The sequence below is a fragment of the Allobosea sp. OK403 genome (assembly GCF_900113835.1).
Lineage (GTDB): Bacteria > Pseudomonadota > Alphaproteobacteria > Rhizobiales > Beijerinckiaceae > Allobosea.
This window is the reverse complement of sequence record NZ_FOQV01000005.1, coordinates 1-40,635: the sequence shown is the minus strand read 5'-3', so window position 1 is coordinate 40,635 and position 40,635 is coordinate 1. Positions and strand designations below refer to the sequence as shown.

At 65.6% G+C, this 40,635-nt stretch carries 40 protein-coding genes; 30 read left to right on the top strand and 10 right to left on the bottom strand.

Annotation, left to right across the window (positions count from 1 at the left end; genetic code table 11):
* Positions 1-63 precede the first annotated feature (63 nt).
* The 5 genes from BMZ97_RS18180 to hisF form a co-directional block, all read right to left on the bottom strand.
* Positions 64-519 (bottom strand): YqaA family protein, encoded by a 456-nt coding sequence (locus BMZ97_RS18180; protein ID WP_244546478.1) that lies wholly within the window; start codon positions 517-519, stop codon positions 64-66.
* A 195-nt stretch (positions 520-714) separates the two neighbouring features.
* Entirely contained in the window at positions 715-1,242 is a 528-nt protein-coding gene (locus BMZ97_RS18175) for a DUF1697 domain-containing protein (protein WP_092172628.1), read from the bottom strand.
* 17 nt (positions 1,243-1,259) lie between these two features.
* A complete protein-coding gene (gene coaA / locus BMZ97_RS18170) occupies positions 1,260-2,234 on the bottom strand; it encodes a type I pantothenate kinase (protein ID WP_069693379.1) in 975 nt (324 codons plus the stop codon).
* A gap of 54 nt (positions 2,235-2,288) precedes the next feature.
* Positions 2,289-2,609: a phosphoribosyl-ATP diphosphatase gene (locus BMZ97_RS18165; protein WP_092172625.1), complete on the bottom strand. Its 321-nt coding sequence runs from the start codon at positions 2,607-2,609 to the stop codon at positions 2,289-2,291.
* A gap of 4 nt (positions 2,610-2,613) precedes the next feature.
* Positions 2,614-3,378, bottom strand: a complete 765-nt coding sequence (gene hisF / locus BMZ97_RS18160) for an imidazole glycerol phosphate synthase subunit HisF (RefSeq protein WP_092172622.1) — start codon at positions 3,376-3,378, stop codon at positions 2,614-2,616.
* A 153-nt stretch (positions 3,379-3,531) separates the two neighbouring features.
* Here hisF and BMZ97_RS18155 point away from each other — a divergent pair, with 153 nt between their 5' ends.
* Positions 3,532-4,347, top strand: coding sequence for a transporter substrate-binding domain-containing protein (locus tag BMZ97_RS18155; RefSeq protein WP_092172619.1), 816 nt, complete (start codon positions 3,532-3,534; stop codon positions 4,345-4,347).
* Positions 4,348-4,391: 44 nt separating this feature from the next.
* On the opposite strand, the gene hisA is transcribed toward BMZ97_RS18155, so the two are convergent.
* From hisA to hisB, 4 genes are read right to left on the bottom strand one after another with little or no spacing between them, the layout of a single operon-like run.
* A complete protein-coding gene (gene hisA, locus BMZ97_RS18150) occupies positions 4,392-5,147 on the bottom strand; it encodes a 1-(5-phosphoribosyl)-5-[(5-phosphoribosylamino)methylideneamino]imidazole-4-carboxamide isomerase (protein ID WP_092172616.1) in 756 nt (251 codons plus the stop codon).
* Complete coding sequence (gene hisH / locus BMZ97_RS18145; RefSeq protein WP_092172613.1) at positions 5,135-5,791, bottom strand: imidazole glycerol phosphate synthase subunit HisH; 657 nt, start codon at positions 5,789-5,791, stop codon at positions 5,135-5,137. The genes hisA and hisH overlap by 13 nt, the downstream gene beginning before the upstream one ends.
* Positions 5,788-6,273 (bottom strand): DUF2628 domain-containing protein, encoded by a 486-nt coding sequence (locus BMZ97_RS18140; RefSeq protein ID WP_092172610.1) that lies wholly within the window; start codon positions 6,271-6,273, stop codon positions 5,788-5,790. Before BMZ97_RS18140 ends, hisH begins: the two co-directional genes overlap by 4 nt.
* A 10-nt stretch (positions 6,274-6,283) precedes the next feature.
* A complete protein-coding gene (gene hisB / locus BMZ97_RS18135) occupies positions 6,284-6,871 on the bottom strand; it encodes an imidazoleglycerol-phosphate dehydratase HisB (protein WP_092172607.1) in 588 nt (195 codons plus the stop codon).
* 304 nt (positions 6,872-7,175) lie between these two features.
* On the opposite strand from hisB, the gene hslV reads away from it, so the two are divergent.
* From hslV to BMZ97_RS18040, 19 genes are all read left to right on the top strand, one after another.
* The gene (gene hslV, locus BMZ97_RS18130) at positions 7,176-7,745 is read left to right on the top strand and encodes an ATP-dependent protease subunit HslV (protein WP_175525613.1); all 570 of its coding nucleotides are present in this window, start codon (positions 7,176-7,178) and stop codon (positions 7,743-7,745) included.
* Between the two features lie 97 nt (positions 7,746-7,842).
* On the top strand, positions 7,843-8,568 hold the full coding sequence (locus tag BMZ97_RS18125; RefSeq protein ID WP_092172601.1) for an HNH endonuclease: 726 nt from the start codon (positions 7,843-7,845) through the stop codon (positions 8,566-8,568).
* 6 nt (positions 8,569-8,574) lie between these two features.
* Positions 8,575-9,885 carry an ATP-dependent protease ATPase subunit HslU gene (gene hslU, locus BMZ97_RS18120; RefSeq protein ID WP_092172598.1) on the top strand — a complete coding sequence of 437 codons (1,311 nt, stop codon included), beginning with the start codon at positions 8,575-8,577 and terminating at the stop codon, positions 9,883-9,885.
* A 343-nt stretch (positions 9,886-10,228) separates the two neighbouring features.
* A complete protein-coding gene (locus BMZ97_RS18115; protein ID WP_092172595.1) occupies positions 10,229-11,482 on the top strand; it encodes a lactonase family protein in 1,254 nt (417 codons plus the stop codon).
* Between the two features lie 142 nt (positions 11,483-11,624).
* Positions 11,625-13,214, top strand: a complete 1,590-nt coding sequence (gene murJ / locus BMZ97_RS18110) for a murein biosynthesis integral membrane protein MurJ (protein ID WP_175525612.1) — start codon at positions 11,625-11,627, stop codon at positions 13,212-13,214.
* 47 nt (positions 13,215-13,261) lie between these two features.
* Complete coding sequence (gene trpS, locus BMZ97_RS18105; RefSeq protein WP_092173281.1) at positions 13,262-14,308, top strand: tryptophan--tRNA ligase; 1,047 nt, start codon at positions 13,262-13,264, stop codon at positions 14,306-14,308.
* 202 nt (positions 14,309-14,510) lie between these two features.
* The gene (locus tag BMZ97_RS18100; RefSeq protein WP_092172589.1) at positions 14,511-15,005 is read left to right on the top strand and encodes a universal stress protein; all 495 of its coding nucleotides are present in this window, start codon (positions 14,511-14,513) and stop codon (positions 15,003-15,005) included.
* A gap of 94 nt (positions 15,006-15,099) precedes the next feature.
* Positions 15,100-15,660 carry a NifU family protein gene (locus tag BMZ97_RS18095; protein WP_092172586.1) on the top strand — a complete coding sequence of 187 codons (561 nt, stop codon included), beginning with the start codon at positions 15,100-15,102 and terminating at the stop codon, positions 15,658-15,660.
* Positions 15,661-15,798: 138 nt separating this feature from the next.
* Entirely contained in the window at positions 15,799-16,482 is a 684-nt protein-coding gene (gene tsaB, locus BMZ97_RS18090; RefSeq protein WP_092172583.1) for a tRNA (adenosine(37)-N6)-threonylcarbamoyltransferase complex dimerization subunit type 1 TsaB, read from the top strand.
* 41 nt (positions 16,483-16,523) lie between these two features.
* Positions 16,524-17,021 (top strand): GNAT family N-acetyltransferase, encoded by a 498-nt coding sequence (locus tag BMZ97_RS18085; protein WP_092172580.1) that lies wholly within the window; start codon positions 16,524-16,526, stop codon positions 17,019-17,021.
* Positions 17,022-17,037: 16 nt separating this feature from the next.
* A complete protein-coding gene (locus tag BMZ97_RS18080) occupies positions 17,038-17,841 on the top strand; it encodes a lysophospholipid acyltransferase family protein (RefSeq protein WP_244546477.1) in 804 nt (267 codons plus the stop codon).
* A 125-nt stretch (positions 17,842-17,966) separates the two neighbouring features.
* Positions 17,967-19,337 (top strand): tRNA (N6-isopentenyl adenosine(37)-C2)-methylthiotransferase MiaB, encoded by a 1,371-nt coding sequence (miaB, locus tag BMZ97_RS18075; RefSeq protein ID WP_092172577.1) that lies wholly within the window; start codon positions 17,967-17,969, stop codon positions 19,335-19,337.
* A gap of 249 nt (positions 19,338-19,586) precedes the next feature.
* Entirely contained in the window at positions 19,587-20,675 is a 1,089-nt protein-coding gene (locus tag BMZ97_RS18070) for a PhoH family protein (protein ID WP_244546496.1), read from the top strand.
* Entirely contained in the window at positions 20,672-21,241 is a 570-nt protein-coding gene (ybeY, locus tag BMZ97_RS18065) for an rRNA maturation RNase YbeY (RefSeq protein WP_244546476.1), read from the top strand. Before BMZ97_RS18070 ends, ybeY begins: the two co-directional genes overlap by 4 nt.
* A gap of 83 nt (positions 21,242-21,324) precedes the next feature.
* Positions 21,325-22,227 (top strand): hemolysin family protein, encoded by a 903-nt coding sequence (locus tag BMZ97_RS18060; protein ID WP_244546495.1) that lies wholly within the window; start codon positions 21,325-21,327, stop codon positions 22,225-22,227.
* Positions 22,227-23,822, top strand: a complete 1,596-nt coding sequence (lnt, locus tag BMZ97_RS18055; protein ID WP_092172565.1) for an apolipoprotein N-acyltransferase — start codon at positions 22,227-22,229, stop codon at positions 23,820-23,822. The genes BMZ97_RS18060 and lnt overlap by 1 nt, the downstream gene beginning before the upstream one ends.
* A gap of 130 nt (positions 23,823-23,952) precedes the next feature.
* On the top strand, positions 23,953-24,366 hold the full coding sequence (locus BMZ97_RS18050; RefSeq protein WP_092172562.1) for a helix-turn-helix domain-containing protein: 414 nt from the start codon (positions 23,953-23,955) through the stop codon (positions 24,364-24,366).
* 161 nt (positions 24,367-24,527) lie between these two features.
* Positions 24,528-25,733, top strand: coding sequence for a methionine adenosyltransferase (metK, locus tag BMZ97_RS18045; protein ID WP_092172559.1), 1,206 nt, complete (start codon positions 24,528-24,530; stop codon positions 25,731-25,733).
* 256 nt (positions 25,734-25,989) lie between these two features.
* Positions 25,990-26,682 carry a tRNA (guanine(46)-N(7))-methyltransferase TrmB gene (locus BMZ97_RS18040; RefSeq protein WP_092172556.1) on the top strand — a complete coding sequence of 231 codons (693 nt, stop codon included), beginning with the start codon at positions 25,990-25,992 and terminating at the stop codon, positions 26,680-26,682.
* Here the strand turns inward: BMZ97_RS18040 and BMZ97_RS18035 are convergent.
* Positions 26,657-27,745 carry a DUF2336 domain-containing protein gene (locus tag BMZ97_RS18035; protein WP_092172554.1) on the bottom strand — a complete coding sequence of 363 codons (1,089 nt, stop codon included), beginning with the start codon at positions 27,743-27,745 and terminating at the stop codon, positions 26,657-26,659. The genes BMZ97_RS18040 and BMZ97_RS18035 overlap by 26 nt on opposite strands.
* A gap of 371 nt (positions 27,746-28,116) precedes the next feature.
* Between BMZ97_RS18035 and rimP the strand changes: the two genes are divergently transcribed.
* From rimP to BMZ97_RS17985, 10 genes are all read left to right on the top strand, one after another.
* Positions 28,117-28,800: a ribosome maturation factor RimP gene (gene rimP, locus BMZ97_RS18030; RefSeq protein WP_092173276.1), complete on the top strand. Its 684-nt coding sequence runs from the start codon at positions 28,117-28,119 to the stop codon at positions 28,798-28,800.
* 5 nt (positions 28,801-28,805) lie between these two features.
* On the top strand, positions 28,806-30,401 hold the full coding sequence (nusA, locus tag BMZ97_RS18025; protein WP_092172551.1) for a transcription termination factor NusA: 1,596 nt from the start codon (positions 28,806-28,808) through the stop codon (positions 30,399-30,401).
* 14 nt (positions 30,402-30,415) lie between these two features.
* Positions 30,416-31,144, top strand: a complete 729-nt coding sequence (locus BMZ97_RS18020) for an RNA-binding protein (protein WP_092172548.1) — start codon at positions 30,416-30,418, stop codon at positions 31,142-31,144.
* Positions 31,141-34,002, top strand: coding sequence for a translation initiation factor IF-2 (gene infB / locus BMZ97_RS18015; protein ID WP_092172545.1), 2,862 nt, complete (start codon positions 31,141-31,143; stop codon positions 34,000-34,002). The genes BMZ97_RS18020 and infB overlap by 4 nt, the downstream gene beginning before the upstream one ends.
* A 155-nt stretch (positions 34,003-34,157) precedes the next feature.
* Positions 34,158-34,607 carry a 30S ribosome-binding factor RbfA gene (gene rbfA / locus BMZ97_RS18010; protein WP_092172542.1) on the top strand — a complete coding sequence of 150 codons (450 nt, stop codon included), beginning with the start codon at positions 34,158-34,160 and terminating at the stop codon, positions 34,605-34,607.
* A complete protein-coding gene (truB, locus tag BMZ97_RS18005; RefSeq protein ID WP_092172539.1) occupies positions 34,600-35,559 on the top strand; it encodes a tRNA pseudouridine(55) synthase TruB in 960 nt (319 codons plus the stop codon). Before rbfA ends, truB begins: the two co-directional genes overlap by 8 nt.
* A 194-nt stretch (positions 35,560-35,753) precedes the next feature.
* Positions 35,754-37,010, top strand: coding sequence for an extracellular solute-binding protein (locus BMZ97_RS18000; RefSeq protein WP_210188284.1), 1,257 nt, complete (start codon positions 35,754-35,756; stop codon positions 37,008-37,010).
* Between the two features lie 7 nt (positions 37,011-37,017).
* On the top strand, positions 37,018-37,941 hold the full coding sequence (locus BMZ97_RS17995; protein WP_092172532.1) for a carbohydrate ABC transporter permease: 924 nt from the start codon (positions 37,018-37,020) through the stop codon (positions 37,939-37,941).
* Entirely contained in the window at positions 37,938-38,780 is an 843-nt protein-coding gene (locus BMZ97_RS17990) for a carbohydrate ABC transporter permease (RefSeq protein ID WP_244546475.1), read from the top strand. Before BMZ97_RS17995 ends, BMZ97_RS17990 begins: the two co-directional genes overlap by 4 nt.
* A 341-nt stretch (positions 38,781-39,121) precedes the next feature.
* Positions 39,122-40,635 (top strand): HAMP domain-containing protein (locus BMZ97_RS17985; protein WP_139221253.1); only part of this gene is annotated, 1,514 nt, incomplete at its 3' end.

Genomic DNA, 40,635 nt, shown 5'->3' with positions numbered 1-40,635 from the left:
GAGAGCAGGATCAATGCGAAAAACCGGTTCCCACTTTTTCGCATCCTGCTCTTGGGCAAAACCTCAGGCCAGCGTCATCCAGCCGGCCCAGAGCGCGCCATAGCGCGCGGCCTTGCCGAGGAGCACGAGCCCGATGAAACGCCCGAGCGGATAGTTCAGCGTGCCCGCCACGAATGTCAGCGGATCGCCCACAACAGGCAGCCAGGCGAAGAGCAGGGACGGCCAGCCGAAGCGCTCGAACCCGCGCTGCGCTTTGGCAAATTTTTCCGGATCGGGCCGCAACCTTGCCGGCAGGCGCTCGACGCCACCATGGGCGATCAAGCGGCCGAGCCACCAGTTGACGACCGAGCCTGCCGTGTTGGCTGCGCTCGCGACCAGGAACAGCGCCAGCGGATTGACGGTTTTGGCCGCCAGCAGGCCGATAAAGACGACCTCAGACTGCGCCGGCAGCAGCGTCGCGGCGACGAAGGCCGCGCCCGCCATCAGACCGAGAGCGGAAAGATCGAGCAGCTCCAGCACCGCCAAAGGTTCCTATCGCGCCAAACGAGAGCAATTTCCGATCGAGTTGGATCGTTCAATTCCTCTAATTCATTGTTTTAACGCATCTTCTTCACGCGAACCGGTTTCCGCTTCGCTCGAAAACGCACTACAGCATCGGCTTCTTCCGAAAACCGCATTCCACTTTTCGGGCCGATGCTCTCGCTGGCCAGGGCATCAGTCCAGCATCGCGGCAAGCGCATTGACGGTGTTGGCGTTGCGCAGCGTGCCGATGCCGAGTTTTTTGGCGGTCAGATGCGAGAGCAGCTTCGTCTCGCTCGGTTTGCCGCCGAAATCGATCCATAAATCGCCGTCCGCGATGGCGAGCACAATACCGGGCGTGGCGATCCTGCCGAGCATGGACAAGGCGTCTGGGCCGAGGGGGCTTCGCATGACGCGGATGCCGATATCGGCGCTGTTTCCTTCCGGGAAGGGATTTTGGGCGGCAAGCCGCCGCCAAGCCTGCGCCGTGCGCAGGATGATATCGACATGCTTGCCGAAACGCGTGCCAAAAGCCGCTTCCAATCGGCTCTCAATCGTCGCGAGGGGCTCATCCTCGCCCTCGAAGATCAGATTGCCTGTGGCGACCCAGCTGCGCACATCGCCAAAGCCGAGCGCTGCCACCATAGCCTTCAGATCCGCCATCACCAGCCGCTTGCCGGGGCCGAGCACGATCGAGTGCAGAAGGGCGACATAGGTCGTCATAGCGGTTTCGTGCGGCGCTACAGCCGGCGCAGCGCCACTTGCTGGATGCGGTGGCTCGCGCCCTTGGTCAGGATCAGGCTGGCGCGCTGGCGGGTCGGCAAGATGTTCTCCTGCAGATTCGGCAGGTTGATGCCGCTCCAGAGCTTCTCCGCGATCGAAAGCGCCTCATCCTCATCGATCTCGGCATATTTGCGGAAGAAGGAGCGCGGATCGCGGAAGGCGGTCTGGCGCAAGGTCATGAAGCGGTTGACGTACCAGCGATGCAAATCGTTCTCGTCGGCGTCGAGATAGACCGAGAAGTCGAAATAATCGGAGACGAAGGGGATGACCTTGCCGTCCTTGGGCATGCGGCTCGGCTGCAGGACGTTCAGGCCTTCCAGGATCAGAATGTCGGGCCGCTCGACCGTGACCTCCTCGCCCGGCATCACGTCATAGACCAGGTGCGAATAGACCGGGGCGGAGACCGAGGGCTTGCCCGCCTTGACGTCGGAGAGGAAGCGCAGGATCGCCGAGCCGTCATAGCTTTCGGGAAAGCCCTTGCGCTGCATCAGGCCGCGCCGCTCCAATTCGGCATTGGGCAACAGGAAGCCGTCAGTGGTGACGAGCTCGACCTTGGGCGTGTTGGGCCAGCGCGAGAGCAGCGCCTTCAAGACGCGTGCCGTGGTCGACTTGCCGACGGCGACCGAGCCGGCGACGCCGATGATATAGGGAACCTTGACCTCGGCCTCGGCCATCAGGAAGCGCTGCGTCGCCTTGAACAGGCCTTGCGTGGCTGCGACATAAAGCGAGAGCAGGCGCGACAGCGGCAGGTAGATCGCCACGATCTCGTCCAGCGAGATCGGGTCGTTGATCGATTGCAGCTTGGTCAGGTCGTCGACCGACAGCGTCAGCGGCGTGTCGGCGCGCAAATGCGCCCATTCATCGCGCGTGAAGCTGCGATAGGGCGAGCCCAGCTCGGGATCGGCCGGGGCGGGGATCAGACGCTGGTCCATGAGGCGACCCGCATTCCAGGCTTCGAGGTTCAACGCAGGACTAGCCTCGGCTTCTCAACGGGGGCGCGCGGCCTTCTCCGCCAGACCGGAGCGCACCGTGCGAGCCTCAAGCTGGCTCAACACGTCCCGCAATGCAACATCGCGCGACAAAAGCACGACTAACAGATGATAGAGCAGATCGGCGCTTTCAGCGATCAGCTCGTCGCGATCGCCCTTCACGGCGGCGATGACGGCCTCCACCGCCTCTTCCCCGAGCTTTTTTGCAGCGCGTTCAGGCCCCGCAGCGATGAGCTTCGCCGTCCAGGATTCCTCGGGCGAGGCTTTCGCCCGCTCGGCGATGATGGCTTCAAGATCGGCGAGGGTAAAAGCGCTCATCGACTCAATCCAACCGCATCGCCAGACCCGCCGCCGCCATGTGCTCCTTGGCCTGCTGGATCGTGTAGGTGCCGAAATGGAAGATCGAGGCCGCGAGCACCGCGCTGGCATGGCCATCACGCACGCCCGCCACGAGATCATCGAGATCGCCGACACCGCCCGAGGCGATGACGGGAACCGAGACGGCATCGGCAATGCGCTCGGTCAGGCCGAGATCATAGCCCGATTTGGTGCCGTCGCGGTCCATCGAGGTGACGAGCAGTTCGCCGGCGCCGAGCGAGACGACCTCTCGGGCGAAGGCGACAGCCTCGAGCCCCGTGGCGTTGCGCCCGCCATGGGTGAAGATCTCCCAGCGGCCGGGCGAAACCTGCTTGGCGTCGATGGCGACGACGACGCATTGGCCGCCGAACTTTTCCGCCGCCTCCTTGACGAAGCCGCGATTGGTCACGGCCGCCGTGTTGATCGAGACCTTGTCGGCCCCCGCCAGCAGCAGCGCCCGGATATCCTCGACTTTGCGCACGCCACCGCCCACCGTCAGCGGCATGAAGCAGGCCTCGGCGGTGCGGGTGACGACATCGAACAGGATGCCGCGATCCTCATGGCTGGCCGTGATGTCGAGAAAACAGAGCTCGTCGGCGCCCGCCGCGTCATAAGCCTTGGCGGCTTCGACCGGATCGCCAGCATCGACGAGATCGAGAAACTTCACGCCCTTGACGACGCGGCCGTCCTTGACGTCGAGGCAGGGGATGATGCGGGTTTTCAGGGTCATCAGTGCTGCTGGGCCAAAGCGAGATCGGAAAATCGAGCGCATATAGCGCCGCGGCCGCCCGGCACGCAAACTCAGCCGCGCAGGGAGCCCGGATTGATCGGCGGCACGTTCCCTGCTCTCCTGCTCGCCATAAGCAAGAACAGAGGGATTTCCATGACGATCACCATCGCATTCAAGGGCCTGAAGCTGGCGGCGGAAGGCCTTACTATCGGGCTTGGCCTCACTATCGGGCTTGGCCTCGGCACAGCCGCGCTTGCCCAGGCTCCGGCGAGCCAGCTCGACGCCATCCAGAGCCGCGGCGCGCTGCAGATCTGCACGACGGGCGACTACAAGCCGTTCACCCTGGCCAAGGAGGGCAGCTATGAGGGCATCGACATCGAGCTGGCGAAATCGCTCGCCAAGGCGCTCGGCGTCGAGGCCAAGTTCGTCCAGACGAAATGGTCCGATCTCCTGACCGATATGGGGTCGGGAAAATGCGACGTCGCCATGGGCGGCATTTCGGTGACGCTCGACCGACAGAAGAAGGTCTTCTTCTCCGCGCCTTATATCGTCAACGGCAAGGCGCCGATCGTGCGCTGCGCCGACAAGGCCAAGTTCCAGACGATCGCCGACATCGACAAGCCGGAGACCCGCGTCGTGGTCAATCCTGGCGGCACCAATGAGCGTTTCGTGCGGGAGAACTTCAAGAAGGCCGACATCCGCGTCTTCCCCGACAACGTCACCATCTTCGACGAGATCCTGGCCGGCCGGGCCGATCTGATGATCTCGGAATCGATCGAGACCAAGGTCCAGGAGAAGGCCAAGCCGGGCTTGTGCGCCGTCAATCCCGACGAGCCGCTGCAATATGGCGAGATGGGCTACATGCTCCCGCGCGGCGACGCGACCTTCAAGGCTTTCGTCGACCAATGGCTGCATCTGGCCAAGGCGAATGGCGAATTCGCCGGGATCTACAACCGGTTCGTGAAGTGAGGCAGTTCGTCAGGTGAAGAATTGAACCGGCGGCAGTCGGCGGCTCAGGCCGCCGCCTCGCTTCCGGCCTTCGCCACGCGCGCCAGCGCCGCAGCCGGGTCGATCCGCCCGTCATAGAGCGCCCGGCCCGTGATCGCGCCCTCCAGGATGGCCGCATCGGGCGCACAGAGCCGCTCGATGTCGGCCATGGAGGCAAGCCCGCCCGAGGCGATGACGGGAATCGTCAAGGCGTTCGCCAGCGCGATGGTGCCGTCCCAATTGATACCCTGGAGCATGCCGTCGCGGGCGATGTCGGTGTAGACGATCGCCGCGACGCCGGCATCCTCGAAGCGACGGCCAAGATCATCCGCCGCCAGCGCCGAAGTCTCGGCCCAGCCCTCGACCGCGACATAGCCGTCGCGCGCATCGATGCCGACCGCGACCTGGCCCGGAAAGGCCTTTGCCGCCGCTTTGACGAAGCCGGGATCGCGCACCGCAGCCGTGCCGATGATGACGCGGCGCACGCCCTTCTTCAGCCAGCCCTCGACCGTCGCCATGTCGCGGATGCCACCGCCGAGCTGCACCGGGAAGGCGACGCGCGCGAGGATCGCCTCGACAGCGGCCGCATTCATCGGCTTGCCGGCGAAGGCGCCGTCGAGATCCACGACATGCAGCCACTGGAAGCCCTGGGCCTCGAAGGCGGCTCCTTGAGCAGCGGGATCGTCATTGAAGACGGTGGCCTGGCCCATATCGCCCTGTTTGAGGCGGACGCACTGGCCATCCTTGAGGTCGATGGCGGGAAAGAGGATCACGGCGTCCACCTGAGGAAATTGGCGATCAGCTTCAAGCCGAGCTTCTGGCTTTTTTCGGGATGGAACTGCGTGCCGGCGACATTGCCACGCGCCACCATCGCGGTGACGGGACCGCCATGCTCGGTCAGCGCCAGCACATCCTCCGGCCGCTCCGGTATCAGCGCATAGGAGTGCACGAAATAGGCGTGCAGCCCTTCCGGCCCGGTCTCGATACCGTCGAGCAGCGCATGCTCATCCTGCTTGTGCAGGGTGTTCCAGCCCATATGCGGGATCTTGAGGCTGTCATCATCGGGCACGATCAGCGCGACATCGCCTGGAATCCAGCCAAGGCCCTGCGTCACGGTGTGTTCGAGCCCGCGCGAGGCCAGAAGCTGCATGCCGACACAAATGCCCAGGAAAGGCCGCTGCTTCTGGCGGACGACCTCCTCGAGGGTTTCGACCATGCCCGGCACGGCATCGAGCCCGCGCCGGCAATCGGCGAAGGCGCCGACGCCAGGCAGCACGATGCGATCGGCCCGGCGCACCTCGGCGGTGTCGCTGGTGACGCGGATGGTCGAACTGAGCCCGGACTCGGTCGCTGCGCGCTCGAAAGCTTTGGCGGCCGAGTGCAGATTGCCCGAGCCGTAGTCGATGATGGTGACGAGCTGGCTCATCGGCCCCGCGCCTCCGGGAACAGGCCGATGATCGGTACCGAAGCTGAAGGCTGCGGGCGTGCGGGTGCAACGGGGGCCGCGCGCGGCGGCGCGACCTCGCCGGCCAAGGCGCGCTCGAAATAGCGCCGCTCGGCCTCGGGCAGTGCCCGCGCCTCGACGACATCGGCCAGGCGCCAGCCCTGGCGCGCGAGCTTGCGGACGATCAGGTTCTGGCCCTCGAAGCCAAGGAACAGCGCCAGCGCCCCATGCGCCAGGATCAGCGCGCCAGTGCTGAGGCCGAAGCGGCTCTGCACATAGAACAGCGCGCCCCAGATAAGCGCGAAAACGGCGGTCGCCAGCCAGAGCCGATTGACCAGCAGCCAGAGCCCGCTCAGCACAAAGGCCGACCAGCTAAAGGTCTCCGGCAGCAGGCGCGCCTGCTCGATCTCCTCGCGCGGGCCGCCGGAACCGGGCGGCGGGATCATCACGGTATAGAACGCCATCGTCGGCTCCTCAGAGAGCGCCCTTGGTCGAGGGCACGCGGCCGCCCTCGCGCGGATCGACCTCGAGCGCCTGCCGCAAGGCGCGCGCCAGGCCCTTGAAGCAGCTCTCGGCGATATGATGGGCATTGTCGCCATAGAGCGTCTCGACATGCAGCGTGATGCCGGCATTCATCGCGAAAGCCTGGAAGAACTCGCGCACCAGTTCGGTGTCGAAGCTGCCGATCTTCTCCGCCTTGAACTGCGTGCGGAAGACGAGGAAGGGCCGGCCGGAGACGTCGACCGCGACGCGGGTCAGCGTCTCGTCCATCGGCAGATGCACATCGGCATAGCGGCGGATGCCCTTCTTGTCGCCGAGCGCTGCTTTGAGCGCCTCGCCCAATGCGATGCCGGCATCCTCGACCGAATGGTGATCGTCGATATGGGTGTCGCCCTTCACGGAGACGCTGGTGTCGATCAGCGAATGGCGGGCGAACAGGTCGAGCATATGATCGAAGAAGCCGACGCCGGTCGCAATCTCGGCCTTGCCCGTACCGTCGAGCACGAGCTTGACCGCGATGTCGGTCTCGTTGGTGCGGCGCTTCACTTCGCCAGAACGCATGCCGGCCTCTATTGTTTGCGAAATTTCGCGTTTGCGGAATTTCGCCCGCTTTAGCAGGCGGGCACAGCGAAGGCCATCGTGATCGGAGCACCAGCCGTCATGCTCACCCTTGTGGCGAGCATCCACGTCTTGAACACCGACCTCGACAAGGAAAGACGTGGATGATCGGGACGAGCCCGACCATGACGGAAGGGGCTCATCTGGTCACCGCCGGTTCAGCGTTTCGCTAGCTTGCTCTTGATACCGGGCTCCAGCCTGAACATGTTGGCGACACCCAATTGTCAAAAGCCGAAGCAAAATCGCAATGTCAGAAACCAGCAACGCCCCCGTAATGCACGCGACCACGATTTTGATGGTCCGCAAGGGCGGCAAGGTCGTGATCGGTGGCGACGGCCAGGTCTCGCTCGGCCAGACCATCATGAAGGGCAATGCGAAAAAAGTGCGCCGCCTCGCCAAGGGCGCGGTGATCGCGGGCTTCGCGGGAGCCACAGCCGACGCCTTCACGCTGTTCGAGCGATTGGAGACGAAGCTCGAGCAATACCCGACGCAATTGCTGCGCGCCTGCGTCGAGCTCGCCAAGGACTGGCGCACCGACCGCTATCTGCGCCGGCTGGAGGCGATGCTGCTCGTCGCCGACAAGGAGGTCTCGCTGCTGATCTCGGGCACCGGCGACGTGCTGGAGCCGGAGACGAGCGAGCATGGCTCGGTGATGGCGATCGGCTCGGGCGGCAATTATGCGCTCTCGGCCGCGCGCGCGCTGATCGATATCGAAGCGGATGCCGAGACGATCGTGCGCAAGGCGATGAAGATCGCCGGCGACATCTGCGTCTACACCAACCACAGCCTCGTCATCGAGACGCTGGAGGCGGCGTGAACGCGTTTTCGCCGCACCAAAGCGGATTCCGATCCCCGCTCCATCTGCAAAGCCGATACGACGACGCCCTCATCATGCGGTTCGAGCAAAACGGCAAATGACTTGGTCTCCGGCAACAAAGACAAAGGTGCTTACTTCCTGCGGCCGCCATTGCTGCATCTGCCACAAATTTGCAGGCCTCAAAATTGAGTTGCACCACATTAAACTACGATCGGAAGGCGGCGACGATGACGCCGACAACTGTATTCCACTTTGCTTAGATTGCCACGCAGACATGTCGTCCTACGACAAGAAACACCCTAAAGGAACAAAGTACACAGAATCAGAGCTAAAGTCTCACCGTGATCAATGGTACGAAAAATTCAAAAACCCGTCGCTGACATTCTATGACGATGACTGCAAGAACATCGATACAGAGTTGTATAAATCACTTAGGCAGAAATTGCATTCAGAAACGATCGAGTTTGTGCGCAGCCATCCTTTTGGTACCATTTTTCGATCGGCTAATGTTCAACCGCTCTACAATTACGCCGACAATCCGACACGGCCCGACGAGGAATTTATCGATCCAGAGCTCGAGTCTTTGAGAGCGGCATTAAAGGACAGAGTATTTTTGTTTGCCAATACATTAGCCACCAATACGTGGGCCGACGATAGAAATGACGCTTTCGCCGCGGTTCCGCGTGAATGGTCATATAATAATCACCAAAAATACTATGATGTAGTTGAACTTCTTCATGATCAGGCAACTGAAGTTGGTAACGCTTTTGACAATTTAGTCAAATCAGCTCTCCGAAAACTAAACGTACGGATTTTGGATTAATTCGCCATGACCTCCTTCTCCCCCCGCGAGATCGTCTCCGAACTCGACCGTTTCATCGTCGGCCAGAATGACGCCAAGCGCGCCGTCGCCATCGCGCTGCGCAATCGCTGGCGCCGGCAGCAGCTCGAAGGGCCGCTGCGCGAGGAGGTGTCGCCTAAGAACATCCTGATGATCGGGCCGACCGGCTGCGGCAAGACCGAGATCGCGCGCCGCCTCGCCAAGCTTGCCGGCGCGCCCTTCCTCAAGGTCGAGGCGACCAAGTTCACCGAGGTCGGCTATGTCGGCCGCGATGTCGAATCGATCGTGCGCGATCTCGTCGAGGTCGCGATCGGGCTGGTGCGCGAGAGCCGGCGCAAGGACGTGCAGGCAAAAGCCCATATCGCCGCCGAGGAGCGCGTGCTCGATGCGTTGGTCGGCGCGACCGCGAGCCCCGCCACCCGCGACAGCTTCCGCCGCAAGCTGCGCGCCAACGAGCTCGACGAGAAGGAAATCGAGGTCGAGATCGCATCGGGCGGCGGTGCGACTGCGCCGATGTTCGAGCTTCCCGGCATGCCGGGCGCCTCGATCGGTGCGATCAATCTCGGCGACATGTTCGGAAAGGCCTTCGGCCAGAAGGGCAAGCCGAGGCGCGTGCTGGTCAAGGACGCCTATGGCCCGCTCCTGACCGAGGAGAGCGACAAGCTGATCGACCAGGAGGCGATCGTCCAGGCCGCCATCCGCGAGGTCGAGAACAACGGCATCGTCTTCCTCGACGAGATCGACAAGATCTGCTCCCGCGAAGGCAAAAGCGGGGCCGACGTTTCGCGCGAGGGCGTGCAGCGCGACCTCTTGCCGCTGATCGAAGGCACGACGGTCGCGACCAAGCATGGCGCAGTGAAGAGCGACCATATCCTGTTCATCGCGTCGGGCGCCTTCCACGTCTCACGGCCCTCCGACCTGCTGCCGGAACTGCAGGGCCGCCTGCCGATCCGCGTCGAACTGCACCCGCTCGACGTCGAGGATTTCAAACGCATCCTGACCGAGACTGAAGCCAGCCTGATCAAGCAGACGGTCGCATTGATGGCGACCGAAGAGGTCACCATCCACTTCACACCCGATGCGATCGACGCGATCGCGCGCATCGCGGTGGATGTGAATTCGACGGTCGAGAACATCGGCGCGCGGCGCCTGCAAACCGTGATCGAGCGCATTCTGGACGAGATTTCCTTCACCGCGCCCGACCGCTCCGGCGACACGGTCACGATCGACGGAGCTTATGTCGAGGCGCGCATCGGCGATCTCGCGAAGAACGCGGATCTGAGCCGGTTCATTCTCTGAGCCACTCGCCGGGCCGCGCTGCGGCACGCAGGGAACGATCGCGACCTTCGGGCGCCTGGGACGGTCAATCGGGCGCCAATCGACATCGTTGCGGTGCGGGTGTGCAGGTGAGCGACCCGCGGGCGCCGTGCCAAACGGCTGCCGCCCTTAAATGCGGCGCGCGCATTGAAATTTCAGATTTCAAATCTGAAACTGTTTGATACTGTCCCCTCGCGCGGCTGGCCGATGAAGCCATGACCACGTCAAGAAATAGCTGGGACGTCGTGCCGCCTGCTCTGAAGGGCCGCGCGAACGAAAACAGCGCGCTCGGCCTCGGATCGAGGCACGACAAGGGGGAACCGCGATGAAGACGACACGCAGGGATTTCAATATGTTGGCGACGGCCAGCCTGGCGGCAACCGCCTTCGGCAGCGGCGCCTTTGCGCAAACGGGTGGCACCACGATGCTTTACGTCGCAGTGGGGCCGGAGCTGACGCAATACACGGTCGGCGGCGCGACGATCGCACCGGTCGAGGGCAGCACGGTCAGCGTCCCAGCCGCGATCCAATATGTCTGGCAGCACCCAAAGAAGCCGATCGCCTATGTGGCGTCGAGCAACCGCTTCACCTCGACCACGGACGACCTCCATCACATTACCGCCTTTGCCATCGCGCCCGGCGGCGGCAAGCTGACGATGATCGGCCAGCCCAAGCTGCTGGGCTCGCGGCCGATCAACATTTCGGTCGACCAGACGGGCGGCTTCCTGCTCGTCGCCTATAACGGCCCGTCGAACATCACCGTCCACCCGATCGGCGCGGACGGCACCATCGGCGACGCGATCAAGCAGGCCGGCAAACTCGATACCGGCATCTATGCGCATCAGGTGCGCGTGTTGCCCTCGAATCGCGCCGCGTTGCTCGTCACCCGCGGCAATGACGCCGTCGGCGGCAAGCCAGAGGATCCCGGCGCGCTGAAACTCTTTTCCTTCGACAAGGGTCGGCTCGCCGACAAACAATCGGTGGCGCCGGGCGACGGCTATGGCTTCGGCCCGCGCCATGTCGACTTCCATCCGAGCAAGCCCTGGATCTATGTCGCGATGGAGCGCGAAAACCAGCTCCAGACCTTCGTCATTGGCGCCGGTGATCGGCTCTCGACCGTACCGGCCTTCGTCAAGACGACGCTGGCCGAGCCAGGCAAAGTCCGGCCAGGCCAGGCCGCCGGCGCGATCCACGTCTCACGCGACGGCCGCTTCCTCTACCTGTCGAACCGCGCCGACGGAAAGACGGATCTGAACGGCAAGAAGGTCTTTGTCGGCGGCGAGAACAGCATTGCCGTCTTCGCCATCGATCAGACGAGCGGCGAGCCGAAACTCATCCAAGCGCTCGACACCCAAAGCTATCACGTGCGCACCTTCGCGATCGATTCGACCGGCAAGACGCTCGTCGCGGCCAGCGTCGCGCCGATGGACACCGCTTCGGGCAACGACATCTCGACCACCGCCGCGACTCTGACCGCCTTTACGATCGGCCCCGACGGGAAGCTGACCTTCGCCGGCAAGCGGAGCGTCGATACGGCAAAAGGCGCGATGTTCTGGTGCGGCTTTCAGCCGCTGAGTTGACGGGCGACGCGCCGCCGGACCGCAACGGCCCGGCGGCGGAGCACGGCGCGAAGACCAGCTCTCCATTTCCAGGTGACAACGTGTCATGAGAAGCGGCGCTGCCGGGGAGCAAGCCGGCGCGAACCGAGCTTCGACAGGCGAGATGGTATCCAAGCCCTCCTTCGACGGTAACCAAGTCCCCTCCCGCCTCGCTCGGGATTCCGCCATTGTCGGCGCGGCGACCATTCTGTCGCGCCTGCTCGGCTTCGCCCGCGACGTGCTGATCGCAAGGCTATTGGGCGCAGGCCCGGTGGCTGACGCCTTTCTCGCCGCGCTGCGCCTGCCCAATCTGGTGCGACGCGTGCTCGGCGAAGGTGGGCTGAACGCCCCCTTCGTGCCGCTCTATCTCGCCATCAAGGCGGAGCGTGGAGAGAAGGCGGCGAGGCGGTTCACCGGCGAGGCGACCGGACATCTCGGCTTGCTGCTGCTCGGACTGGTCGCGTTCGGCGAAATCTTCGCTCCCTGGGTCGTGCTGGGCTTGGCCGGCGGCTTCGCGGAGGAGCCGCAGACACTCGCACTCGCCGCGCATTACATCAGGCTGATGCTGCCTTTCCTGCTGCTGACGACGCTGGCCGCCATGCTCGCGGCCGTGCTCAACGCGGAGAAACGCTTCACGCTGGCCGCGCTCGCGCCCGCGCTGATGAACGCGCTTCTGGTCGGTTTCCTGCTGGTTTCACTGGTGCGCGGCCTGGAGGCCGAGCTAGCCGCGCAGTCGCAGGCCGCTCTGGTCAGCCTGACCGGGCTCGCCCATCTCGGCCTGATTCTGTTCGCCCTGCGCAGGACCGGGCTTGCGCGCCCGAGCCTGCGCTGGTCGCCAGAGATGGCACGGCTGGTCCGGACGGGCGGCGCGACCCTGCTGGCGGCCTCGGCAGCGCAGCTCGTGCTGCTGGTGGCGACGCAAATCGCCTCCGCCGAGCCAGGCTCGGTCGCCGCGCTGTATTATGCCGACCGCGTCTTCCAGCTGCCGCTCAGCTTCGTCGGCGTGGCGATGGGCACCGTCGTCCTGTCCGAAATGGCCGATTCGGCGCAGGCAAGCGGACCGGACACCCGGCTTGGACAGGCGCTAGCGCTGGGCCTCGCGCTGGCGCTGCCGGCGGCGCTCGCACTTTTCGTGCTGGCGGAGCCGATCGTCTCCGTGCTGTTCGAGCATGGCCGCTTCGGCGCAGAGGATCGCGCTCGCACCGCCGCCGCGCTCGCTGGCTTTGCGCTCGGCCTGCCCTTCGCCGTCATCGCGAGAGTCTTCGGACAGGTCTATTTCGTCCGTCAGAGGCCGCGCCTGCCCTTGCTGGCGGGGTGTATCGCCGTCCTTGTCGCGGCGCTGGCCGGCTATGCGCTGGCCGGAGACGGCAACGCCGCCCGGATGGCGGCCTGCGCGGCGAGCCTGGCGTTCCTGGCGCAGGCGGTGCTGCTTGGCATGGCGCTGCTGCGGGACGGAATCTGGCGCCCCAGTGTCGCAAATCTGCGTCCCATCGCCGCCAGCCTTGCGGCCAGCGCCATCATGCTGGGCGTTCTGCTGATTCTCTCCTTCCTGCTCGCCGCCAGGCTGGCGCCGACGCAATCGACGCCCTGGCGGGTCGCGGGGCTGGCGGCCCTGTGCACTGGGGGAGCCTTTTCCTATGGCGCTACCGGCTGGCTCATGGGCGCCTTTGGCGCCTTCCCCTTGCCGCGCTACTTGCGCAAGCGGCGGGCATGAGCCAGAAGCCCCCCTCCTTTTCCTCGTTCGTGATCACGGAGCGCCCGATGGCGACCTTTCACCAGCGCGTCTTCTCAGGCATGCAGCCGACTTCGACGCTGCATCTCGGCAATTATCTGGGCGCACTGACCAACTGGGTCGCGATGCAGCAGACGCATGAATGCATCTATTGCGTCGTCGACATGCACGCGATCACCATGTGGCAGGATCCCGCCGATCTGAAGCGGGCGATCCGCGAGGTCACCGCGGCTTATGTCGCGGCCGGCATCGACACCAAGAAGAGCATCATCTTCAACCAGAGTCAGGTCTCCGGCCATGCCGAGCTCGCCTGGATCTGCAATTGCATCGCGCGACTGGGCTGGATGAACCGCATGACCCAGTTCAAGGAGAAGGCCGGCAAGGATCGCGAGAACGCCTCACTGGGTCTTTACGCCTATCCGAGCCTGATGGCGGCCGACATCCTGCTGTACAAAGCCACGCATGTGCCGGTCGGCGAGGATCAGAAGCAGCATCTCGAGCTGACACGCGACATTGCGCAGAAGTTCAACAACGACTTCGCCGACCAGATCGCGGAGCGGAATCTCGGCACCGGCAATCTCGGCTTCTTCCCGCTGCCCGAACCGATGACGCAGGGCCCGGCGCCGCGGGTGATGAGCCTGCGCGACGGCACCAAGAAGATGTCGAAATCCGACCCGTCCGACTATTCGCGGATCAATCTGACCGACGATGCCGAGACCATCGCCCAGAAGGTGCGCAAGGCGAAGACCGATGCGGAGGCGCTGCCTTCCGAGGAAAAAGGGCTGGAAGGCCGGCCCGAGGCCGAGAACCTCGTCGGCATCTATGCCGGGCTGGAAGGCGTCACCAAGGCGCAGGTGCTGACCCAGTTCGGCGGCGGGCAGTTCTCCGGCTTCAAGGCGGCGCTGGTCGATCTCGCCGTCGCCAAGCTCGCGCCCATCGCTGACGAAATGCGCCGTCTGCTCGCCGAACCCGCCCATATCGACGCGATTCTCGGCGATGGAGCGGAGCGCGCGCGAACCATCGCCGCGCCGATCCTGGCCGACGTCAAGGACATAATCGGCTTCGTTCGGCGCTGAATTTTCCGCTGCAACCTCGGCGGGCTTGCGCTGACGCTGCGGCGCGGTTCACCATGCCGGCTCCTGGCGCGCGATCGGTTCGGGACGACACGTCCCGAACCGTGAATCGTCCGCCTCTGTTTTGAGTGAGAGCCGGTCACACGCCTCGGATCGAAAACGATCCAAGACGCCCCAACTCTCGAAGCGGCGACAGGTCATCCCAATGGTCAAGCGACGACGGTCCTATGAAGCGGGCCATCGCCCGAAATTCCTCGCAGTGGTCGACGACAGCGCGGAATGCGCCAAGGCGGTGCGCTTCGCGGCGCGGCGCTGCGCCCGGGTCGGCGCCTCGATCGTGCTGCTGGGCGTAGTCACGCCGCCCGAGCATGAGACCTGGCTCGGCGTCGGCGAGGTGATGCAGGCCGAAGCCGAGGCGCAGGCCGAGGCGCTGATCGACGCGGCGGCGAACGCCGTGCGTACGCTCGCCGGGCTCGAGCCCGAAAAGGTCGTGCGCACCGGCGTGAAGGCCGACGAGCTGGTCAAGCTGATCGAGGCCGATGAGGACATCTCGCTGCTCGTGCTCGCGGCCAGCGCCGGGCGCGACGGGCCAGGCCCGCTCGTCAGCGCGCTCGCCGGAAAATCGGCCGCGACCTTCCCGATCCCCGTCGCGATCGTGCCCGGGCATCTGGAGGACGAGGAGATCGACGCGCTGGCGTGACGAAGAGCGCGCTTCCTGCTGGAATGATTCCGGCGCCGGGCCTATATCGGGAGCAGGAACGGCGGCCTTGACCCGCCGGCGCCGGAGGTTAGCCATGTTCATCCAGACCGAAGCAACACCCAATCCCGCCACGCTGAAATTTCTGCCCGGCCGCACCGTGATGCCAGACGGAACGCTCGAACTGCGCGATTCGGAGCAAGCCGAGCGCTCGCCGCTGGCCCAGCGCCTGTTCGGCGTGAACGGCGTCTCCGGCGTCTTCCTCGGCGCCGATTTCATCACCGTGACCAAATCCGACGGCGAATGGCCCCATCTCAAGCCCGCCATCCTGGGTGCGATCATGGAGCATTTCATGTCGGGCGCGCCGGTGCTCGCGAACGGCTCGGAAGCGGATGTGATCGAAGAGGGCGAGTTCTTCGCACCCGAGGACGCCAAGACTGTCGAGACGATCAAGGATTTGCTCGAGACCCGGATTCGCCCGGCGGTGGCCGGCGATGGCGGCGACATCACCTTCCGCGGTTTCAAGGACGGCACGGTCTATCTCGCCATGAAGGGCTCCTGCTCGGGCTGCCCCTCCTCGACCGCGACGCTGAAGCATGGCATCCAGAACCTGCTGCGCCACTTCCTGCCGGATGTGCGCGAGGTCGAGGCGGTTTGACGCTTTCGGCTTGATCCACACGCCATTTTGGCTTTGTTGGCAAATCAATCCACGTCGTCATCCCGGGCACAGCCAAGCGCAGATCCGGAATGACGACGCGTTTCCCTCACTTTCGAAGACGGGCCTGGCAAGACACCGATGCGCATCCTCGCGATCGACACCGCGCTCGGCGCCTGTTCCGCCTGCGTGCTGGAAGCCGGCCAGGCTGAGCCGCTGGCGATCGAGCAAATCGCGATGGAGCGCGGCCATGCCGAGGCGCTGATGCCGCTGGTCGAGCGCGTCATGAAGGCCGTCGAGGGCGGCTTCGCCTCGCTCGACCGCGTCGCCGTCACCGTCGGTCCAGGCAGCTATACCGGCCTGCGTGTCGGCATCAGCGCGGCCCGCGCCATCGCGCTCGCGGCCGGCATCCCGGCGATTGGCGTCACCACGCTGGCTGCGACCGCAGCCCCCCTGATCGGACGCGAATCCGGGCGGGTGATCGCAGCCGCACTCGACGCCAAACACGGCCAGGTCTGGTTCCAAGCGCTGAGTTCGCACGGCAAGCCATTGGTCTCGCTGCGCCAGGTCAACCACCGCGACGCCGCCCGCTCCATCGGGGCCGGGCCCGTCAGCCTGGTGGGCTCGGCCGCGATGGCGGTCGCCAACGAAGCCTGGGCGATCGGGCTCGATGCCTTGGTGCTCGACGAGAGCAGGGCGCCAGACGTGACCTGGGTTGCGCGGCTCGGGCTTATCGCTGATCCCGAGGATGCACCGCCGCGCCCGCTCTACCTGAAGGCGCCTGAAACGACGCCGCAGGATCGCGCCCGACTGCCGCGGCGCTGAATCAGTACTTGCCAGCGGTTCAGTCTGTGCCATCAAGCGCCATGGACTGGCTGCGCAGATTGCTCCACCCCGAATCAGCACCGGCCCGTACCGGCCGCCTCGACGTGCGCCATGCACGCCATGTCGCGGCGCTGCACCACCAGGGCGGCTTTGCGCGTGGTTGGGAACCTGGCGAATGCGCCGCGCTGCTTGCCGACCCCGCGATCATCTCCGAAGGCGTCTTCGCGGGGAAGGGTCCCCACCCCGCCGGCTTCGTGATCTCGCGCAAGGCGGCCGACGAGGCCGAAATCCTCAGCATCGTGGTAGGGCGCGCCCATCGCCGCGACGGGCTCGGACGGGCGCTGCTCCACGCCCATCTCGGCCAGCTCGCCGCCAGCGGCGTCCAGCATGTCTATCTGGAGGTCGAGGACGGCAACCTGCCGGCCGAACAGCTCTACCGCCATTTCGGCTTTCGCGAGGTCGGCCGGCGCAAGAACTACTACGCCAAGAGCGACGGCAGCCGCACCGGCGCGGTGACGATGCGGCTCGATCTCGCGTGACCCGGGCAGCCTGCGCATGAACGGACTTCGCCCCGGCGCAACCCTGAGGCTTGCAGCGCTGGCCTTTTGCGCGCTCCTGCTCCTGCCGGCGCAGCTCGTCGCGATGCGCCTCGGGCCCCGTCATGGCGCCAGGATCCCGCGCCTGTTCCATCGCTTCACCTGCCGCTGCCTCGGCGTGCGTCGCCGCATCAGGGGCACGCCACCGCCGCCCGGGGCGGCTGGGCTGATCGTCGCCAGCCATGTTTCCTGGCTCGACATCGCGGTGATCGGGGCCTTGCGGCCCTTGTCCTTCGTGGCCAAGAGCGAGGTCGCGGGCTGGCCGGTGATCGGCTTCCTGGCAAAACTGCAGCGCACCGTCTTCATCGACCGGATGCGCCGCAGCGCCACCGCCGATGTGGCAGCCGAAATGGGCGCGCGGCTCGCGGCGGGCGAATCGATCGTGCTCTTCGCGGAGGGGACGACGGGAGACGGCACGCGCATCCTGCCTTTGCGCTCCTCCCTGCTGGGAGCCGCGCGTGAGGCACTCGGCAAGAACGATGACCGCGACATTCCGGTCTATCCGCTGACCATCACCTATACCGGCTTCCACGGCCTGGCCGGCGGCCGGGCCGAGCGCACCACGCTCGCCTGGTATGGCGACGAAGAACTGGCGCCGCATCTCAAGACCGTGCTCGATGCGGGTGCGATCGATGTCGAACTCGTCTGGGGTGCGCCGATCGCGATGGGCGCCCGGACCTCGCGTAAGGAAGCGACGCGACTGGCCGAGGCCGCTATCCGGCAGGCGCGGCGGGAGGCGGTCACCGGGCGGCAGAGCGCCTGACCGGCAAGGGCGAGGCGGCATCTGGCTCGGTTGTTGCTTCGCTGATCGGCGCCTCCTGGAGCATGGTCATTTCCTCGCGGCGCAATCAGGAGTAAGGAGACGGTTTGGAGACCCGACCCGCCACGATGAAGAAAGTCCACATCAAGTCCTTCGGCTGCCAGATGAACGTCTATGACGGGCAGCGCATGGCCGATATCCTGAGCGAACAAGGCTATGAGGAGACCGCGACCCCCGAAGGCGCGGACCTGATCCTGCTCAACACCTGCCATATCCGCGACCGCGCCGTGCAGAAGGTCTATACCGAACTCGGCAAGCTGCGTGATCTGAAGGTCGCGCAGAAGTCCAATGGACAGCACACCAAGATCGTCGTGGCCGGCTGCGTCGCCCAGGCAGAGGGTGCAGAGATCCAGCGCCGGCAGCCGGCAGTCGATCTCGTCGTCGGCCCGCAAGCCTATCACCGCCTGCCGGCCCTGCTGGCGGAGGCTGCGAGCCGGCGCACCGTCGATACCGACCTGCCGATCGACGACAAGTTCGGGCATTTGCCGCCGCCCACGCCCAAGGCGATCCGCCAGCGCGGTATCTCGGCCTTCGTCACCGTGCAGGAAGGCTGCGACAAGTTCTGCGCCTTCTGCGTCGTGCCCTATACGCGCGGCGCGGAATTCTCGCGGCCGGTCGCGCAGATCATGGTCGAGATCGAGCGATTGGCGGCTTCGGGCGTGCAGGACGTCACGCTGATCGGCCAGAACGTCAACGCCTATCACGGCGAAGGCCCCGGCGGGGCCGTCTGGGGCCTGGCGCGCCTGATGCAGCGAGTCGCCGAGGTGCCCGGCGTCAGTCGCATCCGTTACACCACGAGCCATCCGCGCGACATGGCCGATGATCTGATTGCCGCCCATCGCGACCTGCCTCAACTGATGCCCTTCCTGCATTTGCCGGTGCAGGCGGGCTCCGACCGGATTCTGGCGGCGATGAACCGCAAGCATACCGCCGACGAGTACCGCCGCCTGATCGAGCGCATCCGGGCGGCGCGACCCGACATCGCCTTGTCCTCGGACTTCATCGTCGGCTTTCCCGGCGAGAGCGACGGTGATTTCGAGGATACGCTGCGCCTCGTCGACGAGATCGGCTTCGCCTCGAGCTATTCCTTCAAATATTCGCCGCGCCCCGGCACGCCGGCCGCCGATCTCGGCGAGCAGGTCGCGCCCCCGGTGATGAGCGAGCGCCTGCTGCGCCTGCAGGAGCGTATCGAGCACCACCGCCAGGCCTTCAACCATGCCATGGTGGGGCGCACCGTCGAGGTGCTGCTGGAACGTGTGGGCCGCCATCCCGGACAGCTTGCGGGAAAAACCCCCTACCTTCAGGCTGTGCAGATCGAGACTGAGTCGAATCAGATCGGCGACCGGGTTCAGGTGGTGATCGAGCGGGCGGGGTCCAACTCGCTGTTTGGCCGCAAGGCCGGGCCGGACGAGGTTCCGACAAAGGAACTGGCGGCTTGAACGCGACCCGGTTCGACCCGATTTTCTTGGGGCAGGGCAACGCCTGTCATCAGACTGAGATTGTTGCGTTCGGTTATGTTGCAGGACGACGCGTTGCAAGACGGCTCATTGCAAGACGACCCGGCCTCACGCTCCTGTCCGGCCGGCCCATCCGCCAGGGAGACGACGCTATTGGCACAGGCTGACCAGGTGACCCCGAGACCGGAACGAGGCCCACGGCGCGAGACGACGCCGGCACGCGTCGAGACCCTGACGCGCGACGGATTGCCCGCCACCGAGGTCCTGCTCTCCTTCGACGACAACCGGCTGGCGAGCCTTGTCTTCGGCGATTACGACCAGAATCTCGCCCATCTGGAGCGGCGTCTCGGCGTCGTGATCAGTCCCAATGGCAACCACGTCACCATCAGGGGCCCGCGCGAGACCGCCGAACAGGCCGGACGCGTGCTGAAGACGCTCTATACGCGGGCCAAGGCCGGCGCTTCCGTCACCCTCGGCGAGGTCGATGGCGCGATCGAGGAGAGCAATGTGCAGCGCTCCTTCTTCCCCGCCGCCGATGCCGGCAAGGCCTCTTTCGACGCAATCGTGACGCGCAAGCGCGGCCCGGTACGCGCCCGCAACGCGGCGCAGGACGCCTATCTGCGCCAACTCAAGCGCCATGAACTCGTGCTTGCCGAAGGACCGGCAGGCACCGGCAAGACCTGGCTCGCCGTCGGACATGCCGTCTCGCTGATCGAGCAGGGCGTGGTCGAGCGCATGGTGCTGTCGCGCCCGGCTGTCGAGGCCGGCGAACGGCTCGGCTTCCTGCCCGGCGACATGCGCGAGAAGGTCGATCCTTACCTGCGGCCGATCTACGACGCGCTGAACGACTTCATGGAAGCCCGCCATGTCGAGCGCGCCCTGCAGACCGGCATGATCGAGATCGCGCCGCTCGCCTTCATGCGCGGTCGCACGCTGACCAACGCCGTCGTGCTGCTCGACGAGGCCCAGAACGCGACCTCCGTCCAGATGAAGATGTTCCTGACCCGCCTCGGCGAGGGCTCGCGCATGATCATCACCGGCGACCCGACCCAGATCGACCTGCCGCCGGGCCAGCGCTCGGGCCTGATCGAGGCCGTCAAGCTGCTCTCAGGCGTCGAGGGCGTCGGCTATGCTAAATTCGAGGAGGGCGACGTTGTCCGTCACGATCTCGTGCGCCGCATCGTCATGGCCTATGAGGGCGCGGCCCGGCGCGAGCGCGAGGAGCGTGAGGAGCGGCTGCGCGCACTCGAGCCCCAGCCCCCGATCGAGGACGATACCGAGGGGCTGAAGCGCACCTTGTCGCGGGAGCGACCGCGATGAACGACCGACCTCGCATGCGGCGCTCGGCGCCGCATGCTGACAGGCCCGCGCCGGAGTTGACCTTGGCGCTGAGGATCCAGGCGAAACGCTGGCGCGAGCTTGCCGATCTGCGCCAGCGCGTGGCGGATGCGACGCAGGCCGCGCTCGCGGTTGCGCCTGTCACGCCGCTCGAAGGCGCCGAACTCAGCCTGCTGATGACCGATGACAAGCGCATCCGCGTGGTCAACCGCGACTGGCGCGGCTTCGACAAGCCGACCAACGTTCTCTCATTTCCAGCCGCACCGCCCGAGCGGATCGCCGGCAGTCCGGTTCTCGGCGACATCGTCCTGGCTTATGAGACGATTGCCCGCGAGGCGCAGGAGGAGGGCAAGGATTTCGGCGATCATGTCAGCCATCTTGTGATACACGGCCTGCTGCACCTGCTCGGCGAGGATCACGAAACACCAGCGCAGGCCGAACGGATGGAGGCGCTCGAGATCGCAGCGCTCGCCCGGCTTGGCATCGCCGACCCCTATGCGGACAGCGAGCCGCTCGCCCCAACCCCGGTTTTCTCCACAGCATCATGAGCGACGACAGTCGATCTACCCAGACAGACGCCACCAGCCGTGGCCTCTCCCATTGGCTTGGCCAGTTCCTCGAACGGCTCGGCATGCGCAGCGGCGCGACTATCCGCGAGGACATCACCGAAGCGCTGGCGCAGGACCGCGACAGCGGCCAGTCGGCTGATCTGAGCGCACAGGAGCGCGTAATGCTCTCCAATGTGCTCAGCCTGCGCGAACGACGCGTCGGCGACGTGATGGTACCGCGTGCCGATATCATCGCCGTTCCGGCCGATGCGACGCTGGACGAATTGCTGGCGCTGTTCCGGACGGCGGGCCATTCACGCCTGCCGGTCTTCGACGATTCGCTCGATGATCCGCGCGGCATGGTCCATATCCGTGACTTCCTCGAATTCATCGCCGAACAGGGCAAGGCCGACCCGAGCCCTGGCCTGTCGGAGCCGACGCTGCATAACCTCGCCGCAGTCGACCTTTCGACCACGCTGGCGAGTGCGAAGATTCTGCGCCCCGTGCTCTATGTCCCGCCCTCGATGCCGGCGGTCGACCTGCTCGTGAAGATGCAGGCGACACGGACGCATATCGCTCTCGTGATCGATGAGTATGGCGGAACGGACGGGCTGGTCTCGATGGAGGATCTTGTCGAGATCGTCGTCGGCGACATCGAGGACGAGCATGACCTCGACGAGGCTCCCGCGATCACCGCCACGGGCGAGGGTCGCTTCACCGCCGATGCGCGCGCGACACTGCACGAACTCAAGGACGCGACCGGCATCGATCTCTCGGACACAGAAGTTGCCGAGGAGATCGACACGCTGGGCGGGCTGATCGTGACGCTGGCCGGCCGCGTACCGGCGCAGGGCGAGACGATCGAGGGGCCGGAAGGCCTGTCCTTCGAGATCACCGAGGCCGATCCGCGCCGAATCAAGCGGCTCAGCATTCTCCGGCGCAGCCCAGCGGCCCCCGATACGGCGCCGCAGGCGGAAGCTGGCTGATGCGGCTCTCCGCGCTGGCTGACGGGATCATCCTCTCCTGGGGATGGCGCAAGCGCCTGATCGCGCTCGCTACAGGCGCCAGCGGCGCGCTCGCCTTGCCCCCGCTCGATCTCTGGCCGCTGATCGTCGTGCCCATGACCATCGCCGTCTGGTTGATCGACGGAGCGGTCGGCGCCACGGCGGCGAGCCGCTTCAAGGCGGCCTTTGCGGCAGGCTGGTGGTGGGGCTTCGGCTTCTTCCTCGCCGGCCTCTGGTGGTTGGGCGCGGCCTTCCTGGTGGAGGCCGACAAATTCGCCTGGGCGATGCCGCTCGGCGTCGTTGCCCTGCCGGCCTTTCTCGCCCTGTTCCCGGCGCTGGCCTTCGGCTGCGCCCGGTTGCTCTGGCCGGCCGGGGCGGGACGCATTCTCATGCTCGCCGTGGCGCTGACCGTCAGCGAATGGCTACGCGGCCATGTGCTGACCGGTTTTCCCTGGAACGTCTACGGCATGATGCTGGCGGGTCAGGGCTTCATCGCGCAATTCGCCGCGCTCGGCGGGCTCTATGGATTGACGCTGCTGGCGGTCGCGATCGGCGCGGCGCCTGCGACGCTCGGCACGGCCGAGGCCGGCGCGAGGCGCTGGCGCGCGCCGATCCTCGCCGTCTTGACGCTCGCCGCTCTCATCGGCTTCGGGGCCTGGCACATCCCGAACGCGGCGGCGCCAGTGGTTGCCGGCGTGAAGCTGCGATTGATGCAGCCGAACCTGGCGCAGGACGCCAAGTTCAGCGCCCGTAACGGCGAGGCGATCCTGAACGAATATCTCACGCTCAGCGACCGGGCGACGAGCCCCTCGACGCTCGGTGTGCAGGACGTCACCCATCTGATCTGGCCAGAATCGGCTTTTCCCTTCCTGCTCGGCCGCTCGCCTCAGGCGCTCGCGCGCATCGCCGCAGCCTTGCCGCCGAACACGACGCTGATCACCGGCGCGGCGCGGGCGGGCGAGGCGCTGCCCGGCGAAAGCCGGCCGCCGATCTTCAATTCGGTGCAGGTTGTGAACGACGGAGGCGTGATCGTTTCCAGTTACGACAAGGTCCATCTCGTGCCCTTCGGCGAGTATCTGCCGCCGATCCTGGAACGCTTGATCCGCGGCGTCGGGCTGTCGGAATTCGTCTCGATTCCGGGCGGCTTCGCGGCAGGCACGCGGCGCATCCCGCTCTCGATCCGCGGCCTGCCTGCAGTCGCGCCGCTGCTCTGCTACGAGGCGATCTTCCCCGGCGAGGTCATGCCGCAGCAGGGCCCGCGCCCCGGCCTGATGCTCAACCTGACCAATGACGGCTGGTTCGGCCAAACCAGCGGACCTTACCAGCACCTGGCTCAGGCGCGGATGCGCGCCATCGAGGAAGGGCTGCCGCTGGTCCGCGTCGCCAATACCGGAATCTCGGCGGTGATCGATGGTTATGGCCGCATCACGGCCAGCCTGCCCCTAGGCACACAGGGTGTTCTCGATGCAAACTTGCCGCAAGCGGCTCCCGTTACGCTCTATGCGCGATTCGGAGATGCCGCTTTAGTGGGGCTCATTGCACTGTTCTTGCTGCTTGCGCGGGTTCGACCGGGCTGATCATCCCAATTGGAACTTTTTCCCGCGAGAGGGATGGCCGTTCCCGCCGGAAGCATATAAATTGCTAAAATAAATTCGCGCCTGCCGGATGATAGATTTCCAAGAAAACTGACCCGAGGGTGGTCGATTCATGATCAAAAAAGTGCCCAACCCGATCGACCGCCATGTCGGAAGCCGTGTCCGGATGCGCCGAATGCTCGCTGGAGTCAGCCAGGAGAGGCTCGGCGAGGGTCTCGGACTGACCTTCCAGCAGGTCCAAAAATACGAAAAGGGCTCGAACCGCATCAGCGCCAGCCGCTTGCAGCAGATCGCCAAGATGCTGGATGTGCCGGTCTCCTTCTTCTTCGACGGAGCCCCGACCGGCGACATGCCGGCGGGCGGCTTCTCCGATGCCGCCTCGACGGCCTATGTCTCCGACTTCATGGCGACCAGCGAAGGCGTGCAGCTGACCAAGGCCTTCGTACGCATCAAGAGCGGGCGGGTGCGACGGCGCATCGTCGATCTCGTCGAGGCGCTGGCGGAAGAAGACAGCGGAATCGCGTGATCTGGCTCTCTTTTTGTTCGCCCTGACGAACAAAGCTCCCGAAAAACGGATTTCTGGCTTGACGACGAACGCGCCCGCTGCAAAGACGGTGCCCGTTTTCGTCGGCCGATCGTGTCGTCACGCCGGTCACTCGCCAACCCCATCCGAAGGGTTATCTGACCGTGTCACGCCAGAACTACCTGTTCACCAGCGAATCCGTCGGTGAAGGCCATCCCGACAAGATCTGCGACCGGATTTCCGACGAGGTCGTCGACCTGTTCTTCAAGGAAGCGGCCAAGTCCGGCATGGATCCCGCCCAGGTCCGCGTCGCCTGCGAGACCCTGGCCACGACCAACCGCGTCGTCATCGCTGGCGAGGTCCGCACCTCGCTCGACGAGAAGGCGATGAAGAGCAAGGTCAAGTCGGCCGCGCGCAAGGCGATCAAGGCGATCGGCTATGAGCAGGACGGCTTCCACTGGAAGAAGTGCAAGATCGACGTGCTGCTGCACGCCCAGTCGGCCGATATCGCCCAGGGCGTCGACGCCAGCGGCAACAAGGATGAAGGCGCGGGCGACCAGGGCATCATGTTCGGCTATGCCTGCCGCGAGACGCCGGAACTGATGCCGGCGCCGATCTATTACGCCCACAAGATCCTCGAAGTACTGGCCAAGGCCCGCCACGCCAAGGAAGGCGGCGCCGCCAAGCTCGGCCCCGACGCCAAGAGCCAGGTCACGGTCAAGTACGAGAACGGCAAGCCGGTCGGCGTCACCCAGATCGTGCTCTCGACCCAGCATGTCGACGAGAGCCTGACCTCGGCCGATGTCCGCAAGATCGTCGAGCCCTATATCCGCGAGACGCTGCCCGAAGGCTGGATCACCAAGGACACCGTCTGGCACGTCAACCCGACCGGCAAGTTCGTCATCGGCGGCCCCGACGGCGATGCCGGCTTGACCGGCCGCAAGATCATCGTCGACACCTATGGTGGAGCCGCCCCCCATGGTGGCGGCGCTTTCTCGGGCAAGGACCCGACCAAGGTCGACCGTTCGGCGGCCTATGCGGCGCGCTATCTCGCCAAGAACGTCGTCGCCGCCAAGCTCGCCGACCGCTGCACGATCCAGCTGTCCTACGCCATCGGCGTCGCCAAGCCGCTCTCGATCTATGTCGACCTGCACGGCACCGGCAAGGTCGATGAGGCGAAGCTCGAATCCGTACTCGGCGAGGTCATGGACCTGACCCCGCGCGGCATCCGCACGCATCTTGCGTTGAACAAGCCGATCTATGCCAAAACCGCCGCTTACGGCCATTTCGGCCGCAAAGCCGGCCGCGACGGCAGCTTCTCCTGGGAGAAGACCGATCTGGTCGATGCGCTGAAGAAGGCCGTCGCCTGAGCGGATAGCTTGCGACCACATGCGAAAGGCCGGGGCTCAAATCCCGGCCTTTTTCTTTGCCAAGAATCCGCTAGAGCAGGCTGACAGGCCGTGGAAACGTGCCGTCATCCTGGCCGAAGCGAAGCGGAGCGCCGGGATCCATCATAGGGCACCGTCCATGCCCTATGATGGATCCCGGATCTGCGCGGCTTCGCCGCTTGTCCAGGATGACGGCGTGTTCCTTTTGAAAAATAGTTCAATATCTAAAGACATGACAATGACCGACGATTTCGATCCTGACCGCGCCTTCTTCGGCCGTCGCAAAGGCAAGGCCCTGCGCGAAGGCCAGAATGCGATGATCGAGGGCGTATTGCCGCGCCTGCGCCTGCCCGATGGCGCGATCACCGATCTGGCGGCGCTGTTTCCGCAGCCTGTGACGGCGGTTCGGCTCGAGATCGGCTTCGGCGGCGGCGAGCATCTGCTCTCGCGGATGCGCGAGAGCCCGCAGATCGGTTTCATTGGCGTCGAGCCCTTCATCAACGGGATGGCGAAGTTCCTCGCCGTCATCGAGCGGGAAGGGCTGACCAATATCCGGCTCTGGGACGGCGATGCTGCGCTGATGCTGCCGCGCCTGCCGGCCGGCGGGCTCGATGCGATCGACCTGCTCTATCCCGATCCCTGGCCGAAGCGCCGCCAGCGCAAGCGGCGTTTCGTCTCCGAACGCACACTTGGCCTGTTCGCCCGCTGTCTGCGTCCGGGCGGCCGCTTCCGTTTCGCCAGCGACATCGACGATTATGTCGGCTGGACACTGGCGCGGCTCGCCCGCTCGCCCGATTTCGACTGGACGGATGAGCGCGCCGATGATTGGCGCAAGCCTTATCCCGGTTGGATCCGCACGCGCTACGAGGCGAAGGCCGTCGCGGCGGGCCGCGTGCCGAGCTACCTCACGGCTGTGCGTCGCGCATCCTGAGGAAGCCGAGCACGCGCTGGGCCGTCGTCGTGTTCAAGGTGCGGAAGCTCTGACGGGCGCGCTCGATCGCAACCTCCGACTTGCCGAGATCCTTGCGCAGGCCGATCAGCGCGCGCGCGGTCTCCCAGGACCAGCCGAGAGCCCGGCCGACCAGGAGCACGGCGTCACGATCCGTACCCAAAATGATCTGCTCGGTCGCCGGCAGGCCAAGCTGCGCCAGCGCCGCAACGGCGCACATCGCATGCTCCAGGGCGCCCGCAGCGGCGAATTCGACCAGCTTGGCCTCGTCGAGCTGACCGGCTTCGTGGAGCCGGTTGATCTCGATCAGGGCCGCGTTGAACTTGGCGTACCCGTCATGTGTCTGCGCCTCGGCGGCGATCGCCTGGGCCCCGCGCTCGACGGCCATGTCGACCGCGCCGGCAAGCGAGGGCTCCAGCGACGCCGTGAGGCGACGCCGCGCCGAATTCTTGGCCGCCACCAGAAGCTGATCGAGCAATTCGGCCGGAATGTCGCTGCGCGAGCCCAAAGTCGCCTGGAGCGCATCGTCCTGGACGGCCCGCATTACGAGCACGCCCATGCCATGGCGCGAGAAGCGCGCGGTCTGGTTTGCCGCCACCGCATGGGTGACGACGCGGCCACCGCGCAGAATCAGGAAATCCGTGACCGGCTCGCCGAGATCGAGCCGCTCAGTGATGGCGAGCATGTGATCGCGGCCCTTGGCCGCCGAGACAGCGACCAGATCCTGGTCGGTGAGACGTTTTGAGGCGATCAGCACCGGCCTGGCGACGGCGATCTCGTCGAGCGCGAGCTGGCGCACGACGCCGCTCGGCGCATTGGGAATGGGAGCGAGCCGCTCCGATAATTCGATACGGGCCCGGACCTCGATGGCACGCGAGAGCCGGCCGATCACCACGTCGAAAATGCTGACCTGGTCCTCTTCCATGCCTGCGGCAGTGGTGAGGAAGAGGTCGGTCAGGCGAGCCAGAATCTGCGTGCGGTCGTCATTCGACCCTCGCGTCATCGTCGCTTCAAGATCGCGCAACAGCGCACTCACCGAACTCATGCAGCATCCTCACGCAACGTCTGCGGCCGCACTATCGGGAAGAAGAATGACCAGCCGGTTAGCGCGAATGGAGAAAGCGCGACTTCCCGGATCGATCGATCCCGACCCGCAATCGATCCAGACCTTGCATGCGCTGGCGAGCCGGACTAAATAGCGTCTAACAGCTCTGGTTTCGGTATCAGCCGATGATCAAGAGCGGGCCTGCCGGCCCGCTCTTTTTTATTGGCCGAAGCCCTGCCGGGGCCAGAGCATGATGCCGCACCGAAGACCCGCGTCAGCGATAGAGCGGAAACCGGTTTTCGAGCGACATCATGGTCCAATGAGTTGGTTTGGAGCCGGATGATTTTCAGCTCCATGCAGGCGGCCAAGGTATGAACGAGACCACAGCAAGCACCGAGCAGGAGGCACGCCTCGTCGTCGAAAGCGGCGTGGCGGCGCGCGTGGCGGCCATTGTCGAGCCAGCGATCGTCGATCTCGGCTACAGGCTGGTGCGCGTGCGCGTCACCGGCCAGAACGGCTGCACGGTCCAGATCATGGCCGAGCGGCCCGACGGCACCATGAATGTCGAGGGCTGCGAGGCCGTCAGCCAGGCCGTCTCGCCGGCGCTCGACGTTGATGATCCCGTGCAGGTTGCCTATCATCTCGAGGTGTCTTCGCCGGGAATCGACCGGCCGCTGGTGCGGGCGAGCGATTTCGAGCGCTGGGCCGGGCATCTCGCCAAGATCGATACTGAAGCCGTCGTCTCCGGCCGCAAGCGCTTCCGCGGCATCTTGCGCGGCGTGGATGGCGGCAATGCCCTGCTCGCTCGCGACGATGCGAAATCGGAAGAGGAGCGCGACGTCGCCATTCCGATGTCGCTGATCGCCGAGGCTCGCCTCGTGCTCACCGACGCGCTCGTGACGGAATCGCTGCGCCGAGGCAAATCGGGCCTGCCGCCCGAGATGCCGCCGGCCGAAGAGATCGCCAGCCCGAAGAAGGGCATGGGAAAATCGCTGGGTCCGCGCCCGGGCAAGAAGCCCGGACAGGCTCCGCAGGACACAACGGAAGAGGAGTGAGCGCCATGGTCGTCAGCGCCAACAGGCTCGAACTGCTGCAGATCGCCGACGCGGTCGCCCGCGAGAAATCGATCGACCGGCAGATCGTCGTCGATGCGATGCAGGATGCGATCGCCAAGGCCGCGCGCTCGCGCTACGGCGCCGAGACCGACGTTCATGCCGAGATCAACACCAAGACCGGCGAACTGCGCCTCGCCCGCCATCTCCAGGTCGTCGACCTCGTCGAGAACGGTGCGACCGAAATCACCGTGGACGAGGCCAAGCGCCATAATCCGGCGGCCCAGGTCGGCGACGTCATCGCCGATCCGCTGCCGCCCTTCGATTTTGGCCGCATCGCCGCGCAGTCGGCCAAGCAGGTCATCGTGCAGAAGGTGCGCGAGGCCGAGCGTGACCGTCAGTACGACGAATACAAGGATCGCATCGGCGAGATCGTCAACGGCGCGGTCAAGCGCGTCGAATACGGCAATGTCTTCGTCGATCTCGGCCGTGGCGAGGCGATCATCCGGCGCGACGAGATGATCCCGCGCGAGACCTTCAAGGTCGGCGACCGTGCCCGCGCCTATGTCTACGACGTGCGCCGCGAGCCGCGTGGCCCGCAGATCTTCCTGTCGCGCACCCATCCGCAGTTCATGGCCAAGCTCTTCGGCCAGGAAGTGCCGGAGATCTATGACGGCATCGTCGAGGTGAAGGCCGTCGCTCGCGACCCCGGTTCCCGCGCCAAGATCGCCGTGATCAGCCGCGATTCCTCGATCGACCCGGTCGGCGCCTGCGTCGGCATGCGCGGCTCGCGCGTCCAGGCCGTCGTCGGCGAGCTCCAGGGCGAGAAGATCGACATCATCCCGTGGTCGCCCGATATCGCGACCTTCGTCGTCAACGCCCTGCAGCCGGCGGAAGTCGCCAAGGTCGTGCTCGACGAGGAGGCCGACAAGATCGAGGTCGTGGTGCCCGACGAGCAGCTCTCGCTGGCCATCGGTCGTCGCGGCCAGAACGTCCGCCTCGCCTCGCAGCTCACCGGCTGGGACATCGACATCCTGACCGAGGCCGAGGAGTCGGAGCGCCGCCAGAAGGAGTTCCTGCAGCGCACCGAGATCTTCATGAACGCGCTGAACGTCGACGAGACGGTCGGCCAGCTCCTGGCTTCGGAAGGCTTCCGCACGGTCGAGGAGGTCGCCTATGTCGAGCCCTCCGAGCTCGCCGCAATCGAAGGCTTCGACGAGGACACCGCCGCCGAGATCCAGGCGCGCGCGCAGGAGTATCTTGCCACGATCGAAGCCGAGTTCGACGAGAAGCGTCGCGCGCTCGGCGTCGCGGACGACTTGCGCGAGGTCGAAGGCATCACCACCTCCATGATGGTTGCGCTCGGCGAGAACGACGTGAAGAACGTTGAGGATCTCGCCGGCTGCGCCACTGATGATCTGGTTGGCTGGACCGAGCGCAAGGATGGCGAGACCACCCGCCATGCCGGTTATCTCGATGGCTATGATCTGTCCCGCCAGGATGCCGAAGCCATGATCATGGCTGCGCGCGTCAAGGCTGGTTGGATCGAGGCCCCTGCCGAAGAGACCGAGGCGGACGCCGCCGAAGAATCGGCCGAGGCCTGAGCCGGATCGCGCAGATGCAACGGGCTGTCTCGATGAGCGAGACGCGGAAAGACGGCCCGGAGCGCAGCTGCGTCGTGAGCCGGGCGGTGAAATCGCCCGACGATCTGATCCGCTTCGTGGTCGGGCCCGAAGGGGTCCTGACGCCAGATCTCCGGCGCAAGCTGCCGGGACGAGGCGTCTGGACGAGCCTGAGCGCCAAGACCGTCACCGAGGCGGTGAAGCGCAAGGCCTTCGAGCGATCGCTGAAGGCGAAGATCACCGTGCCGGCCGATCTGGTCGCGATGATCGACAGCCTGATGCTGCGTGACGCGCTGCAGGCCCTGGCGATGGCCAACAAGGCCGGGCTGGTCTCGAGCGGCTTCGCCAAGGTCGAGGCCGTGATCGGATCTGGCCGCTGCGCAGCGGTGATCGAAGCCAGCGACGGCGCCGAAGATGGCCGCCGCAAGATCGGACAAGCTCTGAAGCGGGCCGAAATTGCCCGTGAAGGCGCTGGCCTGAAGGTACGAAAGACACCTGTCGTCGCAATTTTCGCGGCGACGGATTTGGAATTGGCGTTGGGGCGGGCACATGTGATACATGCGGCGCTTGCTCCGGGTCCGGCGGCCGAGGGTTTCCTCTTCCGCTGGCGTCGGCTCGTCCGCTACAGGACGGACGATGTCGGTGCGACGGAGCCTGACCACCCGGCGCACTCCGACCCCTTAGACGAACAAACGACCGAACCGGCAGGACCGAACGCGGAATGAGCGATACCAAGACCCCGGGCGATAAGACCTTGACGGTCAGCCCCCCGAAGACCCTGACGTTGAAGCGTCCTGTCGAACAGAGCACTGTCCGGCAGAGCTTCTCGCATGGGCGCTCGAAGCAGGTCGTCGTCGAGGTCAAGCGACGCGCAGGCGGCCCCGAGGTCAAGGAGGCGCCGATCGCGCGCGCCCCTCAGCCTCAGGTCCAGCAGGCTGCGCCGCGCCCGGTTCCTCCGGCGCCTACTCCCGTCACGCGGCCCGCCGGCAGCATGCTGCTGCGCACGCTCTCGGAAGACGAGAAGGACGCCCGCCAGCGCGCACTCTCCGACTCACGCGACCGTGAAGCGGAAGCGCGCCGCATCGCCGAGGACGAAGCGCGCCAGCGCGCCGCCGTGATCGAACGCGAGCGCCAGGAGCGCGAAGCCGCCCTCGCCCGCCAGCGCGAGGAAGAAGAGCGTCGCCGCCAGGAAGACGATCACAAGCGTCGCGCCGAAAGCGCTGCCCGCCAGCGCATGAACGAGGAGCAGCAAGCTCCCCGTCCGGCAGCCCCCCAGCCGCCGCGTGACGCCGCGCCCGCCCCGCAAGGCGACAGCCCGGCGGCTGCGCCGGCAGCCCCGGCGCCTGCTTACGCCCAGGCGCCCCGTCCGGCTCCTTCTGGTCCGCGTCCCGATTTCGCCCCGCGTACACCGATGCGCGATATCGGTGCTCGCCCGCCCCGTCTGGACTCGCGCCCGCCGCGCCTCGACACCCCGCGCCCGCCGCGCCCGGTCGATACGACTGCACCGGCGGAACCAGCCATCACCCGGCCCACGCGCCAGGCGCCCTCCACGGCAGCGCCGCGCAGCCGTCCCGATGACACCGAGGCGCGTCCCGCGTTCCGTCGTCCTGGCGGCTTTGCCGGCGGTCCGCCGCGTGGCGCACCCGTGCCCGCGCCAAAAACTCCCAAGGTCGGCGAGAAGCCGCGTGGCCGCCTGACATTGTCGACCGCGACCGGCGGCGACGACGAGCGCACGCGCTCGGTCGCGGCCTTCCGTCGTCGTGTCCAGCGCATGACCGGGCACCGCGCCTCGGACGTCGCCAAGGAGCGCGTGATGCGCGAGGTGATCGTTCCTGAGACGATCACCATCCAGGAACTCGCCAACCGCATGACCGAGCGTGGCGTCGATGTCATCCGCCTGCTGATGAAGCAGGGCGCGATGCACAAGATCACCGATGTGATCGACGCGGACACGGCCCAGCTCGTCGCCGAGGAAATGGGTCATACCGTCAAGCGCGTCGCCGATTCCGACGTCGAAGGCGGCCTGTTCGACATAGCTGATCCCGAGGACACGCTTCTTCCGCGCCCGGCCGTCGTCACCATCATGGGCCATGTCGACCACGGCAAGACCTCGTTGCTCGACGCGATCCGTCAGACGCATGTCGTCACCGGCGAAGCCGGCGGCATCACCCAGCATATCGGCGCCTATCAGGTGAAGACGCCGTCGGGCGCACAGGTCACCTTCATCGACACGCCCGGCCACGCCGCCTTCACGGCGATGCGCGCCCGCGGCGCCAAGGTCACCGACGTCGTCGTGCTCGTGGTCGCGGCCGATGACGGCGTCATGCCGCAGACGGTCGAGGCCATCAATCACGCCAAGGCGGCCGGCGTGCCGCTGATCGTGGCGATCAACAAGATCGACAAGGCCGATGCCAGCCCCGAGCGGGTCCGCTCGGAGTTGCTGCAATACGAGATCCAGGTCGAGACGCTGGGCGGCGAGACGCTGGAGATCGAGGTCTCGGCCAAGACCGGCAAGAACCTCGACAAGCTGCTGGAAGCCATCGCGCTGCAGGCCGAACTGCTCGACCTGAAGGCCAATCCCGATCGGCCGGCCGAAGGCACCGTGATCGAGGCCAAGCTCGACCGCGGCCGTGGCCCGGTCGCGACCGTGCTTGTCCAGCGCGGCACGCTGCGCACCGGCGACATCGTCGTGGCGGGTTCGGAATGGGGCCGGGTGCGCGCCCTGATCGGCGACACCGGGGCTCATATCAAGGAAGCCCCCCCCTCGCTTCCCGTCGAGGTGCTCGGCTTCAACGGCACGCCCGAGGCCGGCGACCGCGTTGCGGTGGTCGAATCCGAGGCCCGCGCCCGCGAGATCACCGATTACCGTGAGCGCCAGAAGCGCGACCGCATCGCCGCGCGCGGCGGCGGCTCGGCGGCCGGCCGTTCGCTCGCCGACATGATGCGCGACCTCAAGGAAGGCGCTGGCCGCAAGGAATTCCCGCTCGTCGTCAAGGGCGACGTGCAGGGTTCGGTCGAAGCCATTGTGGGAACACTGGAAAAAGTCGGCAACGACGAGGTGCGCGCCCGCGTGCTGCAGTCGGGCGTCGGCGGCATTACCGAATCCGACATCACGCTGGCCCAGGCTTCGGGCGCGGCCGTGATCGGCTTCAACGTGCGCGCCCATAAGGAAGCGCGCGAGGCGGCCGAACGGGCCGGGGTTGAGATCCGCTACTACAACATCATCTACAACCTCGTGGATGACGTTAAGGCGGCGATGTCGGGCCTGCTTGCTCCGACCCTGCGCGAAACCATGCTCGGCAATGCCCAGATCCTCGAGATCTTCGCGGTCTCGAAGGTCGGCAAGATCGCCGGCTGCCGCGTCACCGACGGTACGATCGAGCGCGGCGCCAATGTCCGCCTGATCCGCGACAATGTCGTGGTTCACGAGGGCAAGCTCGCCCAGCTCAAGCGCTTCAAGGACGACGCGAAGGAAGTCGTGGCCGGCCAGGAGTGCGGCATGTCCTTCGAGAACTACCAGGACATGCGCGCCGGCGACGTCATCGAGTGCTACCGCGTCGAAGAGATCAAGCGGACGCTGTAAAGCAGCCGCTTCCCCAAGGAAGCGCGTCATGGTCGGGCTTGCCCCGACCATCTCGTGACGAAAAGAGCGCCGTCCAGCGCCTCATCCTTCAAGAGATGGCTGGGTCAAGCCCGGCCATGACGTTTAATCCGGTCCGATCCCGGAGAACGAGAACCATGGCAAGACCAGCAAAACCCTCCGGCCCCTCGCAGCGGCAGTTGCGCATCGGCGAATTGATCCGCCACGCCATCGCCGAGTTGCTCGCGCGCGGCGACATCCACGACGATGTCCTCGCCAAGCACGTCATCACCGTGCCGGAGGTGCGCCTTTCATCCGATCTGAAGCTCGCAACCTGCTTCATCATGCCGCTCGGCGGCGGCGACGTGAAGCCGGTGCTGAAGGCGCTGACCGACCATAAGCGCTATATCCGCGGCGAGATCGCCCACCGCGTGAACCTGAAATATGCGCCCGACGTCCGCTTCCTGCAGGATGAGAGCTTCGCCGAGGCCGAGCGCGTCGACGCGCTGCTGTATTCCGAGAAGGTGCGCCAGGACATCCTGAAGCAGCCGCTGCGGATCCAGCAGGACAACCCAAACCAGGACGAGGGAGGGCAGGACGATGAGTGAGGTCGCCGCTGCCGAAGACGCCACCCTGCCGGCGCAGGATGAAGGTCGCAGCTTTGCGCCGCGCCCGAAGAAGCGCGACGTGCATGGTTGGGTCGTGCTCGACAAGCCCGTCGGCATGACTTCGACCCATGCCGTCAGCGTGGTGAAGCGCGCTTTCTCGGCCAAGAAGGCCGGCCATGCCGGTACGCTCGATCCGCTCGCCTCGGGCCTGCTGCCGATCGCACTCGGCGAGGCGACCAAGACCGTTCCCTTCGTCATGGACGGGCGCAAGGCCTATCAGTTCACCGTCGCCTGGGGCACCCAGACCGACACCGACGACACCGAGGGCAAGGTCATCGCCACTTCGGAAGCCCGTCCGGAGGAGGCCGCAATCACCGCGCTGCTGCCGCGCTTCACCGGCACGATCCAGCAGGTGCCGCCGAAATATTCCGCCATCAAGATAGCCGGCGAGCGCGCCTATGATCTCGCGCGCGAGGGCGAGGAGGTGACGCTGCAGGCGCGGCCCGTCGAGATCGACGCGCTGCGCATCGTCAGCCACACCGCGCAGACCACAACCTTCGAGGCAGAATGCGGCAAGGGCACCTATGTGCGGGCGATCGCACGCGATCTCGGCCTGGCGCTGGGCTGCCTGGGACATGTCGCCCATCTCCGGCGCACCCGTGTCGGCCCGTTCAGTGTCGCAGATGCCGCCAGCGTCGAGAGCCTGCGTGAAAGCCCGGAAGCGGCGACCGCCGCACTTCTGCCGGTGAAGACCGCGCTGTCGCTGATCCCCGAGATCGTCGTCCATCGCGACGCGGCGCTGCGCCTGAAGCGCGGCCAGAGCGTGCTGCTGCGCGGGCGCGACGCACCGGTCGAAGCGCCGGCCGTCTACGCGACATCGGGCGGCGTGCTGATCGCGACCGGCTCGATCGACAATGGCGAATTGGTGCCGCACCGCGTCTTCAACCTGTAGTTTCCGGTTCCTTTCTGACAACATTGCGTTTCTGGCGACGTTCGTGGTCTCGAACTGGTCTTGTTGTGCCCCCGCCCTGAATCACGATTGCATCGGCCCAGCGGCCAAAATAGATTGAGGTGGGCAGACCTGTTAGAGACCATAGAGCCGGCGCTGCGCGACCAAATACGGCCTGACGTCAGGGGATGAAAACGATGATCGCGATCACTCGCCGCCTCAGCATCGCCGCCGCGGCCGCTGTCGCACTTGTCGGCGGATTCTCCGGCGTCGCCTCCGCACAGACGGAGCTGACCTTCTGGACCTGGCGTCAGGAGGATCGCGCGGCTTATCAAATCTTCTTCCAGGCCTTCGAAAAGGCCAATCCCGGCATCAAGGTCAGATTCGAGGGCTTCGAGCCCGCCAACTACCAGACCATCCTGTCGACGGCGCTGGCGGGAGGGCGCGGGCCCGATGTGATGCAGGTGCGGGCCTATGGCAATCTCGAGAGCATCGCCAAGCCCGGTTATCTCATGGCGCTCGACAAGACCAACGCACCCGAAACCGCCAATTTCCCCGATTCAGCGCTGGCGGCCGAGAGCCTGCGCGCCGACGGCAAGGTCTACGCGCTGCCCTTCGCCTCGCAGACCATGCTGGTGGTCTACAACACCGAACTCTTCACCAAGCATGGTGTCACGCCCCCCCAAAGCTGGGACGAACTCGTTGCCCTGTGCAAGGCGCTCAAGGCCAAGGGTGTGATGCCGTTCGCCAACGGCACCGCCACAGCCTGGCAGAACGAGACCATCGTTCAGGCGCTGCTCTCGTCCCTGCTCGGCAAGGAGTTCGAGGCCGACCTGCTTTCCGGCAAGGCCGATTTCACCGATCCGCGCTTCGTCGGCGCGCTGACCAAGTTGAACGAGCTCAAGGACTATTTCGCGCCGAATTTCTCCGGCATCGACTACGCCTCGTCGCAGCAGCTCTTCGCCGCCGGTAGCGCAGCGATGTTCGCCGGCGGCTCCTACGAGGTCGCGGCCTTTCAGAAACAGAATCCGCGCCTCAAGCTTGGCGTCTTCGCCTCCCCGCCCGCCAAGGCTGGCGAGCCGTCGCTCGTCGCCGTTTTCTACGATGGCGGCTATGCCGTGAACGCCAGGACGGACAAGAAGGAGGCGGCGCTGAAGCTGGTACGCTGGCTCGGCACGCCAGAGTTCGGGACGATGCTGAGCAGCGCTCTGCAGAACGTCTCGCCGATCAAGGGCGTCAGGGCTGAGGCGCCAGCGGTGCAGCAGGTGATGAAGCTGAACGAAAGCGCAATGTCCTACCTCATGCTGGTGCATTTCCGCTACCAGGAGCCCTCTGGCTCGGTGCTGCTGCAGGCGGGCGTGCAGAAGATGCTCGCCGGGCAGACCACGCCCGCCGAAGTCGGCGCCGAGATCACCAAGGGCATCGCGACCTATTATGCGCCGTTCAAGAAATAGCTGAGCCATGCCGGATATGGGTTCGGCCACCCGCCACCGGCTCTGGGTGACGTTCCTCGTCACACCGCCCCTGGCGGTGATGGCGATGTTCGTGGTTTATCCGATCCTGTCAGCGTTCTCCTACGCCTTCTTCTCCTGGCACGGCCTGTCGCGCGAGGCCTTCGTCGGGCTTGAGAATTTCGCCGACCTGTTCGCGAAGCCGCATTACGCGCAGCCGATCATGCGCGCCTTCGGACACAACCTGATCGTGCTTGCGGCCCTGCTCGTGGTGCAGAACGGCGGCGGCTTCCTGCTCGCCTGGTTCTTGTACCGCGAACCCTTCGGCTTTCGCTTTCACCGGGTCGCGGTCTTCCTGCCGGTCATCCTGTCGAGCGTGATCGTCGCCTTCCTGTGGAAGCTGCTGCTTCATCCGAATTTCGGCGCGGTGAACGGCGCGCTGAACGCGGCGGGGCTGGGCAACCTCGCTCTGCCCTGGCTCGGCGACAGCCGCACCGCGCTTGCCGCCCTGATCTTCGCCAATGCCTGGCACTGGATCGGCTTCCCGACGCTGGTCTTTCTTGCGGGCATGCAGCGCATTCCGCGCGAAGTCCTGGAAAGCGCCGAACTCGATGGAGCGAGCCAGATCCAGGTGCTACGCCGCATCGTCTGGCCGCTGGCGGCGCCGAGCGCGACGGTGACCTTCACCCTGCTCTTCATCGGCGCCTTCAACTGGTTCGAGCTGCCCTATCTGATGACCGGCCTCGAAGGCTCGCCCTTCGGTTCGACCGATGTGCTCGGCCTCGTGTTCTACCGCCTCGCCTTCGGCAACCAGAGCGCCAGCGTTCAGGATTTCGGCCATGGTTCGGCCTTGGCGACACTGCTCTTCCTGTTCATGGCGGCTGTCGCGACGGCAGCGACGATCCGCCTGCGCCGACGCGAGATCGCGCTGTGACGCGCCGGTTCGCTCGTCCCGCCGATCTTGCGAGCGCCGGCATGGTCCAGCTCGTGCTGATCCTGAATTCGGCGTTGATGCTCTACCCGATCGTGATCATGGTGTTCGCCGCTTTCAAGCCGACGGCGGAGATCTTCGCCAGGCCCTTCGCGCCGCCCGATTTCAGCAATATCGACAATTTCGCCCGGATCGTCGAGGAAGCCAACTTCCTGCGCTATCTCGGCAATTCGATCCTGGTCACGGGCGTCTCAGTCGTGCTGATCCTGATGCTGGGAACGATGGCGGCCTACGCGATCGCACGCTACCGGTTTGCACTGGCGACGCCGATCTTCCTGATCTTCCTCGCCGGGCTGATGCTGCCGCTGAAGCTCGCGATCATCCCGCTCTTCGTCCAGATGAACGGGCTCGGGCTGATCGATTCGCGGCTCTCGCTGATCCTGATCTATGTCGCGATGGGGCTACCCTCGACCGTCTTCATCATGACGGGCTTCCTGCGCACATTACCGGGCGAACTCGAGGATGCCGCCCGCATCGACGGCGCTTCCGAGCCGCGCATCATGTGGTCGATCATGCTGCCCTTGTGCAAGCCGCCCCTGGTGATCGCCGGCATCCACAACGCCGTGCCGGTCTGGAACGATTTCTTCTTCCCGCTGATCTTCATCCAGAGCGATGCACGCAAGACGCTGCCACAGGGCCTGACCACATTCGTCGGCGAGTACGCGACCGACTGGGGCATGCTGTTCGCCGGGCTCACCATCGCGGCGCTGCCGATCACATTGGTCTACATCGTGCTATCGCGCCAATTCATCGCCGGGATGACGCAGGGCGTCGTGAAATAGGGTGGCGCGCCGGGATCGGCCGCCGACCAGGGCGCCTTTGGGTTTGAAGCAGCGGCCCCAGAGATCGTCCGGCAAGGCCTTGCCCCTGGCCCGGCGCCGAGACCACGACCTGCGCGGCCGCTGGCGACAAGGGCAGCCATGTGCGGGCGATCGCCACCGGCTCGATCGACAGTGGCGAGCTTGTGCGGCACCGCGTCTTCAACCTGTGAATTCGTTTGGAATCGCCTACACTCATAGGTTGGTAAATCAAACGTAAACACAATTTCAAGGCTTCTGCGGCAATTTGATCCTGTTGCCGTGCGGCAGAAAGCGCGCGCGGCCGGGGGGAGCGGGGGCCGCGCATGATTTTGTCGACTTCGAAGCTGTCGATCAGGCATATCCTGATCGGCCTGATCTGTGCGATGGCGCTGACGACCGGCGGCCTGACGCTCCAGGAAATCTGGTCCTCCTACAAGCGCTACGGCGTCTCCCAGCAGGTTGTCGGGCTGGCGGGATTGAACCGGAATCTATTCGATGCGCTCGGCGCCTTCCGGCTCGAGCGCGCCTCGATGCAGAGCGCCGTCATCCTGCCGAGCGACAAGAACCCGTCCTCGATCGCCACCTATATGCAGCGGCGCAAGCAAGTCGACGAAGCCATGGCGCAGGCGAATTCGGTGCTGACCGCTTCGAACCGCCCGGCTCTAGCCCCGTTCCAGCGCGACCTCGCCGCCATCTATGACGAGAATCGCAAGCTGCGCGAGAGCGTCGAGAGCGACCTCAAACTACCGGTCGAGGGCCGCGACAAGCAGATGCCGGATCGCATCCTCTCTGTCGGCGAGAAGCTGCTGATCAGCCTCGACAAGACATCGCTGGCCGTCGATAGCGAGATCCGCGCGCTCAATCCGGCTCTGACCGAACTCGTGGTCGCTCGCGCGCTCTCCTGGGCGACACGTACCTATGCCGGCACATCCGGCGTCATGGTCAGCACGATCACGGCGCAGCAGCGCCCCTTCGACGCGAAGGAGACGCGCGTCCTGTTGAGCAATGACGCCAGCGCGCTAGCCAGCTGGCAGGCCCTGCGCGACATGGCTGACACTGCCCAGACCGACCCGGTGATCAAGGCCGCCATCGCCACGGGCCAAGCCACCTATTTCGCCGGCCCGGTCAAGGAGATGCGCGAAAAGCTCGTCGCGCAGGCGACCTCCGGCAGCAAGCCCAGCATGTCGGTCGACCAGTGGCGCGGCGAGATCGTGCCTGCACTTGAAACCATCGCGGCCGTTGCCAGTACGGCGCTGGACCGGGCCAGCGCAGGAGCGAATGCAACCGCGGCTCAGGCCTTTGCCGAACTCCTGACATATGGCGCCGTTCTGCTCGTGAGCCTGCTGATCGCCATCGCCGGATATGTCGTGGTGCGCTCGCGCGTCACCACCCCGCTCGCGCAGATGACAGCAGCGATGACGCAGCTGGCGAAGGGCGAGCTCGATACTGCGCTGCCGCGGATCAGCCATAAGGACGAGATCGGCGCGATGGCGAGCGCCTTGTCGGTCTTCCAGGAAAACCTGGTCAAGATGCGCGAGCTCGAGCAATCGGAACGCGCAGCTTCGGCCGCTCGCCTGGCGCGGGCGCAGTCGATGGAAGCTGTGGTGACGGATGTCGGCGAGGTCGTCGCGGCTGCGGCGTCGGGAGATTTCTCGGCGCGGCTCGAGATCGAGCATGCCGATGCGCAGATGCAGAAGCTCGTCGCGGGCATCAACGAGATCAATGCGGTGGTTGATTCAGCCACATCCGAATTCGCCGCCGCCCTGCAGGCGGTGGCAGGCGGCGACCTGACCGCCCGGATCGAGACCGCCTATCGCGGCAAATTCGCCGAGCTCAA

Excerpts from the sequence above, each read along its gene's own strand:
- BMZ97_RS18095 (WP_092172586.1), top strand. The coding sequence starts at position 15,100 with ATGTTCATCCAGACCGAAGCAACACCCAATCCCGCCACGCTGAAATTT.
- murJ (WP_175525612.1), top strand. The coding sequence starts at position 11,625 with ATGGTATCCAAGCCCTCCTTCGACGGTAACCAAGTCCCCTCCCGCCTC.
- nusA (WP_092172551.1), top strand. The coding sequence starts at position 28,806 with ATGGTCGTCAGCGCCAACAGGCTCGAACTGCTGCAGATCGCCGACGCG.
- miaB (WP_092172577.1), top strand. The coding sequence starts at position 17,967 with ATGAAGAAAGTCCACATCAAGTCCTTCGGCTGCCAGATGAACGTCTAT.
- lnt (WP_092172565.1), top strand. The coding sequence starts at position 22,227 with ATGCGGCTCTCCGCGCTGGCTGACGGGATCATCCTCTCCTGGGGATGG.
- BMZ97_RS18040 (WP_092172556.1), top strand. The coding sequence starts at position 25,990 with ATGACCGACGATTTCGATCCTGACCGCGCCTTCTTCGGCCGTCGCAAA.
- BMZ97_RS18035 (WP_092172554.1), bottom strand. The coding sequence starts at position 27,745 with ATGAGTTCGGTGAGTGCGCTGTTGCGCGATCTTGAAGCGACGATGACG.
- hisF (WP_092172622.1), bottom strand. The coding sequence starts at position 3,378 with ATGACCCTGAAAACCCGCATCATCCCCTGCCTCGACGTCAAGGACGGC.
- BMZ97_RS18125 (WP_092172601.1), top strand. The coding sequence starts at position 7,843 with ATGACTTGGTCTCCGGCAACAAAGACAAAGGTGCTTACTTCCTGCGGC.
- BMZ97_RS18175 (WP_092172628.1), bottom strand. The coding sequence starts at position 1,242 with ATGACGACCTATGTCGCCCTTCTGCACTCGATCGTGCTCGGCCCCGGC.
- BMZ97_RS18020 (WP_092172548.1), top strand. The coding sequence starts at position 30,416 with ATGCAACGGGCTGTCTCGATGAGCGAGACGCGGAAAGACGGCCCGGAG.
- trpS (WP_092173281.1), top strand. The coding sequence starts at position 13,262 with ATGGCGACCTTTCACCAGCGCGTCTTCTCAGGCATGCAGCCGACTTCG.
- BMZ97_RS18000 (WP_210188284.1), top strand. The coding sequence starts at position 35,754 with ATGATCGCGATCACTCGCCGCCTCAGCATCGCCGCCGCGGCCGCTGTC.
- BMZ97_RS18155 (WP_092172619.1), top strand. The coding sequence starts at position 3,532 with ATGACGATCACCATCGCATTCAAGGGCCTGAAGCTGGCGGCGGAAGGC.
- truB (WP_092172539.1), top strand. The coding sequence starts at position 34,600 with ATGAGTGAGGTCGCCGCTGCCGAAGACGCCACCCTGCCGGCGCAGGAT.
- infB (WP_092172545.1), top strand. The coding sequence starts at position 31,141 with ATGAGCGATACCAAGACCCCGGGCGATAAGACCTTGACGGTCAGCCCC.
- hslU (WP_092172598.1), top strand. The coding sequence starts at position 8,575 with ATGACCTCCTTCTCCCCCCGCGAGATCGTCTCCGAACTCGACCGTTTC.
- ybeY (WP_244546476.1), top strand. The coding sequence starts at position 20,672 with ATGAACGACCGACCTCGCATGCGGCGCTCGGCGCCGCATGCTGACAGG.
- hisB (WP_092172607.1), bottom strand. The coding sequence starts at position 6,871 with ATGCGTTCTGGCGAAGTGAAGCGCCGCACCAACGAGACCGACATCGCG.
- BMZ97_RS18165 (WP_092172625.1), bottom strand. The coding sequence starts at position 2,609 with ATGAGCGCTTTTACCCTCGCCGATCTTGAAGCCATCATCGCCGAGCGG.
- hslV (WP_175525613.1), top strand. The coding sequence starts at position 7,176 with ATGTCAGAAACCAGCAACGCCCCCGTAATGCACGCGACCACGATTTTG.
- BMZ97_RS18115 (WP_092172595.1), top strand. The coding sequence starts at position 10,229 with ATGAAGACGACACGCAGGGATTTCAATATGTTGGCGACGGCCAGCCTG.
- BMZ97_RS18140 (WP_092172610.1), bottom strand. The coding sequence starts at position 6,273 with ATGGCGTTCTATACCGTGATGATCCCGCCGCCCGGTTCCGGCGGCCCG.
- BMZ97_RS18060 (WP_244546495.1), top strand. The coding sequence starts at position 21,325 with ATGCGCAGCGGCGCGACTATCCGCGAGGACATCACCGAAGCGCTGGCG.
- rbfA (WP_092172542.1), top strand. The coding sequence starts at position 34,158 with ATGGCAAGACCAGCAAAACCCTCCGGCCCCTCGCAGCGGCAGTTGCGC.
- BMZ97_RS17995 (WP_092172532.1), top strand. The coding sequence starts at position 37,018 with ATGCCGGATATGGGTTCGGCCACCCGCCACCGGCTCTGGGTGACGTTC.
- BMZ97_RS18080 (WP_244546477.1), top strand. The coding sequence starts at position 17,038 with ATGAACGGACTTCGCCCCGGCGCAACCCTGAGGCTTGCAGCGCTGGCC.
- BMZ97_RS18050 (WP_092172562.1), top strand. The coding sequence starts at position 23,953 with ATGATCAAAAAAGTGCCCAACCCGATCGACCGCCATGTCGGAAGCCGT.
- rimP (WP_092173276.1), top strand. The coding sequence starts at position 28,117 with ATGAACGAGACCACAGCAAGCACCGAGCAGGAGGCACGCCTCGTCGTC.
- hisH (WP_092172613.1), bottom strand. The coding sequence starts at position 5,791 with ATGAGCCAGCTCGTCACCATCATCGACTACGGCTCGGGCAATCTGCAC.
- coaA (WP_069693379.1), bottom strand. The coding sequence starts at position 2,234 with ATGGACCAGCGTCTGATCCCCGCCCCGGCCGATCCCGAGCTGGGCTCG.
- BMZ97_RS18100 (WP_092172589.1), top strand. The coding sequence starts at position 14,511 with ATGGTCAAGCGACGACGGTCCTATGAAGCGGGCCATCGCCCGAAATTC.
- BMZ97_RS18085 (WP_092172580.1), top strand. The coding sequence starts at position 16,524 with ATGGACTGGCTGCGCAGATTGCTCCACCCCGAATCAGCACCGGCCCGT.
- tsaB (WP_092172583.1), top strand. The coding sequence starts at position 15,799 with ATGCGCATCCTCGCGATCGACACCGCGCTCGGCGCCTGTTCCGCCTGC.